A 57,671-nucleotide genomic window follows, 5' to 3' on the forward strand; every position below is an offset into this window, starting at 1 on the left:
GTGGCGTCAGCTGCACCGCAGGGTAGCTATGTTCGGAAGGGATAAGCACTGAAAGCATCTAAGTGCGAAACCCACCTTAAGATGAGGCTTCTATATAAGGGTCGTTAGAGATGATAACGTTGATAGGCTGCAAGTGTAAAGTCAGAGATGGCAAAGCTGAGCAGTACTAATTGCCCAATTACTTTCTTAAAACAACCATGTGTTGGCAGTGTTTTACTAATCACAACATGTTAATTAACTAAAAAATATAATATTTATAATATTAAAGACTTAATGGTGACAATAGTGCAGGTGAACACCTCTTCCCATTCCGAACAGAGAAGTTAAGCCCTGTCACGCCAATGGTACTGCAGTAATATGTGGGAGAGTAGGTAATCGCCAGTCTTATCATTTTTGAGCCTCACTAAGAATATTAGTGAGGCTCTTCCTTTTTATATGGATTAGGTTTTTTGGAAGAGATTGATATTTTAGAATCTCTGAAATAAATAATAATGGAATATTCCCTTTTTGATTTAAGTAATTTCCAGATTTTTTTGATAATGCTTTCGGGAATATTAATAGGCATGTCAAAAAGTGGCTTATCCGGGGCAGGAATGGTTGCTATTCCTATATTTGCTTTAACTTTTGGAGGAAAAGCATCTACCGGAGTATTGCTTCCTCTTTTGGTTTTTGCAGATATTTATGCTGTTGCTCATTATAGAAGGCATGCAAATATTCAGCACTTATATAAACTATTACCCTGGGTATTAGCAGGTTTATTCATAGGAATTTATATTGGAAACTCTATTCCGGATATTCTTTTCAAGAGAATCATTGCAATCGGTGTGATAGTGTCCATTCTACTGTTGATTTTTAACCAATTAATAAAATCTGGTGATTTTTTTAAAAACAACAAGATTATTTCCCCAGTATTTGGCACCTCAGGAGGATTTACAACAATGGTGGGAAATGCGGCAGGACCTATTATGTCCGTATATTTTTTGTCGAAAGGGATGTTGAAAAACTCTTTTATTGGTACAAAAGCCTGGTTTTTTTTGTTGCTAAATTTATTTAAAATTCCCTTACATATTTTTTTCTGGGGTACTATTACGGTGGAGTCTTTTTTATTTGATTTACAGATATTACCCTCAATTCTTTTAGGTGTGTTTATTGGAATAAAAGTGGTAAAAATTATTCCCGAATCTGCTTATCGGATTTTTGTAATAATTGTAACTTTGATCTCTTCTATTCTTTTATTTTTTTAATTTAATGGCCATTCACAGGCTGGATATAAAATGGCTGGAATTTATCTACATATTCCCTATTGTAAAAAGGCATGCCATTATTGTGATTTTCACTTCAGTACAAATTTTTCCACTAAAAATGAACTAGTAGATGCGATTTCAGAAGAATTAAAAATCCAAAAGGCCTTTATTAATTCTGATATTGAAACTGTTTATTTTGGAGGAGGTACTCCATCACTTTTAAGTCTTGAGGAATTATCAATAATTTTTAATGCTATTTGGAAGAACTTCAATATAGTGGAGAATGCTGAAATTACACTTGAATGTAACCCTGATGATTTGTCATCCCAAAAATTGAAAGACCTTCAAAATCTGGGTGTGAACAGGCTAAGTATTGGGGTGCAGACATTTGACAATGAATTACTGAAGTTTTTAAATCGCGCCCATTCTTCTATTGAGGCTGAAAACGCTATAAAAAAAGCCCAAGATCAGGGCTTTGAGAATATAACCATTGATCTAATTTATGGTATTCCGAATAATTCCCACAATGTTTTAGAAACTGATTTAAAAAAGGCCATTAGCTTAGAAGTTCCCCATATTTCAGCATATTGTTTAACTATAGAAGAAAGAACAGTTTTCGGAAATTGGCTTAAAAAAGGGAAAATTAATTCTCCAAATGAAGATTTCGAAGCAGAACAGTTTGAAATAGTTGTTGATTATCTGAGGAGAAATGGATATGAGCAGTACGAAATTTCCAATTTTGCCAGAGATAAAAAATATTCAAAACATAATTCAAACTATTGGAACCAAACTTCATATTTAGGTATCGGGCCGGGTGCCCATTCTTTTAATGGAGAGATTAGACAATTTAATATCAGAAATAATTCAAAGTATATTAAATCTATAATGAAGGGGATTATTCCCGCAGAAATAGAATACCTTTCTCAAAATGAAAAGGTTAATGAATTCATTCTTACTACATTACGAACGATTTGGGGAAGTAATTTAGATTTTATAAAATCCCGGTATAATATTGATTTGCTAACGTTAAAGCAAAAAGAATTAGAGGATTTTGTTAAATTTAATTTGGTAAGTTTACTAGATAATCATATTGTTCTTACAGATAAAGGAAAACTTCAGGCAGACTGGATTACTTCAAAACTTTTTTTGTAAGAAAAAATAATTACCCTTCCATATAAATTATTTCTATTTGAGTATTCTTAAAGAAGCTGTCTAAAGCAAAACCTTTTATTTCTCACCAAGAAATCCTTTACTTTAGACAACTTCAAATATAAAGTGGTTTTCTTCACCATTTTTAATGGCAATTAAAAAGAATAATTAAATTTGAGAAAAGGATAATGAAATAGAGATTATGAAAAAAGAGAGTAAAAAGTTCTTATTTAAATATTTGAATAATGCTTCGCCAACAGGATTTGAATCTGCAGGACAAAAGATTTGGCTGGATTATTTACAACCATATATTGATGAATATTTCACAGATACATATGGAACAGTTGTGGGAGTTATTAATCCTGAAGCAAAGTACAAGGTTGTCATTGAAGCTCATGCGGACGAAATCTCCTGGTTTGTAAATTATATTTCACCGGAAGGGTATATTTATGTGAGGAGAAATGGTGGTTCTGATCATCAAATTGCACCTTCAAAAAGAGTAAATATCCATACTAAAAAGGGAGTTGTGAAAGGCATTTTTGGCTGGCCTGCTATCCATGTCAGAGACTTAGCCAAAGAAGAATCACCCTCTTTAAAAAATATTTTTATTGATTTGGGTTGTTCGAATAAGGAAGAAGTTGAAAACCTGGGAGTCCACGTGGGATGCGTAGTTACTTTTGAGGACGATTTGATTGAATTGAATAAAAAGTATCTTGTTGGAAGGGCTCTGGATAATAGAATTGGCGGGTTTATTCTTTCGGAAGTTGCAAGAAAATTAAAGGAAAATAAGGATAAATTACCTTTTGGACTCTACATTGTGAATGCTGTTCAAGAAGAAATTGGGCTCAGAGGTGCGGAAATGATTGCGGAACGTATAAAACCAGATGCTGCTATCATAATAGATGTTTGCCATGATACTACAGCTCCAATGTATGATAAAAAACAACAAGGAGATCAAAAATCTGGTGGTGGACCTGTGCTAACTTACGGACCAGCTGTTCAGAATAATCTTTTGGACATGTTAATTAAAGTTGCTGAAAAAAATAAAATCAATATTCAAAGAGCAGCAGCCTCAAGAGCAACAGGAACAGATACAGATGCTTTTGCATATTCGGGGATGGGAGTAGCTTCAGCACTCATTTCTTTGCCGCTAAAATACATGCATACTACAGTGGAAATGGTGGACAAAAGCGATGTGAAAGATGTAGGGGACTTGATTTATCACTTTCTCAAACAATTGAAAAAAAATCACGATTTTAGATATTTAAAATAATTGGTAAGAGGTTGGACAGAAAACACTTTCTTATAATTTGCCTCAACTGATTGAAACTGAGATGTAGTTTATCAACATTAAAAAAATACTGCTACTATTGGCAATTTGTAAGTATCTGACAAAACCTTTTACCTAATAAAAATTTAGGGCATATCTAAAATTGTATTTTAATTAAAAGCAGGCTGTCCAATAAAGGCAGCCTTTTATTTTTACAAAAAAGATATGAAAGAATATAAAATTGAAACAAATCAGGAAGTTAATCTTAATAATTTAAGGGCTGATAAACTACCTTTGGAAACTTATGAAAAAGCCCACCAGTCTTTAGTCCAGTTTTGCCATGATATCCTTGTGGAATACAATGGTGGAATACTTTTGATTGTAAGAGACAATTTTCCGGCAAAGGGAATTTTATGGTCATTGGGAGGGAGAGTAGAAAGAGGATTGCCTGCTGAGAAATCGGCTATCAAAAAAGTGAAGGAAGAATGTAACCTTGATATATTTGATGTTAAGGAACTTGGGTTTGCCAGAACATTTTTCCACACAGATCCTTTTGGTCATGGAAATGGAACTGATACCGTGAATGTATTGTATTTTGCAAAAGCTAAAGGGGAGTTGAAATTGGATGATTTGCACTCACAACCCGTGATTTTAAAGAAGGAAGCTTATACTGAAGCTTTTAGAAATGCATTGCATCCATATATGCAGGATTTTCTTGATAGTGCAATCCCTTTATTGGAAAGTGAATAACTTTGCTTTATGATTTAGATATAAAGTCTTATATATTTTTTGATGGACCATCCTCATACTGAAAGAAAAACTTTATTTGCAGATATTCTCCTTCCTGTTCCTCTTGCTCAATACTTTACCTACCGGGTTCCTTTCGATCTGAACGAAAATGTTATAGAAGGAGGCAGGGTAATTGTGCAGTTTGGCAGAAGGCGGGTACTTACGGGAATTGTGGTAAAAATTCATGAAAACCCTCCTCAAAATTATGAGGCCAAATATATTCTGGAAAATCTGGATGAAAACCCTGTTGTAAATTCTTTGCAAATTCAATTTTGGGAATGGATTGCAGAATATTATATGTGTACCGTTGGGGAAGTAATGAATGTGGCCATTCCCTCAGGATTAAAATTATCCAGTCAATCCAGAATTCAAATTAACCCTGAATTTGATTTTGAAAACGCTTCCACCACATTTACAGAACAGGAAACCAAGCTAATTCAGGTACTCCGGGAAAATGAATCTTTACCCTATGATCAGGCCTCTGAAATCCTGGATTCAAAAAATATTTATCAGATTATCAAATACCTGATAGCCAAAAGAGCTATTCTGATTTTTGAAGAAGTAAAAGAAAAATATAAGCCAAAAGTTGTAAAGAAAATAAGGCTTAATCCGGAGTTAGCCTTAAATGAAGAGAGCCTTGAAAAAGTATTCAATGCTTTAAAATCCAATTCCAAACAAGAGCAGGTTTTACTAAAATATCTTTCCCAGGTTCCTATCTATTCCAACCCCTTGCTAAATGAAAAGGGAATTCAAAAATCAATTTTCTTAAATGATGAGCATAATCAGGTCTCTCCGTCATCTTTGAAAACCCTGGTGAAAAATCAAATCATGGAGGAGTTTGATGAGATAGTTTCCCGGTTTGAGGACCTGGAAACTTCGGATAGCTCTGAAATGAAGTATCAGGTAGAATTAAGTGATCGCCAAAAAAAGGCAAGAGAAGAAATTCTGGAAGGATTTAATGACAAAGAAATTAGTTTACTATTCGGAATAACAGGCAGTGGAAAAACTGAAATATATGTCAGTTTAATAAAAGATGCCATTGAAAGTGGTTCTCAGGTTTTATTACTCTTACCCGAAATTGTATTAACCACCCAAATGGTAATCCGGTTAAAAAAAATATTTGGTGGAAAAGTGGGGGTATACCATTCCCGTTTTTCGGACAATGAAAGAGTAGAAGTATGGAGGGGAGTAGCTGAGGGGACTTTTTCATTTGTAGTTGGTGTACGCTCGTCTATTTTCCTCCCCTTTTCCAATCTGAGTTTAATAATTGTAGACGAAGAACACGATTCTTCTTATAAACAATATGACCCGGCACCAAGATATAATGCCAGGGATTCGGCTATGATCCTAGGACGCTTCCATCATGCCAAAGTTTTGCTTGGCTCGGCTACTCCTTCTGTAGAAAGTTATTTTTTAGCAAAAAGGGGGAATTATGGGCTTGTGCGTCTTCAGGAAAGATTTGGAGGTGTGGCATTACCTGAAATACAACTGGTTAATACCTTAAAAGAGAAAAAACAGAAAAAAATGAAAGGAGAGTTTTCTTCTGTTTTGGTTGAGGAAATTGAGAAAAATATTGAAAATGAAAAACAAACCATTTTATTTCAGAACAGGCGTGGATATGCTCCTTACTTAATGTGTGAAGATTGTGGATGGATTCCCAAATGTGATAGTTGCTCGGTAAGCCTCACTTACCATATGTATAGAAACACCATGGTTTGCCACTATTGCGGTTATAAAGAGGCTCTTCCCAGGTCATGTGTTTCATGTGGGTCTACCAAAATAGTTACAGTTGGTATTGGTACAGAGAAAATTGAGGATGAGTTGAAGGCCATGTTGCCCAATATAAATGTGGGGAGAATGGATTTGGAAACTACCAGGAAAAAATACAGTTACCAAAAAATTTTGAATGATTTTGCCAACAAACAGATTGATGTTTTAGTGGGAACTCAAATGGTAAGTAAGGGGCTTGATTTTGATCATGTGGATTTGGTAGGAATTTTCGATATTGATCGTTTAATTCATTTCCCCGATTTTAGGTCTCATGAAAAAACTTTTCAATTGATCACTCAGGTAAGTGGAAGGGCAGGAAGAAGAGCTTCCAAAGGATTAGTTCTAATTCAAACAGGAAATCCAAAACAGCCTTTACTAAACAAAATAGCTTCACATGATTACGAAGGTTTTTTCTCAGGTGAAATAAAAGAGCGACAAAACCATTTATACCCTCCTTTTACCCGCTTGATCAGAATTACAGTAAAACATGAAAACAGGGAAGCCAGAGACCAGATCGCTGAAAAATTAGCCATAAAACTGAAAAACAGTTTTGGAACTAAAATGGTATTAGGCCCGGAAAACCCGATAATTGATAAAATCAGAAACTTTTACCTGAAGGATATTCTGATCAAAATGAGAAGGGGAGGAGGTAATCTGAAAAAACAAAAGGAAATCATTAAAGAAGCCATTGAATCTGTAAGAGATACCAAACGGTTCAAACAATTTCCCATAGTGGTAGATGTAGATTGCCTGTAAAGAAAAAGCCTTCAGAAGTTAGTTCTGAAGGCTTTTTTTTTCTTTTTAACTCAAAATCAAACTGATTAGAATAATTTATAAATATCATTTCCAAAGGCGAAAACCATCAGGCAAAGTAGAAGTACCATCCCTATTTTTTGAGAGGCCTCTAAAAACTTATCTGAAGGAGGTCTTCCGGAAACTATTTCATAAGATAAGAACACAACATGTCCACCGTCAAGCGCTGGAATTGGCAATAAGTTCATAAAGGCTAATACCATGGAAAGCATTCCGGTAATGGTCCAGAATTTTACCCAATCCCAGGTTCCTCCAAAAATCTGAGCAATTCCTATTGGTCCGCTTAATGAATCAGAAGCCGAAACATCACCCTGAAATATTTTGTTGAAAGCTTTTAGCTGCACCGTAATCACTGCAAAAGCCTCTACAGTTCCCAATTTTACCGACTCGGAAAGAGAATAGTTTTTAATGGATGGCTCTAATAAATATTTAATAAAAAAACCAACCTCACCTTTTTTATCCACCTGAATATTCAATAGCTTTTCCCCCTCATCTCTTTTTACCTTCACAGCTACTTCTTTGTTTTTATTACTTTGAAGAACGGCCCGAAATTCATGCAAATAATTAATAGGCTGGTCATTTACTGCCACAATAACATCATCAGCTTTTAATCCTCCCTTCTCTGCATTACTTCCCTGCTGAAGTTTTTCAACTTTAAATGGAATACGAATATCCATAAAGTTTTTATTGACATTTTTATCGCTAAGCCGACCAATAAAATCTGCTGGAATTGGAATATCAACCTCTTTGCCATTCCTTAAAACAGTATAGAAACTTCCTGTTTCCAATAGAAAATTAGGGTTTCTGGCATCATTAAAGTTTTCGAACTCCTTTCCATTAAGTTTAATGATTTTATCCCCATCCTGAAGACCAATTTCTTCTCCCAGTTCGGTTACATATATACCGTGTTTGTTAACTTCATCCACAGAAAAGTACCGGTCACCAAGAAAATACTGAAGACCTATAAAAATGATAATTCCGGTAATTACATTGATGATAATACCTCCAAGCATTACAATCAATCTTTGCCATGCTGGTTTCGATCGGAATTCCCAGGGTTTAGGTTCAGTAGCCAGTTGGTGAGTATCAAGGGATTCATCTATCATTCCCGATATTTTCACAAAGCCACCTAATGGAAGTGCTCCGATAGAATATTCGGTTTCGCCAACTTTTACCCCAAATATTTTGGGGGGAAACCCAATGGAATATTTTTCTACCCGCATCCCAAAAACTTTTGCTGCAACCAAGTGCCCTAACTCATGCAATCCAACCAAAATAGACAACCCTAATAGTAATTGAGCTGCCATTATTAATCCTTCCATAAAGTAATTGAATTTTTCAAAATTATTTCTGAAGAGCAAGCTGGTTTTCCAAATGGTATATTGCTCAAAGAAAAAATGTTTTAAATAAAAAAATAATTGTCAGTGTTCTTTTGTCTTGAGAAACTACACTCAAGCCCATTTGGTTCTGACAACAAAAAATGCGCTTTTCTGTAAAAATTGATTTATACAGATTGTTTTGCCAGTTCTCTTGCCAATTTGTCAGTGGCAATATAATCTTCAAGGGAGGGATTTTTCACAAAATCCACTTTTGAAATACAGGCTTCGTTTAGCCTGGCAATGTCAAGGAAATTAATTTCCTCTCTCAAAAATCTTTCCACTGCAATCTCATTTGCTGCATTTAATGCACATGGCATATTTCCAGCTTTCTCCAAAACATCAAATGCCAAAGCAAGGTTCTTAAAGGTTTTAGAATCTGGCTTCTCAAAAGTTAATTGTGAGTAGTCAGTAAAATTAAACCTTTCGAAGTCGGATTTCAAACGCTTTGGAAATCCAAGTGCATATTGAATAGGAAGTTTCATATCAGGTAAACCCATTTGGGCTTTTATACTTCCATCCTCAAACTGCACCATCGAATGAATAATTGATTGAGGATGAACAATAACATCCACTTGCGAACCTGATAAGTTGAAAAGCCATTTGGCTTCAATTACTTCAAGTCCCTTATTCATTAAACTGGCGGAATCAATAGTTATTTTTGCGCCCATCTCCCAATTTGGATGTTTTAAAGCATCCGCCTTAGTAACCTTCAATAATTGATCTACAGTTTTGCCTCGAAATGGCCCGCCAGAAGCAGTGAGAATAATCTTTTCAATAGGATTTCCTTCTTCCCCAACCAAACACTGAAAAATGGCTGAATGTTCTGAATCAACAGGAAGGATTTTGATGTTTTGCTCAGCAGCCAGTTGAGTAATTAGCTCCCCTGCAACCACCAGAGTTTCTTTATTGGCCAGGGCAATATCTTTTCCTGCTTGAATAGCCTTAATTGTGGGCTTAAGTCCTGAATATCCTACCAGGGCTGTTAATACAATATCGATATCATCCATTGAGACTACTTCCTCCAAAGCTTTGGCACCAGAGAGTACTTCAATCCCTTTGGATGATAAGGCCTCTTTTACAGATTGGTATTTTGCTTCATTTCCGATAACAACTTTCGAAGGGGAGAATTTTTGAGCCTGCTGAATCAATAAATCAGCATTATTTTGTGCGGTTAATACCAGAACTTCAAATTTATCCCGATTTGCCTGAATTACTTCCAGGGATTGTGTGCCGATTGATCCGGTTGAGCCCAGGATAGCAATTTTTTTCTTTTCCATGTCCACGCCTTTGCTGTTAGTCCTTATGGTAATAATGGATTTGGATAATCATAATAAATCATTTTTCCATTTCTGAATACAATATTATAAAAAGCCTCCACAAAGTCTTTGTTTTGTAGAAAAAATAATATTTATAATCGTGTACATTTTTATAATTTCAGGTTTTTAGGGTAAAATAATAAGTGTTTCATTTATGGTTATTTTTCAAAAAATAAAGATAAAAACCTATATTACAATAATAAAAATCGGAGAATAAGGGTATTTACTAAAGATTATAGATTAAAAGTGAAAGAAGAATGATTGCAAAGACTTTTGGATGTTCAGTTTCCGGAGTGGATGCTTCTTTGGTGACTGTGGAAGTAAATGTAATAAATGGGACAAGTTTTTACATGGTGGGGCTTCCGGATAATGCTGTAAAAGAAAGTCAGCAGCGTATTGAATCTGCTATAAAGCATTTAGGATACCATATGCCCAGGCAAAAAGTGGTGGTAAATATGGCTCCTGCCGATGTCAGAAAAGAAGGATCTGCTTACGATTTACCAATTGCCTTAGGTATACTTGCCTCCTCCAACCAAATACATACAGATTTACTTGAAAAATATGTAATTTTGGGAGAACTTTCTCTCAATGGGGAATTACGGCCAATTAAAGGCGTCTTGCCAATAGCAATAGAAGCCAGAAAACAAAAATTTAAAGGATTTGTACTTCCCAAAAAAAATGCTTCAGAGGCTGCTATTGTAAATAACCTTGATGTAATTGGGGTGGACAATATTAAAGAGGCTATTGACTTTTTTGAAGGAAATAAGAAGATATCCCCCCTTCAGGTAGACACGAGAGATATATTTTTTGAAACTCAGAACGAGTACGATGCTGATTTTTCAAGTGTCCAGGGACAGGAAAACATTAAAAGGGCGTTAATGGTGGCTGCGGCAGGCGGACATAATGTTATCATGATCGGGCCTCCTGGAGCGGGAAAAACCATGTTGGCAAAAAGACTTCCTTCAATTTTGCCCCCATTAAGCCTACAGGAAGCGCTGGAAACGACCAAAATTCATTCCGTAGCTGGAAAATTAGGGGAAAATGCCAATCTTATTGCCAGAAGGCCATTCAGATCTCCGCATCATACTATAAGCGATGTGGCTTTGGTGGGAGGAGGTGGTAATCCCCAACCTGGAGAAATTTCACTTTCTCATAACGGGGTCTTGTTTTTGGATGAACTTCCCGAATTTAAAAGAACAGTGCTTGAGGTGATGAGGCAGCCCTTGGAAGAAAGAAGGGTAACTATTTCAAGAGCAAAAGTTTCGGTTGATTTCCCTGCAAACTTTATGTTAATTGCCAGCATGAACCCTTGTCCGTGTGGTTTTTACAATCACCCGGAAAAAGAGTGTGTTTGCCCTCCTGGAGGCGTTCAGCGCTATTTAAATAAAATCAGTGGGCCACTATTAGATCGGATTGATTTGCATGTAGAAGTAACCCCTGTTTCCTTTGATGAAATGACATCGGAACGAAAAAATCAAACAAGTGAAGAAATACGGAACGATGTGATTAAGGCACGAACATTACAATCTGAAAGGTTCAATAATTTTGAGCAGGTTCACTGCAACGCCATGATGTCTTCTCAGTTGGTGAAAGAGATTTGCAAAATTGATCAGCAGGGTAAAGTCCTATTAAAAACAGCCATGGAAAAACTCGGCCTCTCTGCCAGAGCTTATGATAGAATTTTAAAAGTGGGAAGGACAATTGCAGACCTTGCAGGAAGCGAAAATATTAAAATGGAACATTTGGCAGAAGCCATTCAGTTTAGAAGCCTGGATAGAGAAGGTTGGGCTTCTTAAGTTTCAATTTTTTGAAGTATAAATTTTTTTTCAATATGCTAACCAAACCTAAAACCATTATCCCAGCTATTTTACTGTTTTTTCTCTTAAGTGCGGTTTCAACTTTGGATGATGATTTTAAATTTAAACAATTGCAATACGAGAATGTAAAAACGGCTTATATTGATAAAGAAAATGACATGAAAAAACTGGTTCTTAAAAAGGGGATCAAGTCATTTGCCAATCATATGCTCCTGAGGGTTTTTAAAGCTGAAGAAATTATCGAATTGTACATTAAGCCCCCTAATGCAACCTCCTACACTCTTTTAAAGAAATATAAAATCTGTGAAAAAAGCGGGGAATTTGGTCCAAAAACCAAACTTGGTGACAAGCAAATTCCCGAGGGTTTTTACAATATAGAACTTTTCGATCATGAAAATGAGCATTTTCTGGGTTTAGGAATAAATTACCCCAATCAGGCCGATAAAAACAGAGGCAGCCAGAATGATGAAGTTTTTTTGTGGGGTGGTTGTAAAGCCAATGGGAGTATTCCTGTTTCGGATGAAGGAATAAAGGAAATTTATGTAATGGCTGTAGAGGCAAAGGCTGCTGGTCAGCAAAAAATTCCAATTCAAATTTTTCCTGCAGGGCTTACCAGCAAAAATCTGGATAAACTACAAAATTTATATCCTGGTGATAGCTATTTAAGTCAATTTTGGGCTTCGTTGAAAGTAAATTTCGATTATTTTAATGCCAATAAAAAGGAGTTGAATTATTCCGCCACTCCAAATGGGGTTTATACTTTTCATACAGGGGATGAAACTATTAATGTTCCTCAGGAAAGTCCTGAGGTTATAGCCAAAAACAATAAGCCTTCTACTACACTTCCCAAAAACATTGAAACCAAAAATGAGGTTTCACCCCAAGGAAGTGTAGCATCAATTCCTCAAAAAGAAGTGGAGCAAAAAACTCAATTAACTCGTACAAAATCAGTTTCAGGAGAAGAATTGCACACTGTAGAGAAAGGGGAAACACTTTTTGCGATTTCCAGAAAACATGGCATCACTTTAAATGAACTAAAATCCTGGAACCGATTGTGGTCCAATAATATTAAGGTGGGGCAGCAATTGAAAGTGAGTAAGCCTAAGTTTTATGAAGTTCACAAAGGAGATACAATGTATTCTATTGCAAAGAAAAATGGGATATCCTTAGATGAACTCCAGAAATTAAATGGGAAGGATAATTACCTTTTGGCAGTTGGGGAAATAGTGCGGATAGTGCCTTGATCAGTCAAATTTAAATATTTTAAATAACCACAATCCGAAATTGCTTAGGGTATAAATTAGTACCGGCACCTATTCTTTGAAAGCATATTCTTCCAGTGCAGAAAGTTCAGTGGCTACTTTTTCATCCCATTCATCTTGTTTTTCCAAGTTGGAACCGTAAGCGGTATCAAGGTTATATTGTCTTTGGTAAGCATTCAATTCAGTCATTTTTTGTTTATAAATTTCCTGAATTTCAGATTTGTAGGCGGTTTTTGAAAATGAAGTGCTGGCAAATGCTTTCCGCATTTTTCTGGCATGGAGTTCTGCTATATCAAATTGCAATTGTTCATGGTTCAATAGTTTATCACTTTTTTTATCCTCAATCACCCAGGATTCCATGGGAAGGAAAATTGTCTTCACTGTGAAATCAAAAGCAATACTGTCTCCAATAAGTTTCCCTCCATATTTCAGATCTATTTTAAACTTGGTATGTGCCGCTTCATATTCTTTTCCCACATGGTCACTTTTATAGTCACTCCATTGTAATGGTTTTTCCTTTCTCCATAAATAATCATCGGTCTGTGCTATTGAAATATTTATAAAAACAAATGAAAAAATTGTCAGTGCAAATAGACTTTGGTGTTTAAACATTCCTTGAAGTTTTACAGAAAAATAACGGTTTTCTATTTTTGAAATTAATGAAATTTTTGATTTCGGGTACAATAGCCTATGATAAAATTTTTAAAAGGATAAGACTTAAATGCTACTATTAATCTTAACAACTGTCTAGTGGGAATTAAACAATTTCATGAAAATTATATTGCTGGAATAATAAGGATGGATTGGAGAAATAATTGAACACCCGCATAGAGAAAAAGGCAATAGATAAAAACCTAATGCCTTTTTAAATTAATTATGCCCAATTAATAATTTTTTGTTTACATATCAGCAATTTTAAAAGTAATCGGGATTACCATTATTTGTTTCACTGCTACTCCTCTTTGTTTACCTGGTTTCCATTTTGGGGCTAGTGCAAGTACTCTTATCGCTTCCTCATCACAACCGAATCCTATTCCTCTAACCACATTCATGTTAGTTAAAGAGCCATCTTTGTCTACTACGAATTGCACATAAACTTTCCCGGCTACTCCAACATCAAGTGCTTTTCTTGGATATTTCAGGTTTTTGCCTACAAAGGCGTAAAACTCTTTATATCCACCACTTGGAGTTGCAGGATCTTCCACAATTTGGAAAATTTCTTCAGCAACTTCTACTTCTTGTTCTTCTTCAATATTGACTTCCACTTCTTCTACAATCTCGTCTTCACTGGCTTCCACATCCAGGTCAATTTCTATTTCCTCTTCAATTTCCACTTCATCAGGTACTTCCACAATTTCAGGTTGTGTAATTTTGGGTGGAGGAGGAGGTTTGTGCTCAGTGGGAGGAATTTCCTGCATTTCCTCTATCATTTCCCGATCACTGGTGAGTTGCACTAGTGATTGTTCTTCATAATCGGGAAATTCGAATATGGCCAGCACAATGGAAAGGGTGAAAATTAAACCAATATTATAAATAAGTCCCTTATAATTATTAATATCCACTCCCGGATATTTTTTTTGTAAAACGTTTGCGGTTGGCGGGTGAGCCAAAACTTCTTTTGCTTCTCTTTTTAGAATGTATTTTAAGAGTATAATTATACCAAATAAGGAAGCCATAAAAAGTAAAACGATTCCGGGGAAACCCAGTGTGTTTAGCAAATTAATCATGGCGAAAAGATTTTGGTTAAGGAGATGCTATATTGAATAGCGAACAACCAAATCTATCTTCAGAATTTGACTAAAATAATGATTGGAATCACTCATTAAATTGACTTTAATCAAGACTGAAAGTCAAGTTTTGGTGAGGATTAGTAGAGAAGATCAAAAAATAATTTATTATTAAACTTAATCTGGTGAAAAAGGATTTTACAGGAAAATTCTTCGAAAAAAAATAATTAGATTAATGTGTTTTTATGGAGGATAAAAATGGACTAATAATACAAATTAACAGCCTTGAGGAAAAAATAAAGGTCTTGGTAAGGGAATTTAATTCTGTAAAAAAGGAACTTTATGAAACCAAAAAGCAAAATGAAAAACTTCAGTCCAAAATTGAAGAACAAAATGAAATGTTGAATGATTTTCAATATAAAGTAAAAATTAGTAAAATTGTAGAGAACTTAGCTGAAGATTCGGAAAATTCTGCCGAATTAAAGGCTAAAATTGATGAATATATAAAGGAAATAGATCACTGCATAGCTTATTTAAACAAGCAGATGTAGTAATAAATGAAGTTTATGAATGATATTTTCATAAATATAAAAATATCGGATAGGACATATTCACTTAAAATAAATCCTAAGGATGAGGCCATTCTTAGAAAAGCGGGGAAAGTAATTGAGCAAAAGATTCAGGACAGAAGAGAGAAGCTGGGAGTAAAAGATAAACAAGATTTACTAGCCATGATCACCTTTGATACAGTGGTTGAAAGTCTTAAAAATAATGAACTGCATAATAAACTTACTTCAAAATTAGAATTAATTGATCGTGAGCTTTCTGAAGCGATTAAGTGAGTATTTTTTAACCATTTTTTTCCATTCCATATTTATTTCAATTTTGCCCGCCTTACAGCTAAGTAAGTCCTCCAAATTGTAGAAAGATATTGTTTATCTGCAATTTAAAGGGAAGTACTACTTTTTAGATTTAACTATTTAAACAATGATAGAAATACTAATAGCCACCGTTGCTTTTGCAGTTGGTGTGTTTGTGGGAAGGATCCTTTTGAAAAGGTACTTCAAACAATATGAGATTAATGCCAAAAAGAAAGCAGACTTATTACTAAAAGAAGCAGATCTTAAAGCCGAAGCATTAAAAAAAGATAAATTGTTAGAGGCAAAGGAAAAATTTTTAAAACTTAAATCTGATTTTAATAACGAATCGAACAAAAAGAAATCCCAGTTAATTAGTAATGAAAATAAACTGAAACAAAGGGAAGCTAATCTGAAGCAGAATGAGCAAAGACTAAAACAGCGAGAGGGGAATCTGGCCAAGCAAAGCGAAATGCTAAAGAAAAAAGGAGAGGAGATTGAAGAGGTGAGGGGTAACATAAAGTTGCAGGTAGAGGTTTTGGATAAAAAACTGGAGGAAGCAGAAAAGCACAGACTTGAACAAATTGAGAAGCTTGAAAAAATTTCCAATCTGAAGGTAGATGAAGCCCGAGAGCAGTTAATTGAAGCACTAAAGGATGAAGCCAAATCAAAAGCTTCTGTTCAGGTGAAGCAAATTATTGATGAGGCTAAACTTGGAGCTACCAAGGAAGCTAAAAAATTGGTCTTAACCACTATTCAAAGAACTGCAGCTGAACATGCCATCGAAAACTGTGTTTCTGTTTTTAACCTTGAAAGTGATGAATTGAAAGGTAAAATCATTGGTAGAGAAGGTAGAAATATCAGGGCAATTGAGGCCTCTACTGGGGTGGAAATTATTGTTGATGATACTCCGGAGGCGATTATTATATCAGGTTTTGATCCGGTAAGAAGAGAAATTGCCAGAGTTTCTTTACACCGACTGGTGGCGGATGGCAGAATTCACCCAGCAAGAATTGAGGAAGTGGTGGAAAAAACCACTAAAAATATTGAAGAAGAGATTCTGGAGCTAGGGGAAAGAACTGTAATCGACTTGGGTATTCACGGTTTACATCCTCAACTTGTAAAAGCAGTTGGTAGAATGAGATTCAGATCGTCTTATGGACAAAACTTATTACAACACTCCAGAGAGGTGGCTAATTTATCTGCCACACTGGCTTCGGAATTGGGGCTTAATGCCAAGATGGCTAAAAGGGCTGGGCTGTTACATGATATTGGAAAAGTTCCGGATGAGGAATCGGAATTGCCACACGCAATTTTGGGGATGAAATGGGCTGAAAAATATGGAGAACATCCTGATGTATGTAATGCCATTGGTGCTCACCATGATGAAATAGAGATGAAATGTATGATTGCTCCGATTATTCAGGCCTGCGATGCGATTTCTGGATCCAGACCGGGTGCGAGAAGGGAAATGATGGAATCGTATATCAAAAGACTTAAAGATCTTGAAAGTCTTGCAATTTCATTTAAAGGAGTAAATAAATGCTATGCCATGCAGGCTGGTAGAGAATTGAGGGTAATGGTAGATGCTGAAAATGTAAGCGATGAGGCAGCTAGCCAGCTTTCATTCGATATATCCAATAAGATAGAAAAAGATTTACAGTATCCTGGTCAGATAAAAGTGACGGTAATTAGGGAAATGAGGGCCGTAAACTTTGCCAGATAGTAATATTTCTAATTTTTGAAAAATTTGAGACCGGTTGGAGAAAAATATTTTCCAACCGGTCTTTTTTTATCTATCACCCTGAATTTGAGATGGTAGTTCCTAGTTTTGTGAATTATGAGCAGGTTTTAATTTTAAGCAAGCTCCAACAACAATCTTCAAATACACATAAAATGAAAAAATTTACTTATTTACTTTTTTTAATTATTGCCCTGGCCGGCTGTGGTAAGCAGGCGGAAACACAAGAGGAAAAGAGACAAAAGTTAGCTAATGAAATAAAAAAAACTTTTGCAGAGGTAAAAGGAGATTTTGCGCTGGCATATATTTCATTGGATAATCCTTCAGATTCTTTGCTGATTAATGCTTATGAAGAATTTCATGCTGCAAGCACCATGAAAACTCCAGTGATGATTGAGGTTTATAAACAAGCCAACGAAGGAAAATTAAACCTGGATGATTCCATTATGATTTACACTCGATTCAAAAGCATTGTAGATACCTCAACTTTTATTTTAGATTCATCTTCGGACTCGGAAAAGACGCTTTTTGAAAAAGAAGGACAATTGTGGCCATTGAGAGATGTGATGTATAAAATGATTATTGAAAGCAGCAACCTGGGAACAAACCTGTTGGTGGAAATGGTGGATGCCAAAAATATTACTCAAACTATGCGTGAGCTTGGAGCTCCAAAAATAAATGTGTTAAGAGGAGTAGAAGATATTAAAGCTTACCGGAAGGGGTTAAGCAATTCCACTACAGCCTATGATTTAATGAAAATATTCGAAGGCCTTGGTAATGGAACTGTAGTAAATAAAGACGCTTCAGAAGAAATGATTGATATTTTACTTGATCAGAAATATAATGAAATTATTCCTGCCAAACTGCCTCAAGATGTAAAAGTGGCTCATAAAACAGGCTGGATAACCGGTGTTCATCACGATTCTGCATTATTGATGTTACCAAATGGTAAAAAATATGTTTTGGTGTTACTATCTAAAAACCTGGAAGATGAAGCGAAAGGTGTAGAGGCATTAGCCACTGCTTCCAAATTATTGTTCGATTACGTAGTGAGTGAATAAATATTACTGATTCACAATACCAAAGTAACCTAATATACCATTGAAGTAGGCTGTAGCTACTTCTTCCACTCTTTTGGGTCCTTTTAGCAGGTTGAGATCTATTTCCCCTGCTGAAAGGGCATCAATTTCCAAGATGTTATCCTGGCAAAGAGGCTCCCCATAGCAAACTGGGCCCCGGATGAGTCGGGTAAGGACTAAATTTCTGCTAAATACGCCTTCGAAAGGAGTTTCCTTTGTAGTATGTTTGATGTAAGAAAGATTTTTCTTAGGGTGAACATAGTTCACTTTTAAGTGATCATTAAACTGTCGGGCAATTTCTTCTCCAAGCCCAAGAGATTTATCAAGGTCATCGGAAAATATTAACCTTAAAAACTCAAGTCTGCTCCGGGGCTCCACCAATTCCTTTGTTAGAAAACTACCGGGTACAAAGACCATGGAATAATTCTCTGCCGTGGGGTAAATTATTTTTCTGGATCTGGTCCGGTCAAAATAATTGGTTTCATCTACATTATAGTGAATCACGATACTTAAATCCGGATTAAATTCATTTATTTTTTTCGCTCTTTCCTTAAAATCCAAACCCTTAAAAAACCGATGATAAATAATTGAAGGAGTGGCTTTGTATAAAAAATAATTGGCAGTTTTTTTATCGATATTTCCATTTTCCTGCTCCGATTTTATCGCATGATGAAAGTCCTGATCGAGCCATTCTAAAAATGTTTTTCCAAATGCGGTTTCCCCTAAACGGTGTCTGGTAAGCATCACTTCCGCTCCAAGAGGCTCCAGATAACTCGCTAATAATTTAGAAGTCAGTAAGGCAAGGTTTCCTTCATTGAATTCAACTGTATCCCCATTAGAATTTACAGACTTTATGTATTTTCCTTCCAACATAGCAAGCTTCATCCCTCCGCCCACATGGCCGGGGTCAATAGCTATTTTGATTCCTTCAAGTGGGGTGGAAATAGGATTTTCAAATTCTGACTTTTTGGGAGAGACTTTAGGATTTTTTATGCCATGATCAGAAAATTTAGTTATTCCCTTTTCAGCCAATAAGGTAAAGAGACTATCTGGTTCAAGAGAATTGATTAAATTGGTGAACAACCCTACTTCATTAAAAAAAATTTTAGTTTCAACATTTCCTGCAGCCTTATCCTGAGGTGAGGCAAACATAGAAAGGCCATCGTTTTCCACACGGAAATAATCCTTCACTCCTTCGTGTCTGATCAGCAGGTTCAACCTTTCCTGTTGAGTCAATTCGATGGTTTTCACCTTTATCTTGCGCGCTTTTTTTACGGCAATTTTCCTGTTTATTTGAGGAAGAATAGAGGTGATAAACAGTAAAACCAGGATCAGGCCTGGGAAAAAAAATTTAAAAAATTTAATCAACTTATCAATTAATTAATAAAGATAATTCCTGTTGTTATTAATAAAGTCTGCTTTCCAAAAATCTTGTCAGCATTAGTGGTTTAATTTGACGCCATGCTTAATTTATTTGATGCAAAATCTACAATCCTTTTTTCCAGCCAGTATTCCCCATCTGCATTAAACTCAACAAATCCTACATGGCCTCCATTCTGGGTGGCAAGGAAATAAAAGTTAGGATTTTGTTGCGCCTCTTTAAAAGGGAAACATTTTTTTGTAAGAAAGGGATCGTCTAGTGCACTTATGAGTAATGTTGGTATTTCTATGTTTTTGATAAAATGCCTGCTGCTACATTTCGAATAAAAATCAGTTGCATTTTCGTAACCATGAACTGGTGCGGTATAAATATCGTCAAATTCCCGAAGTGTTTTTATTTTTTTTACATCTTCAATTGTCAATGCTGAGGAATACTTTTTTATTTTCTGAATTAATTTTGGTTTCAGGGTTTTCAAAAAGCGATTTGCGTAAAACCTGTTGATGGTATCAGCCGCACTACCCAGATCACAGGGCACAGATACTGCTACGGCAGATTTTAGGATATCCGGAGATTGTTTTTTTCCTGCTTCTCCTAGATATTTTAAGGTCATATTTCCCCCAAGGCTGAAGCCAATTACCATCAATTCTTCATAATTGTACTGATTTGCAAGGTAATTTACCACTTCCTCCACATCTTCAGAAGCTCCACTATGATAAGATCTGTACAAATGATTTAATTCTCCACTGCAGCCTCTTAGGTTCATTCCTACTATATCCCAGCCCGATTTAAGCATGGCGTGAGCCATTGCTTTTAGATAAAGGGAATCGGTACTGCCCTCAAAACCGTGAATAAGCAAGGCAACTTTCTTTGAATCATTTTTTTGCCAATCCAGATCAATGAAATCTCCATCTTTTAGGTTTAATCTTTCCCTGACATAATTTACATCTTTCACCTTTCTGAACAATACCGGAAAGATAGTGTGTAAATGGTTATTTCTTAGAAAAATGGGAGGAGTAAACTTTGGACGATGAATAACAGGCATAAACAGAAGCGTTCCTTTTTATAAGCTGGGCTTTAGTAATGATTAAAAAATGGATTATTTTTCTTACAAGAAACAAATAAATGAAAATTTATTGTGATTATGAGGATTCCCGCCCAAAATCCAATTCGACCATTAATATTACCTTATTTCATCTTAATGTAAAAGGTTTACCCACCTTAGAATTTATTATAGTTTATTGCCAGCTAGTAAATTTAAGATGGTACTTTGTTTTACATAGAACCTTTTATACATTTGTTGTGTTAGAATGTGAGACAGGCTTTCATCTATTTGAAAATGCCAAACTACTGAATGACAATTGATAATTGCGACATAAGAGTAAGTAGAGTAGTCATTGTCTAACCACACCACCCATAATAAAAACTACAAATATCCTGTATAGCCATTTCAAATTTGATGGATTATGAATTTAGAAAATACCCAGGTGCAGATGAGAAAAGGTATTCTGGAATTTTGCATATTGAAAATTATCTCCAAAGGAGAAGTTTATGCAACTGATGTGCTTGCCGAGCTTAAAAGTGCAAGAATGATGGTAGTCGAAGGAACGCTGTATCCTTTACTTACCCGGTTGAGAAAAGCAGAACTTGTAGATTATAAGTGGGTAGAATCCACATCAGGGCCACCCCGAAAGTATTATACCTTAACAGAAAAAGGCATTGGTTTTTTAGCGCAACTTACCAACACCTGGGAAGAATTAATTACCTCAACCAATCAAATCCTGGAGCATATTGATGGTAAGAAAAAAAAGAGTAATCCGATAAAGGAAGTGGAAAAGAAAACCAAACCTGCTCCATCAAAAAGACAAACTACAAAATCTGCAAAAAAAACACAAAAGCCGGCAGAAAATGATGCCGAAGAAAAAGCAGAAGGGAATGGTGAAGGTCAGGAGTAGATTTAGTTAAAGAAATTTTTGTTCATAGATTATAAAGTCAACTGCTTAAAGAGAATTGACAATGAAAAAAAATATAAGCATAAATGTTGGGGGAATAATCTTCCATATAGAGGAAGATGGATACGATAAATTGAAAAACTATCTGGCATCTATCAACCGCTATTTTTCTACTTATGAGGATAGCACAGAGATAATTGCAGATATTGAAAGCAGAATTGCCGAAATATTTTTGGCTAAACTGACAGAGTTTAAACAGGTAATTACCTCCAAAGATGTAGATGACCTGATTGAAACAATGGGTAGAATTTCAGATTTTGAGGCAGCTGAAGAAATTGTGGACGAAACTTATTCTGATGAACCCCATTCAGGGACAAATTCCAGGGAAGAGAGAAAAGAACCAAAAGCTAAAACTAAAAGGAAAGCCTTTGAGGAGGAAAGGGGGGAAGGACAAAAGAAAATTTACAGAGATGAAAAAAGGAAGTTGATTGGTGGTGTGTGTGCAGGAATAGCCCATTATTTCAATTTCGATCCACTTTGGATAAGGTTGTTTTTCCTGCTGCCTTTTTTTGGGCTTATCTTGAAATCCAGTATGATTTGGGTTTTACTTTCCATTTACATTGTGGCATGGGTAGTCATTCCCGGTTCAGACGATTTGGAAGAAGATGAATCGGTTAGGCGATTATTCCGGGATGGTGAAGACGGTGTATTGGGAGGTGTAGCCAGCGGAATTGCAAGTTTTTTTGGTTTAGATGTAAACCTGATCAGGTTATTATTTGTAATCGGTACATTTCTGGGAGGCGTTGGGATTATAGTTTACCTGGTAGTTTGGTTTATTACTCCCGAAGCAAGATCGATTACGGAAAAAATGCAGATGAAAGGCGAACCCATTACGCTTTCTAATATTGAGCAAAAAATTAAAGACAGTCTGAACCTGGATGAAGATGAGGAGGAGAATATTTTCGCTAAAATATTGCTTTTTCCCTTCAGATTAATCTCTATGATCATTGAAAATCTGGATACAGATTTAAAACCTATTGCCAGATTCTTTTTTACAGTGCTCACCACCCTACTGGGAATTATTCTGGTATTTATTTCCTTTATCGTTACCATTGTTTTAGTCGTATTGCTGAGCGTTATTTTTGGTATGATTGGCTTTCAGGAAACCTCATCACTGGTATCCATGTTTGGTTTTCCATTCGATGCCAGCGATCTCTCCATCAATATGTTTCAAAGCAGTTTTCCTCCTGTTGGATTATTGTTTGCATTCATTACTGTCTGGGTCCCCTTTATTTTTGTTGGAATTTTAGGCCTCTCTTTAATTGCCAAGAGGATAATTACCAGTCCGCTCGCCAATTGGGGGTTTCTTGGAATTTGGATTCTGGCACTAATCGGGGCAGGAGTAACCATTCCAATTTTTGTGACAGAATTTCAAACTGAAGGCACCTTTAAAAAGACAACTACTTATCAGCCTCCGGCAGAAAAAATTAAATTTGGAATGTATAATAATGATTTTGAAGGAGAAATCACCAAGATAAAACTAACGCTTAGTGGACACGATAAGGAGGAAATAGAATTGGTGGAAAGGTTTGAATCGCGGGGAAAAACACGGCAGTTTGCCATTGAAAATGCAAAAAATATTGATTATAATTTTCAGGTTTCCGATTCAATCTTTGTTTTTGATTCTAACTTCAAATTAAAAGACAATACTCCATACAGAGGTCAGCGATTAGATTTAAGAATGTATATCCCTTACAATAAAGAATTTATTTTGTCCGAAGACCTATCTACCATTCTAAACTACTACCCATTATATTCCAATGGTTATTCATTTAATCAGTTAGGAAGTAATATTTGGGTTTTTAATGAAGATGGACTGAATTGCAAAACTTGCAAAGAAACTGAAGCAAGCACATCAGAATCGGAAAATTCCAATACCAATACCAGAGATTTCGATATTAAGGATTTCGATGAATTAAGAATTTCGGGGGCTTTTAATCTGGAATTGAGAGGAGGAAAGGGTTACAAAGTATCGGCTAATGTGGACAGAGGAACACTGGAAAATTTAATAGTAGAAAAAAATGGAGATAAACTTTGGATAAGGCAGGAGGATGAAAATTCTTCAAGAGCAAAAAGCAATATGGTAAACCTGGTGATAACAGTACCCTCATTAACTGATATAAAACTTGAAGGGGCAATAAAAAGTAAAATCACCAACATAAATACTAATGATCTTAATTTGAGGCTCCTGGGTGCAGTGGAGTGTGATGCCCATACTACTTCAAATGAACTTAGGGTGCATGTTACTGGAGCTTCTAAACTAAACCTGAAGGGTAAAACTAATGAAATGAGCCTGGGTGTAGCTGGAGCTTCCGAGGTAAATGCATTTGAACTGGATGCCAAAGTTGTAAAGGTAGCTGCTTATGGAATAAGTAATGCGAGGGTTTTCGCATCAAGGGCATTGGATATTAAATCAGCTTTTGGAAGCAATGTAGATTACAAAGGTGATCCCAAGCTGATAAAAAAGGATAATAATTTAGAAGATGATGAAAATATTGAATTCGATTTTTAATCCTTTAGTTTTATCAAAAAATTAACCTTAGAAATCAGGGATATAACCAATATTTCCCTCTAATTTTCTCAATTTTGTGGCAAATCTAAGCACTGGTACTACTTTGCAGAACAGCCAAAAGCTTTTCTTAGGTACTTGTGGCTAAATAATTACAAAACAACACTTGCTTAATGCCACAAGACACACAGAAACCACAACTTAGACACTGGTTACTTTTAATATTGCTTTCTATCATTTGGGGAAGTTCCTTTATTTTAATAAAGCGGGGACTTTTGGTTTTCAATGCAGCGGAGACAGGAGCAATCAGAGTTTTCTGGGCGTGTATTGTATTGCTACCTGTTGCCATTCTAAAATTTAAAAAAATTCCAAAAGGAAAATGGAAATACATCCTGATAATGGGATTATGTGGCAATTTTATTCCTGCATTTTTATTTGCCAAAGCCCAAACTCAGTTAGCAAGTTCATTAACCGGTGTACTAAATGCGCTCACCCCGCTTTTTACATTCCTGATAGGGATATTTGTTTTTAAATATGGTATCAGTAAAAGGCAATTAACAGGATTAACTATAGCTTTTTTGGGTTCTTTCAGTCTCAGCTTTGTAAGCAGTGATGGCAGCTTTGGGCAAATCAATTATTATGTGTTTTTTGTAATTGCTGCAGCAATATGTTATGGTATAAGTACCAATGTGATCAAGGTTTATTTAACAGAAATTCCTTCTCTTGTATTAACCTCAGTTGCGATTTCCCTTGTAGGCCCAATATCAGTATTTTACCTCATGACTACCGATGTTTTTTTAAAATTCGAAACAAAACCAACAGAAGCATGGGGTGCTTTCGGATACCTTGGCTTATTAGGAATTATGAGTACGGCCATTGCTCTGGTCATTTTTAACAGAATGATTAAACAAACCTCTGCTGTTTTTGCCTCTTCAGTGACCTATATTATCCCGGTTGTTGCTATTTTCTGGGGTGTTTGGGATGGGGAACAATTATTAACACTGCATTATGTAGGTATTTTTACCACTTTGGTTGGGGTATATATAACTAACAGAAGTTAAATCTGTCATTCTCCATAAATGGTAACCACTATTCTTCTTCCAGAGGCGTAGTCTCTGTGTTCACATAAATATATTCCCTGCCAGGTGCCCAGGTTAAACCTGCCATTGGTAATTGGAATAGAAACCGAACTTCCCAACATGGATGACTTGATATGGGCAGGCATATCGTCAGGTCCTTCATAAGTGTGGATAAAATAAGGCGCATTTTCAGGTACCATCACATTGAAATGGCTTTCGAAATCCGTCCTTACCGTAGGATCCGCATTTTCGTTGATGGTCAGGCTTGCCGATGTGTGTTGGATAAATATATGTGCAATGCCTTTTTTTATGTTACTCAGGTTTTCTATGTTATTTTCAATTTTAGAAGTGACCAAGTGGAATCCTCTTTTATATGCAGGTAAGGTGAATGAACTTTGATATATCTTCATAATTTTAATAACAATGTGTTTCTATATTGGGGTTTTTTCCCAATTTGGGAAAAAACAAATAAATTTTTTTTGCTTAAAACACTGATTATCATTCAAATGTAATGAATTTAATGTTTTTTGTTCGTAAATTAATAGAACCATCTCATTTATAAGAATTTAATAAACCTCAAGAATAAAATTCTATCAGATAATTGAGTGGCAAAGTAATTTTTTAATGCCAAAAAATACAACACCATGAAAGAACTAACCTTAGAAGATGTGTATCACAGCTACATTAAAGACGGTGTAATTGGAAACTGGAAATTGGAATTGGTTTTCAAGGAAAGTCATCACTATGAGTGCTTTTTTACAGAATTGAATACCGGAAAAAAGGAAGTTTGTTCCATCCCGGAAAGCTCCAACCTCAGAATTAACCATATGGTAGAAGCCATTTTCTGCGATTAGTACCTACCTTAAAAATAATTCATCAATTGACTTCAGTAGATAATTTTGAAGGAAACCATTTTAAAATACAAATCCCTATAACCAGCTGGGAAAAAAGTTTGAAGAGCTTAAAGTAATTATAACCTGATTTTCCAAACTCACGAATACAATGAGCAACTTCCACACAATCAGGATTTGCAGCATGGTAATTTAACAGAATGTCCAGGTATAATACTTTAGGCTTTCCAGATTTTAATTGGTGAACCAAATCTTTTTTTAAAAGCCGAAAGGAACTGATCCCTTTCAGAGGTTTAAAGATCAGGGAGATTAAACTTAATACAAGCCAGCTGCCCAGGTTTTGGATTTTTCCATGTTTTTTGTCCTGGAAATAACCATATATCAAATCTCCTTGAGTTAATTTCTGTTGATTAATTAATTTTAGAATTTCCCTGGGTTTTACTTGAAGGTCATCATCCATGGTAACTACGTATTCTCCTTTTGCCGATTTTAGTCCCAAATAAGTAGCGAAATGCTGGCCTTTATTTCCGGGGAGATTGAACAATTTTATTTTTGCAGGATATTGGGATTTCAGTTGGTTGATCACTGATTTGCTATCATCCGAACTGAAGTCATTCACAAATATAATTTCGAAATTTTGTTGAATACTGCTGAAAAATTCATCAAGTTCATTAAACAACTGAACCAGGGTAGGTCCGCTATTATATACAGGAATCACGATGGAATAATCAATTTTATTCATTTTTCTGTGAAGGATATGAAGCTGAGTTTTTAATGAAAGCAGTGGGGAATTTTTTTTGATAAAGTTGTATCAGTAATTTCCATTTATATTGAGGACTAAAAGATTAAAAAAATTGCCACTTTTATGGAATAAACAACGCATGAAAAATACTACTTTAGTATGATGTGTAGTTAGATTAATTGTTTTTTTATATTTTTTTTAATTAAATAATTAAGAATTAACAACTTAAAGATTAAATTTCTATATTTGCACTCCTTTTTAAATTGAGTGAAAAAATATTTAATAAAATGGACGATTTAATAAAATTAGTCGAAAGCGAATATAATGGCCAAAAGGCTGCTCATCCAGAGTTTGGTCCTGGCGATACTATAAACGTTCACGTAAGAATCAGTGAGGGAAATAAAGAAAGAATTCAGCAGTTTCAGGGAACTGTTCTCCAGAAAAGAAATAAAGGTGGAAATGGCGAAACTTTCACTGTAAGAAAAATTTCAAACGGCATTGGAGTTGAAAGAATTTTCCCACTTATCTCCCCAAGTATTGCAAAAATCGAAGTTATCCGAAAAGGAAAAGTAAGAAGAGCCAGATTATTTTACCTAAGAGGTAAATACGGTAAGGCCGCAAAAGTAAGAGAAAGAAGAATTTAATTCGCTTCAAAGAATTTTTTTAAAAGCCAGCAAATTTCGTATTTGTTGGCTTTTATTTTTTATGAAAATCAGACTCAATCCATATTAAACTAAGAGTAGTTGAATTTGAATCTCGTTTATGAAAATTAACCTTCAACCTGGAAAAAAAATTTATTTCGCTTCAGATTTCCATTTGGGTTTTCCTTCTCCGGAAGAAAGTGTGGTGAGGGAAAAATTAATCATAAAATGGTTAGATGATATAAAAAAAGATGCTCAGCATATTTTTCTGCTTGGTGATATTTTCGATTTTTGGTTTGAATATAAATTTGTCGTTCCAAAAGGATTTATAAGGTTTTTGGGAAAGCTTGCAGAGCTTATCGATTCGGGAATTACGATTACCTTTTTCACCGGAAACCACGATTTGTGGATGTTCGATTATTTTGAGAAAGAACTTGGGATAAAAGTTTATTACAAACCAACTTCAGTTTTAATTGATCAAACGCATTTTCATCTGGCACATGGTGATGGACTGGGGCCGGGAGATACGGGTTATAAATTACTGAAATTGGTGTTTACCAATAAATTGTGCCAATGGCTTTTTGGAGTACTCAATCCCAATATAGGGATGTGGTTTGCTCTAAAATGGTCTACCGGGAAAAAGCACCGAAAAATGAGCAAAGGGCTGAAGTTTTATGGGGAAAAAGAATTTATTTTTATCTACTGTAAGGAAATTGAGGCGAAAACTCATCATGATTTTTATTTGATGGGGCACAGGCATATTCCCTACGAACTTGAAGTAAACCCCAATAGCAAATATATTAACATAGGCGATTGGGTTGAAAATAATACCTATTCGGTATTTGATGGGAAAAAGGTGGAGCTTCTTACCTATAAAAACAGTGTTACAGCCTAATTTCAATAAAAACATAAGAGACCATGAAACCATTTGAGGTATTATATGAGGATAACCACCTGATTGCTGTAAATAAAGCTCCGGGAATTCTAGTACAGGGAGATAAAACGGGGGACGAACCCTTATCTGAGTTAGTAAAAAAATATTTAAAAGATAAATATAACAAACCAGGAAATGTATTTTGTGGGGTAATTCACAGGCTGGACCGACCAGTGAGCGGACTGGTAGTGTTGGCTAAAACTTCCAAAGGTCTTGAAAGAATGAACGGGATTTTTCAAAATAAAAAAGTGAAGAAGACTTATGTGGCTTTAGTAAAAGAAAAACCCCCGCAAGATGAGGCAAGGCTTACACATTGGTTGGTAAAAGATCACTTTAAGAATACCACACGAGCCTATGAAAATGGTAAAAAGGGAGGAAAACTGGCGGATTTGTCATACAGAATTCTTGGGAAGGTACATAAATATTATATGCTGGAAGTGAATCCAATTTCCGGAAGACCTCATCAAATCAGGGCACAACTGGCTAAAATTGGCTGTCCCATAAAAGGAGATATTAAATATGGTTATCCTGAGAAAAATAAAGGGGGTTCTATTCATCTACACGCCTTTCAACTAGAATTTGAACATCCTGTAAAAAAAGAACCTATCCGGCTTTCTGCTTCATTGCCCAAGGAGCAAACATGGAATGATTACAAACATTTATTAGATGAAATTTAAATCTGTTTTCGGGTTTTAAACCATAACTTTCTACCATGGAAAAAGAAGTTGAAATCAGTATAAAAACTACTTATTTTACCCAGGGTATCCTTTCAGAAAAAACAAAGAACCTTTGGTTTGTGTGCCATGGATACGGTCAATTGACCAGACACTTTATCAGGCGTTTTGACCTTTTAGATGTCGAAACTGATTTTTTAATTGCTCCACAAGGTCTTTCAAAATTTTACCTGGATAGCAACTACGGCCATGTGGGAGCTTCCTGGATGACAAAGGAAAATCGGGAATTGGAAATAGAAAACCAGTGGAGTTATTTCGATTCAATTTTTGAAAAAGAAACTGAAGGATTGGACCTGAATAAGATAAATATTAATCTGTTTGGGTTTTCCCAGGGTGTTTCTACTATATGGAGATGGGCTGCCAGAAGAAAGTTACCCTTTCAAAAACTGGTGATGTGGGCAGGAGAATTTCCAAGAGAATTCACTAAAGAACAGCTTGAATTTGTCCCGGAAGCCTCCCAACTTTATGTGGTAATCGGGAAAGAGGACCAGTATTACAATCCTGAAAGACAACAATATCTGGTGAATAAAATGACTAAACTTTGCAAAAAAACCAAAGAAATCATTTTTGAAGGAAAACATGAAGTAAAAAGAGAGATACTAAAATTAGTCCTTTAAAAGTGTATTAAACGGAAACGTTACCGTGATTTTTCTTGCCTTTTCCCCATTTAATAATTACATTCTTTAAAAAGAATTTCCTTAATTCGCAAAGAGGCTAAAGTCAAAACTATTGCCCTTATTATTCAGAGTTTTGTTGATCTAATTAATTGTAAATCAATTAGATAGTTTTTGACAAAATGCTCCTTGAAATTGGATTGTTGATTTAGCCCAAAATTTAAATTCCTTAATTCAAAATATATAAATCAGGTAACTATGGAACTCAGATATGCAGCCAATCCGGTTGATGCAAAAAATTACACAACAGAAAGATTAAGACAGGATTTTCTAATCGAAAAAGTATTTGTTCCTGGAGAAATCACAGGGGTTTATTCTATGTACGACAGGATGGTTACCATTGGAGTTAAACCACTTGATGCGGCTTTGGAACTTCCTTCATTTGAGGCTTTAACCAAAGCTGAATATTTTTTGGAAAGGAGAGAGATGGGAATTATTAATGTGGGAGGAAAAGGAAGTGTAAGTGTTGATGGAGAAGTATTTTCATTGGAAAATAAAGATTGTCTTTATGTGGGTAAAGGGAAAAAAGAGATCGTTTTTTCAAGTGCTGATAAAAATACACCTGCAGAGTTTTTCATTAATTCTACTCCTGCTCATAAAGAATATCCAACGGCAAAAGCTGTAAAAGCAGAAGCGAATCCTGTGGAATTAGGAGCTCCTGCTACTTCTAATGAAAGGACGATTTTTCAATATATCCATGAAAATGGCATCAAAAGCTGCCAGTTGGTAATGGGCTTTACTGAGCTGAAATCCGGAAGTATTTGGAATACCTTCCCACCTCATACCCACAGCAGGAGAATGGAAGTATATTTCTATTTTGATCTTGCTGAAGACCAAGCAGTAATGCATTTTATGGGTGAACCAACCGAAACCAGACATTTGGTGATGAAAAACAAGCAGGCCGTTATTTCTCCGGAATGGTCAATTCACTCGGGAGCAGGTACTGCTGCTTATACCTTTATCTGGGCTATGGGTGGTGAAAATCAGGCATTTACTGATATGGACCCAGCCGGAACAGATGTGCTTAAATAATTTGCCAAAACAAAAGAAATAAAACAATGGGAAATCAAATGTTTGACCTTACCGGAAAAACAGCTATAGTAACAGGTTGTAAAAGAGGAATAGGCATGGGTATGGCTTTAGGACTTGCTGAAGCCGGAGCCGATATTATTGGTGTTTCAGCTTCTTTAGAGTTGGAAGGAAGTGAAGTAGAAAAGGCTGTGAAAGCATTGGGTAGAAGTTTTAAAGCTTATCAATGTGATTTTTCTAACAGGGAATCACTTTATGCTTTTATTAAAAAAGTAAAGGCGGAAAATGATACTATCGATATTCTTGTGAATAATGCGGGAACAATTTTAAGAAAACCTGCAGCTGAACATCCCGATGAATATTGGGATACAGTGATTGAGGTGAATTTGAATGCGCAATTTGTATTGAGCAGAGAAATAGGAAAGGATATGGTAGAAAGAGGAAGCGGTAAAATTATTTTTACAGCTTCGTTACTTACTTTCCAGGGTGGAATTACTGTACCAGGTTATGCGGCCAGTAAAGGGGCTATTGGACAATTAACTATGGCCTTATCCAATGAGTGGGCTGGAAAAGGTGTACAGGTTAATGCCATTGCACCCGGTTATATTGCTACAGATAATACTGCTGCTTTAAGAGCTGATAAAGATAGAAATCCTGCTATTTTAGCGAGAATTCCAGCTGGTAGATGGGGAAGTCCTGAAGATTTTAAAGGCCCCATTGTATTCCTGGCTTCATCTGCTTCAGATTATATGAGTGGGTCTATTGTGACCGTTGATGGAGGCTGGATGGGAAGATAAACAGACAATATCTTATAAAAAAAAGAAGGCTGTCCGGAATTTTGGACATCCTTCTTTTTTTATGCACTTTTCTTTTCTAATTGCTTAAAGGTAATATAAGAGTAAATTACAGGGATTAAACTCATAGCAACAATAAACCCCAGGAATAATGGAAAGGGTAAATGGTTGGCTAAAATTATTTTGGTTATTAATAAAATGACTGAACCAGAAACCCAGATTTTTCCACCAAGGCGATGGGTTTTCTTCCAGACTTCCTCATTTTCCAATGTCCAGGGAGTTCTTATGCCCATAAAATAATTTGGTCTGATTTTGCTCAAATAATTACCAATTACCAGAAAAAGTAATATAATTCCATATTGAACAACATCGGGCATATTGATAGGAAAACCCAATGAAATTGCCAACATTACCGAAAACAGCATGGTTACAAATCCTGCAATCACAGTTTTTAATATCGTAAGGGTATTTAAAGAAAATTTAAGTTTGTTTTTGGGGTCAATGTAATAAGAAATGGAAATTACAAGGTAAGTAAATACATTGATAAGGGGTAACAAAAATAGTTCGAAACCTTTCCCGGCATATCGATCTACTTCTCCTTCAATATTCCAGTGTACAGGGATTTTTTCTGGTAAATCATTCCAAAGATAAATAAGCATTACAAATGGAATAATCAGGAAGGTTATTCCAATCCATTCTCTTTTAATAAACTGGTCAGTTTTCATTTTTAAATCTCATTAAGTGAAGTTTTCTTAAATTTTATTTTTGTTTGTCTTCGGTTCCCCCGGCCTTTTTTAAGCTCATCAACCAGCTAATTACATCCTCTAAAACAGATGTATTGAGCGAGTAATAAACATATTGGCCTTTTTTCTCTGAAATGACTAAATCTGCTTGTTTTAATAAATCCAGATGATAGGAAATACTTGGTTTGCTGATTTGAAATGCATCAGAAATTTCCCCTGCAGTCATATCCTTTGTCTTTAACATTTCAAGAATTTCTCGTCTGGTAATATCGTCTACTGCTTTAAAGAATTTTTTCATTTAAATATTTAGATAATTATCTAATTATATAATTTAATGTACGGGATGAATCAAAAAAAAGATACAGGTTGACTAATTTTTTTAAAAATGAATGCTTTTATTAACCAAGGAAACTATCTTAGTTAAAAATATATCTGATTTTTTATAATAGAATAATTTGAGGAATCAGAGAAAAAATGAATATGGAATCTATATGGAAATAAGATAATTCTGAATTCGGTAACCAATAACAACTAAAAAAATGAATATTCCCCAATTAAAAACCTGGGTAGAAATACCTGAAAAATCTGACTTTACAATATATAATCTTCCTTACGGAATTTACAAGATAGGAGAGAATCAGCCAGCAGTGGGTGTAGCCATTGGAGAAGATGTCCTTCAGCTTGACCAGCTATGGTCATTGGGTTTATTGGCAGAATTAGATATTGAGGAAAGTGTATTTTTAAGTGCTTATCTCAATGATTATATTGCTTTAGGAAAACCTGTTTGGTCTGGCTTAAGAAAAAGGCTTCAGGAATTGTTATGTGATGAAGCCATACAGGATGTAGTAGAAAAAGCGCTGGTGAAAATGGACCAGGTAAAAATGCTGATGCCTGTGAAAGTTGGTGATTATACTGATTTTTATTCCAGCATAGAGCATGCTACTAATGTTGGTAAAATGTTTAGAGATCCGGAAAATGCTTTACTTCCCAACTGGAAACATTTACCAGTGGCCTACCATGGAAGAGCATCTTCAATTGTTGTTTCGGGTACTGATATCACCCGGCCCAAAGGACAAAAAATGCCACCAGGAGCAGAAAAACCTGTGTTTGGTCCTTCCTCCAGAATGGATTTTGAATTGGAAATGGCTTTTGTAATTGGGAAAGAAACTGAATTGGGAACCAGTATTTCAACCAAAAAAGCTGAAGATCATATTTTCGGAATGGTAATTTTTAATGACTGGTCGGCCAGGGACATTCAAAAATGGGAATATGTACCCCTTGGTCCATTTTTAGGGAAGAATTTTGCATCATCCATTTCTCCCTGGATCGTGACTATGGAAGCCCTGGAGCCATTTAGAACCAATGGCCCCGAACAGGAGCCTGAAGTTCTGCCCTATTTAAAGTACGAAGGAAATAAAAACTATGATATTAACCTGGAGGTGTATTTACAGCCAGAATCGGGAAAAGAAAACTTAATCTGTCAATCCAATTTTGGTTATCTCTACTGGAATATGTGCCAGCAATTAGCTCATCATACCATAAACGGATGCAATGTGAATGTGGGAGATATGATGGCATCAGGAACGATTAGTGGAAAGGGAGAAAATGAGTTCGGTTCCATGCTGGAATTATCCTGGGGAGGAAAAAATCCTATTCAACTGGATGGAGAAAATACCAGAACTTTTCTGGAAGATAATGATACTGTAATTATGCGGGGATTTGCAGAAAATGGGGAAATTAGAGTTGGTTTTGGAGAAGTGAGGGGAAAATTATTACCTGCAAAACCTTAGCAAATGCTATGAAAAAAGGGATCAAAATTTTGATCCCTTTTTTGTATTTATGATTTAGCAACCAATAACCTGACTTTAAATTCATCCAATTCTAATTCAGCGCCATCGGCAACACTCTCTTCAATGGAAAGGGCTAATGCCTGAGTTTCTGTACAGATATATTCCTTAAAAGTGGTAAGGGCAGTGTTTACCAATTCCTCTCCTTTTTCCGCTTTTATGGTAATTTTGTCCTGCACTTCCAAGCCCATATCTTTTCTCAGATTCTGAACCCGGTTTACAATATCTCTGGCGATTCCTTCCTGTTTTAATTCGTCATTCAAAGTAACATCCAAAGCAACAGTTAGCCCATTGTCTTTAGCTATTGACCAGCCTGGAATATCTTCAGAAGTAATTTCTACATCTTCCAGAGTAATGGTAATTTCTTGTCCTTCAATTTCCAGTTTGTATTGGTTTTCTTTTTCCAACTGAGAAATATCAGCCTGCTCAAACTTACTAATTGCCCCGGCAATATGCTTTACCAATTTACCATATTCCTGTCCTAGTTTTCTGAAGTTAGGCTTAATCTTTTTTACTAAAACCCCTGAAGAATCGTCCAGGAATTCCACTTCTTTAATATTGACCTCAGCCTTAATGATTTCAGCTACTTCCTTAATTTGTCTGGTGACTTTCTCATTCAAATCAGGAATTAAAATTTTCTGCAAAGGCTGTCTTACTTTTAATGATTCCTTCTTTCTAAGCGAATGCACCAATGAAGAAATGTTCTGCGCCAAAGCCATTTTCTCTTCCAGATCGGTATTAATCACCGATTCATCCGCCTTAGGGAAATCACTCAAGTGAACAGATTCTACTGATTCTTTCCCAGAAACTTCATTTAAATCTTTAAATAATCTTTCGGCAAAGAATGGTGAAATGGGACTCATTAACTTAGAAATGGTTTCCAGACAAGTATATAAAGTCTGGTAAGCCGCCATTTTATCCTTATTATATTCCCCTTTCCAGAATCTTTTCCTGTTTTGTCTCACATACCAGTTACTCAGGTCATCTACCGTAAATTCCTGAATAGCACGAGCCGCTTTAGTAGGTTCATAATCACCCAAAGCTTTATCCACATCGAGGATTAAACTATTCAGTTTGGAAATAATCCATTGATCACCTTCTGTCCTTTCAGCCATTGGAATTTCAGCCTCTTTAAAAGTGAAATTATCCAGATTGGAATAGAGGGCAAAGAATGAATATGTATTATAAAGCGTTCCGAAAAACTTCCTTTGTACTTCCTGAATTCCTGAAAGACTGAATTTTAAATTATCCCAAGGTGGAGCATTTTCAATCATATACCACCTGGTAGCATCTGGGCCGTAAGTCGCCAAAGTATCAAAAGGATCGATCACATTCCCTTTCCTTTTGGACATTTTTTCTCCTTTTTCATCCAATACCAACCCGGTAGAAACTACATTTTTGAAAGAAACAGGACTTTGAGGAAATTCCAGCATTACTGCTAAAGCGTGCAAAGTAAAAAACCATCCTCTGGTCTGGTCAACTCCTTCGGAAATGAAATCTGCCGGGAAGCTTTTCTCAAAAATATCCTTATTCTCAAATGGATAATGCCATTGGGCATAAGGCATCGCTCCACTATCAAACCAGACATCAATCAAATCTGGTTCTCTGTGCATAGGTTGCCCACTATCACTCACCAAAATGATATCATCTACATAAGGTCTGTGCAAGTCGAAATGATCAGCCAATTCCCCATTTTTCAATAATTTTGATTCAGCTGGCATCACACCTGCCTCAACCGCTTTTTTCACTTCATCATTCAATTGTTCAATTGAACCAATGCAAAGCTCGGCATCGCCTTCCTCAGTTCTCCAGATTGGCAAAGGCGTTCCCCAATACCTTGATCGTGATAAATTCCAGTCCACCAGATTTTCCAGCCAGTTGCCAAATCTTCCGGTTCCGGTGGCTTCCGGCTTCCAGTTAATGGTTTTATTGGCAGCAATGAGCTGATCTTTCAAGGCTGTGGTTTTGATAAACCACGAATCAAGCGGATAGTATAAAACAGGCTTGTCAGTTCTCCAGCAATGTGGATAACTGTGTTCGTATTTTTCAACTTTAAAAGCTCTGTTTTCCTCTTTTAATTTTATGGCAATTAATACATCGGTGGGTTTGTAATCTGATTTAGCCACTGTTTCATCTTCCTCATATTCAGCTTTCACATAATGCAAAGGAAAATCAGTCACTTCTTTTACAAATCGTCCCTGACGGTCCACCAACGGCATATCTTTGCCATTTTCATCTTTTACAAGAATGGCTGGAATTCCTGCCTGCTGAGCAACTCTGGCATCATCCGCACCAAAAGTTGGCGCAATGTGTACAATTCCGGTTCCATCCTCAGTACTCACAAAATCTCCGGGAATTACCTTAAATGCTTCTCCTTCTGGCTGAACGTAGGGTAAAAGTTGTTCATAATTTATCCCAACCAGTTCTTTTCCCTTAAAAGAAGACAATACTTTATAAGGAACAACCTTATCTCCGGGTTTATAATCCTCAAAAACAGCTTCCTTTTGTTTTGCAGAAAAATATTTTCCAACCAGATCTTTCGCCAGTATAATAGTAACCGGCTCGAAAGTATATTGGTTGTATGTGCTAATTCTCACATATTCTATACTTTCACCAATGGCCAGGGCTGCATTTGATGGCAAAGTCCATGGCGTAGTCGTCCAGGCAAGGATGAATACATTTTCCTCACTTAAACCTTCAAATAACCATTGAGATTTATCATCCTTTTTTACCTTAAATTGTGCCGTGATGGAAGTATCTTTCACATCTCTGTAAGTTCCAGGTTGGTTCAGTTCATGAGAACTCAAGCCAGTACCGGCAGCTGGACTAAATGGCTGGATTGTATATCCTTTATATAAAAGTCCTTTATCGTATAGCTTTTTGAGCAAATACCATAAAGTTTCAATATATTCTTTTTCAAAAGTGATATAAGGATTATCAAGGTCAACCCAATACCCAATTTTTTTGGTCAGGTCATCCCAAACTCCTTTAAATTTCATTACCGCTTCCCTACATTTCTGATTGTACTCTTCCACAGAAATTTTCACTCCTATATCCTCCTTGGTAATACCCAAATCTTTCTCTACCTTAAGCTCTACTGGTAAACCATGCGTATCCCATCCGCCTTTTCGTTTTACCTGATATCCTTTTAAAGTTTTATATCGGCAAAAAATGTCTTTTATCGTTCGGGCAATTACATGGTGAATACCAGGCATTCCATTGGCCGATGGAGGCCCTTCGTAAAAGGTGAAATTTGGATTCCCTTCTTTACTACTAATCGATTTTTCAAAAATCTGGTTGTCCTCCCAAAACTTTAGTATTTCTTCTCCTACGTTTACGAGGTCCAGTTTTTTATACTCTTTATATTTCATCTTTTCTCCTGATTTGAACTGATTATTTTATTTTGAAAGATCAGTTCAGACTTTTTTGCGAAACAAGTTGCAAAAGTAATAATTTTTTAAAGTTAAAAAGGAAGATGTTGAAGTTTTGTTTAAGTAAGTAATTGACTGAAGTATGGTTAAAAAATGGTCTTTTCCCAGCTTCTAAGGGCAATTTACTTTTCCGAAGAAATAGGTGTTATAATTTGAGGTTTCTTTTGAGGAGGAATACTTTTTTCGGGGTTACTCGACATAAATATCAGAAAAAAGGGTATTACGAAAAAGGTGAGCATGATATAAATAAAACCTATTAACCTGTTTTTGGTTGTGGCAATGCCTAATTGTTGAGCACACCAGATTAATAAGTTTCTGAATAATGGGATTGGAAGCAGGATAAGTACACCAATAAAATTGAATAAAAAATGGGCAATAGCTATGCTAATGGCAGCTTCTGATTTAGAAATAGCAGCGATTAGAGCGGTAATTGTAGTTCCAACATTTGCTCCCATTATAAAGGGAAGCGCCTGCTTTAGTTGAATTTTTTGAGTTGCCACTAAGGGAACCATAATAGAAGTGGTTACGGAACTTGATTGTAATGCGGCTGTGAAAATTGTTCCCATTCCCAAAGATTTCATCGGACTTCCAAATACAAAAGAATTTAATTTTTTTCTGGCATCCCCAATCAAAATTGACTTTAACAACTCCGTAATGCTCTTTAGGGAAAGGGCAAGGAGAATAACCGCAAGAGATAAAAGCAGATAGGGACTATTTGAAAAAAAACCTGAAAGGTAATTGGAAAAGGATTGTAAAGGGACAAACTTTAAACTATTGTCCTGGACCCCAACTACGCTTAAGTATCCGGCAATACTTTTACATGTTGCTGAAAAGAAACCTGTGAAATATTCCAAAGGTAAAATTATCAGTACCGCAAAAAAGTTGAAAAAATCATGAATGACTGCAGCGGATATCGCTTTTCTAAATTCAGTTTTTTCAGTGATGTGGCCCAAAGCAACAATAGAACTGGTGATTGTAGTGCCTATATTGGCTCCCATAATGATGGGCAGCGCATTTTCAAAGGAAATTGTTCCTGCTGCTACAATCGCCACTACCATTGAGGTGGTGGTAGAGCTGCTTTGAATAATTGCGGTGGAAAGCAAGCCAATAAACAAGCCTACAAATGGATTTTGAGTGGCCATGATGATGCCCATCGCAAAATCATTTCCGAGCAGGTTAAAAGCCTGAACCATTAAATCAATAGACAGCAAAAAAAGGAAAAGAACACCAGTAACTACCAGTACTCTTCTTGCTATCATATAAAAATTAGGCTTTGTTTTATGAATTGTTCTTTCAGCAATCATCCAACTGCATGCATATTTGGTGAATTGTATAAATACAAAAATAAGTACATAACTGTTTTAGAATGAGTAAAGTGGTATTAATAAATGGTTAAATAATAATACCACTATAAAAAATGATATTAAACTTTACTGTAATCACAAAACAATTATAGTATAAAAATAATTTTTTTATGATTTATATTTATTTTTTATCCATTTTTCCAATGATCCTGTTTAAAAATAAAGCTTGGATTTCTGTCAAAAGTTTTCATGGTTTCCAAATCCATTAGCATCTGAACCAATTCCGGTTGTGGATGGCAGTCATCTTTATCCGTCCTTACACTTGAGTGGCTGTAAATCCCTGGTTTTCCGGATAAGGCAGCTTCATTAATTTCCCACATATCCGGATTGTAAGTTTTAGGGATTTGATATTCCTCACAAAGGAAAACTAATAATTGTCTTAGTGATTCAATTTGAGCCAAACTATATTTTTGGTAATACTGATGACCCCTGTAACCTGTTGTATATTGAATTACTTCATCATTAGAGATTACAGGTTTCAAAGAATCTCCCTGAGGTTTGAAACAACCGTTTTTCCATTCCAGCCAGCCCCAGTTACACAAACTTATGCCAATAGAGTTTTTTTCCAATTCCCTGCACCTGTTTTTTGTTTTGTACATTTCAGGTATATGATTTCCATTCAAATGAATTCCTAAATGAATTGACCAGTATTTGGAAGGAAATAACTGAAAAATCTCTCCATCTCTAAAATGCGTATGACTAACCGGATTATAGGGTTTTCCGGCAATAACCGAAAAAGTACCAAATGGGTGGCTAACTCCCTGAAGATATCTATAAAAATCCAATGGGTCGGGTGGGGTAACAGTGTGGTGTATGTATATCTGTTTTTTTTGCCCCGAGCCTGTAAAAAAATTCTTATTGCTTAGCTTAAATTGCCTGTTGACACTTCCTAAGTCTAAATTTGGTTTCATAAAAAATTTACGGATTAAAAAATTAGAGGAAGTTTGTGTGGATATTTTAGTGTTTAGTTTCGATGTGAAAACACTCGCATCAATCCTTCTCCTTTGAAGAAAGGAAAATGAGAGTACTTGTTTTTATTTATTAATTACAACAAGCAAATTTCTATTTGATTATGTATTAAATCAAATTGGAAGAATAATTTTCATACCTTTAGAGCCATTAGGATGGTTCTTTTTGAGGGTTATTTTTCTTTTCCATTTTCAGGGCTTTCCAGCTCTACTTTTTCGGTCTTTCCTTTAGTTTTTGCCTCAGGAACTGAACTTTTATCAACCTCCTTCTTTGTATTGGTTCCTGCACCAAACTCTACCAGCATCTCAATTAATGAGGGTTGGGGATGACAATCAGACAAATCCGTTCTTAAACTGGTGTGGGTATAAATTCCGGGTTGTCCGCCTAGTGCAGATGGACTAATGCCCCACATGTCCGGTTGATACATTCTTGGTATATCATAAAGGTTACATAAAAAGTCTAAAAGCTGACGTAATGATTCTATTTGGGCATCACTGTATTTGTGGTAAAAGTTATATCCTCGGTATTTCTCTATATATTCAATAACTTCATTATCAGGTACAAGCGTTTTGTGTCGCGTGTAAAATTTACCATTCGAAAAAGTAAGCGGACCCGCATTGCACAACATGATGGCAATTGAAGCCTTTTCTAATGTTCTGGTATGCTCTCTCTTTTTATAAGAAGCCGGAATATTATTTTTTTTACTGTGGCAATTCAGGTGTAAAGCCCAGTATCTGGAAGAAAACACACTGATAATATCTCCATCATTATAATTGGCACCAACTACTGAGGGTTTGCCGGCAATTACCAAACTTGCTGCAGCTTTTAGGTTGTTTTTTCTCCACGAATCAATAAGTTCAAAAGGACTAATATTTGAGGCTGAGTGATGAAGAATGATCTGTTTTTTGGGAAAGATCTCTGAAAAATATCCATTCTTTTTATCAAGCCTGTCAAGGATTATTTTGGAAAGGTCTAGCGGTTGTTGTTCCATGGCATTGTAGGTATTTTGGGTTCAATGTGCTAATTGTCTATAATTTACAAGCTGAAATGGTTTCAGTTTTTCCCGATTTGGAAAAAATTGATTTCAAATAATTCAACTCAAGTTAAAAAAATAACCGGATTAGAGTTTTTTTAATTTATTCTATTCAAATCTATGGTTTTGTAATGGATTTCCAAATTACAGGCTATGCTAACATCTAAAACCTGTAAATTTTATTTTTAAATTCTCTCCTAATGTTTCAAATATGGAGGAAAAATAGCTAAACATTAAGGATTACAAAATAACCAAAACCTGAATATTGGATTAAAGAAGTACTATTTATTTATTCTTCTTAAATTAAAACCAGAGGTTGCTTACTATAATTTCACTATTATTCAGATAATTGCCCCTGTTTTGTATTTTTGTGGTCGTTTTCAATGATGAACTAAAATGAAAGAAGAAATTAGAGTAAGATTTGCGCCTAGTCCAACCGGACCATTGCATATTGGAGGAGTTAGAACAGCACTTTTTAATTACCTTTTTGCCAAAAAACATGGAGGTAAAATGCTGCTTAGAATTGAAGATACAGATCAAAACAGGTTTGTGGAGGGAGCAGAGGAATATATCAAAGAAAGTTTGGAATGGTGTGGAATTCAGCTGGATGAAAGTCCCTGGTCTGAGGAAGGAAATGTTGGGCCATACCGACAATCAGAAAGAAAGGAAATTTATGGGAAATATGCCCAGCAATTGGTAGATGCAGGGAAAGCTTATTATGCTTTTGATACTCCGGAAGAATTAGGAGAATTAAGGGAAAAGATGGAAAAAGAGAAAGGGGAATCTTTTCTTTACAATGCACTGTGGAGAACAAGGCTGAAAAACTCCCTTACGTTATCCAAAGAGGAAGTAGAGCAAAAACTGGCCTCAGGTGAGCCTTATGTGATTCGGTTGAAAGTACCTTTGAAAAAGGAAATCAGGCTGAATGACATGATTAGGGGGTGGGTAGTTGTACATTCCCACACCATTGATGATAAAATAATCCTGAAAGGAGACGGGATGCCCACTTACCACCTGGCGAATATTGTGGATGATCATTTAATGGGTATTACCCATGTGATCAGGGGAGAGGAGTGGTTGCCCTCAGCTCCTTTACATGTTTTGCTTTATCAATATTTGGGCTGGGAGGATTCTATGCCAAAATTTGCTCACTTGCCATTATTGCTTAAACCCAATGGGAATGGGAAATTGAGCAAAAGAGATGGAGATAAATTAGGGTTTTCAGTTTTTCCAATTGCCTGGAATGATAAAAAATCAGGGGAAGTATTTTCTGGTTACAGAGAAGATGGTTTTTTACCCGATGCCTTCATTAATTTCCTTTCCTTATTAGGATGGAATCCAGGTGGAGAGCAGGAAATTTTTGATATGGAAGGTTTAATTGAAGCTTTCTCTATTGATAAAGTAGGGAAATCGGGAACCAAGTTTGATTTTGAGAAAGCCAAGTGGTTTAATCAGCAATACATAAAAGCGAAGTCTGATCAAGAACTTTCTGTTTTCCTTTTGGAAATATTGAAAGAAAAAGGAATTCCCTGTTCTGCAGAAAAGGCGGAAAGAATTGCCGGACTGATGAAGGAAAGGGTAACTTTCATTCAGGATTTTTATGATAGTGCGCAGTATTTTTTCCAGGCCCCTGAAAATTATGATGAGAAAACCGTAAGAAAGAAATGGAAAAGTGATGTCGCTGAAGTGCTGGATGAGTACCAGCAAGCCATTTCCGAAATAAATGATTTTAATGAAGTAACTGCCAAGGAATGTCTGGTGGCTATTTTAGAGAAAAAAGAAATGGGAATGGGCAAGGTGATGCAGCCGCTTAGGGTTGCTATTTCCGGAGCAGCCGGAGGACCAGACCTTATGCCTATTTTGGAAGTGTTGGGAAAAGAAGAAGTAGCTAACAGAATAAAAACTGCAATTGAAAGATTGAATTCGAATTTGTAGGAAAAAAATTAGGTATAGTGCATTCTACACCTAATTTTTTTATTTTTTGGCTTAGAAATTAAACTTCAAGCAATCATTCCCAAACTTAAGTTTTAATACTTAAGCTTGGGAATAAATTCCCGTTTGCAACTGAAAAAAATTCCTGAAAGCTGCAAACTGCCAAATATTTGAAAGGCTCAATGAAAAAACTATGGTGTTGGAGATGTAAAATGGAAGTTCCCATGTTGGAAAAAGAGGAATTCAAAATTGCCCATAGATTATATGGAGAGGCATTTGAAAGGCGAAAACCTGGAATGTCTAGAAGAGAAATCTTTAAACCATTGTTGGATTATTACAATGAATTGACTGGGTTTGGTGAAACAGAACCTAATGCTATCATGCATCATCAAATTGATCTATATGGTCCGCCATGTGAGAAATGTGGCAAGCCATATAGAACACCAAAAGCTTCATTTTGTGCGGCTTGTGGTAATAAGAAAATGAAGGACAAAAACTCGAATTCACTGCTTTAGATCACAGCTAACCAACAGTAATAATTTTTCGAATATCCAACTTCTAACCTCTAATCCTTACCTACCGAATCCCCCGCTGAATATTTAAAGCCAACTGAGCATGTAATTTTGATTTTCCCAAATCGCCATTTTTGGCGTAGATGTAGGCTAAAAATCGGTTGGCATCCAGCACTAACTTGCTTTCTTTCATGAAGATTTTTTTGTTGTATTTGGGAGAGTTTTCATAATAATAAATGGAGCGTTCCAAATCATTTTTTTTGGCGTAAATATTCCCCAAAAGTATGTAGGATTCAGCCATAGCAATGTGAATACCTTCGTAAACTTCCAGATAAAAATCGGCTTCCATTTGGGCAAAAATTAAGGCTGAATCATATTGGCCTAAGTGGTAATAATTATCAGCCAACTGGTTTAAAACCGAAGCTCTTCTATTATTTTCTGCTGTTAATGCAGTTTCGGTTTTTAACAAGTAAAAATTACTTTTTTCATGTTGATTTTCTTTGGCATATACTTCTCCTAATACCTGATAAGAATCGGTAAGGGCATTTTCAGCAACCGAATCAGCATTTTCAAAAATCCTTACAGATTCATTTAGGTAGTTTTCTGCTTTTTCGAAATAACCCAGTTTATAGAAAATTAAACCAATTTCCCTGGTCAGATTGCCCAACTGCACATCATCGTCCTGATAATATTCCTGGTATAGTATTAAAGCCTTGTCATAAAAATTTAAGGCATGGTGAAAACTGTAATTATCTGAAAATGATTTAGCCACCTGGAAATTCAGATTGGCCGTAACTAATTTATTCTCAGTAGTTTCAAAATATTTGGAAATGTATTCTTCATACCAGAAAGAAGAAGTTTCAAATGATTGCGCCCAAAAAAACTGTTTGGCAAGGTAAAGTTGGTAATCGAGTACAATTTCATCATAATTCCCCGACAAACTGTTATAAACTTCAATCGCTTTTTTGGCATATACAATGGCACTATCATATTGAAAATTACCAAAGTGCACCATGGATAAAGTAGTATAGGTTTTGGCAATGTCTTCTACTTTATCTCCAAAAATCTCTTTAGTGATTCCAATGGATTTATGCAAATTTTGAAGACCCAGTTCCAAAGAATCTGCTTCCAGATAGGCATTTCCAATATTGTTGTAAATAATGGCCACATTATGGTGAAGTTCAGTCCCAATATTTTTGTTGATAAAATTATTGGCATTCTGGAAATAGGAAATGGCCCCCTTAAAATCTCTGTTTTCATAATAAAGATTTCCCAGAGCCAGTTGGAGTTCCACAAAAGTGGCATCATAAGCCGGGGAATTGATAGTAGAAAAAGCAGATAAAGCCTTTTCATAATAATCAATAGCAACGTTATTGAGTTGTTGGTATTTATAAATATTCCCCAAAGACAAGTTTAATTTGCCAATATTTCCCCAATCCTTTTCAGACTGAAGTTCTAAAATTTCCAGTGCTTTCAGGCCATATTTTGCGGCTTCATCCGGATGATTGTCTTCGGAAAGTAATTCAGCTATAGTCTGAAAAACCAAAGCAAGCTTTTTATTTTCCTTTCCATATATCCTTTCATAATCTTCTAAAGCTTTATCGAAAAAAATGATGGCATTAATGAAATTATCATGTTTTAGAATGGAATCTGCTTTGGCGAAATTCCGGTTAGCTTTTTGGCCTAATAAATCAATATTCAATTCCTGATCCTGTGCATTGCTCTCCTCAATATGGAAAAAGGAAATATTTGCCAAAAAAAAGAGGTAAATTATGATATGTGAGTTTTTTAGTGCCAATTGAAAATTGATTAATGAAATTCTAATGCCCAATTAAATTTTTGTTTTCCTCCTATTCTTCTCTACTTTAATTAAAGCCAAGCAATTCTGTTTTTACTTTTGTCATTTTTTCCAGTCGATGAAAAAACGACTCAAAAATCTCTGTCTTCAAATAGGTTTTCCGGAATAAATAACCAGTATCCGAAATACTTTCCCACTCAGGACTTGAAAAACTTTTTGGTTACTTATTGCTTTTTCCCACCCTGGTTTGAAGACATAATGCTTTACTTCAAATTTTACCTGAAAAATTTTATATATCCTGAACGTAAATTTAAGCTAGAAGAAGGAAATACACTTAATTGTAGACACTAAAATCAAAAGCCCTGAAGACCCAGCCCGAAAAGAGCAAAATCGTATTTTACGGGGTCGTTTTGATCGAACTTTTTTAGGTTTTGGGTCAGTTCTACTGCAGCCAGCCAGTCAGTTTGTTTTCGTTTTAAAAGTCCCAGTTTTCTGGCTACTCTTTCTACATGAATATCCAGCGGGCAAACCAGTTGGTTGGGGGTAATGGTTTTCCATATACCAAAATCCACACTGTTTTTATCATTTCTCACCATCCATCGCAGGAACATGTTTATCCTCTTACAGGCTGATTTTCGTTCGGGGGTAGCCACATGTTTTCTTGTGCGGTGTGGATAGTCGGGCAGCGCAAAAAACTGGTTATGGAAGTGTATAAGGTAATTACCTACATTTTCAGGTTTTGGCTTTTCTTCCACAAAAAAAGCATGCTCTAAAGATTCGTGATTTTGGTAATGATTTTTGAAAAACTCAATGAAATACAGGGCATCAATATCATTAAAGGTTCTGTGCTTAAAATTGAGAAAGGATTTCAGGTCATTTTCCGAATGGTTTAGAATAAAATCGTGAGGCGCGCCATCCATCATTTTTACCAGGTTTTGGCAACTTTTAATAATGGTTTTTCGCTGTCCCCAGGCAAGGGTCGCTGCCCAAAATGCAGTTATTTCAATATCCTGTTTTTTTGTAAATGAATGGGGAATACAAATGGGATCATCTTCAATAAAGCCCGGCTGGTTGAATTCCTCAAATTTCTCGTCTAGTAGTTTTTTTATGTCTGATTTTTTCAAAATTTAAAGCTGGTGGTCTATTTATTAGAAAATTTCCCCAATTTATTTTTTACTAAAGTGATCAGCAGAATGAAAATACCTATAAAAGCAGCTAGTCTTCCAATTAAATTCTGGTAAGTGGTAAAACTTGTTTGGGTTGCAGATGGATAAAAATTTAGGCTTTTTTGCTTATCCGTATCCCAGTAGCGATCAATTCCTGTAGAGGGAATCAACCGGTATTGATTAGCATCATATTTAAAAATAATATTTACCCTATTCTCAATTGCCCTTAGTCTTAAGTAAGCATTTTGAATCTTATAGGGCATATTTCCCTGCTCTACCAGAATCAGCTCACTTTTATTTTTATCTACAAGTTCAGCAAATTTATCAGGATTGGAAGCCGTAGAAGTCTCTATCAGAAGAATATTTTCCATTTCTTCAGAGTCATTATTTAACAAGAAGTTGTCATTTTCCACATCATTCAAAAAGCAATAAAAAAATGGTTCAGAAATTTTGAATGCAGATTCATGATGCTTTTCGGCAAAATGTTTTCCAACAGCTTCAATGGAAATAGAGGCCGGTTTTTCAGTTTTACTTTGAGTTGGATCTTTTTCGATAAACAGGTAGGAATAGAAAATTGGGAGATAAATAAAAATTGCCCATAGCCATCTTTTACGCCTTAGAAATAAGATTTGATAGGCCACAATTCCCGAAATTATTATCCAGAGTGTCCCTCCGGATATCCCTACAATTTCATACCATTGTACCCAGAAAAACTGCCTCATGAAGGCACTTCCCAAATTGAGCCATGGCCAACCCAGAAACCAGTGGTTTTGCAGATATTCAAATCCTAACCAAAAGCAAACCAGTGCCAGATACCCGTATTTTCCCTGTGACTTCTTTTTTACTACAGAAAATAAAATTATTGGGAGTGAGATAAAAATAGCATTATAAATCCATATACCAACAGCCATAGGGCCTGCAGCTGGAAAAAGCCAATAAGTTGCACCAATGTTGGTAATAAAAAAGCAGATGAAACAGCATAAAAACAGGGAAAGCAAATAAGTGAAACCCGGTTTTTGAGCAAGCCTTTTTTCTATTGCTAATAAAGGAGCAAATGCAAATAAAATGGTGAATGGGATTCGTGAAACCCATGGCAAGAAGAACAAAACTCCACTGATAACGGCAAATAAATAAAGGTACTTTTTACTGGCTAAAAATCCGGTTTGATTTTCCATAATTACTGGTACTTCTTATTTTCCTTTTCCTTCTACTACAATTACAATTTCACCTTTTATAGCTTTAGCTTCAAAGTGTTTAATCAACTCCGAAATGGTATCACGGGCATTTTCTTCGTGAATTTTGGTGAGTTCTCTGGCTACCAACGCTATTCGGTCCGTGCCCAGAGATTCCCCTAATTGCTTTAATGTTTTGAGCAACCTGTGTGGTGATTCATATAAAATAATGGTCCTTTCTTCTTCGGCTAAAATGTTCAGTCTGGTTTGTCTGCCTTTTTTGTGCGGCAAAAAACCTTCAAATATGAATTTATCTGCTGGAAGCCCGGAATTGACCAGGGCAGGCACAAATGCAGTAGCCCCGGGAAGACATTCTACTTTTATATCATTAGCGATACATTCCCGCACCAATAAAAACCCAGGATCGGAAATTACCGGAGTTCCCGCATCCGAAACCAATGCCAGCTTTTCCCCATTATGTAATCTTTCAATAATCCGTTTTACTGTTTGGTGTTCATTGAAAATATGATAACTGCTCAAAGGTTTTGATATCTCCAAATGCTTAAGTAAAATCCCGGTTTTTCGAGTATCTTCCGCTAAAATGCCATCAACTTCTTTCAAAATTCGAATAGCCCTTAAAGTGATATCTTCAAGGTTACCGATTGGGGTGGGTACAATGTATAAAGCAGTTTCAACTTCCATCAAGTTTTTAGCTACAGAGTTAAATGTTCAATTCACCCAAAATTAATCAGGATACTTAAAAAAACACCAGGATTGAGAAAGTTTGGATGCGCTAAAGTGAGGATTGTCATGTTTTGTGCCATCAAATTATTTACATTTGCAGCTGAAATTAAATATGTATCACTTAGCCACAACTAAGAGGATGGAAGAAAAGAAATATTACATTCTGTTGTATTATTGCTATACAACTATTGAGAACCCCGAATTATTTAGAGAAGAACATCACCAGCTTTGTCTCGACCTGAATTTATTGGGTAGAATTATTGTAGCCGGAGAAGGCTTAAACGGGACAGTTTCCGGCCTGAAAGCCGATTGCCAAAAGTACATGGATATTGTGAAGGCGGATCCACGATTTGAAACACTTGAATTTAAAATTGATGAAAGTGATGAACATGCCTTTCAAAAGCTCAATGTAAGGGCGAAAGATGAAATCGTCAATTCTGATTTCGAAACAGTTGATCCCAATAAAAAAACCGGAATTCACTTAGAGCCTGCAGAATTTAAAAAATTAAAAGATCAGGAAGATGTGGTTTTGGTGGATATGCGCTCTAATTACGAACATAGTATCGGGAAATTTAAAGGAGCCATCACCCTTGATATTAATAACTTGCGGAATCTTCCTGAAAAAATGCACGAACTGGAAGAATTCAAAAATAAAAAGGTGATAACTTATTGTACTGGTGGAATAAAATGTGAAAAAGCCAGTGCCTTTTTATTGGAAAAAGGATTTGAGAATGTTTACCAGTTGCACGGAGGTATAATAAAATACGGTATTGAAGAGGGAGGAGAAGATTTTGAAGGAAAATGCTATGTGTTTGACAATCGTGTGGCGGTGGATGTGAATAAGGTAAATCCAAAGGTAATCAGCAAATGTTATGTCTGTGGTACAATAAGCGACCATATGGTTAATTGTGCCGATACGGTTTGTAACCGACATACAGCTATTTGTGAAAGTTGTATGGAAAAAATGGAAGGATGTTGCTCTGAAGAATGTAAAAATTCCCCCACCAAAAGGGAATGGAATATGGATGGCTATTATCCTAAAGAATTGAATGGCTATAATCCTTATAAGGATGCAAAGAGGCTTAGGAAGGCTGAAAGTCAATCATAAAAAAAGGGTAACTCAATTCGAGTTACCCTTTTTTCGTCATGCTTGTTGAAAAGCAGCTAATAGAAATTAACTGTATAAGTTAGCCACTTGTGTTTGTCATTAGCAACAAAAGTGGCTCAAAAGTATAAGCACTGGTGCTTATTTAATTGAAATAGTTTTTGGTTTTACAGCTTCCCTTTTGGGTAAGGTAATATTTAACAAACCATTGTCATATCCTGCTTTGATATCGTCCGCATTTACGGTGTCTGGCAATTGGAATGACCTTCGGAAAGAGTGATAACTGAATTCTCTTCTGGTGTAATTTCCAGCTTTGTCTTTTTCTTCAACCTTATTTTCTTTTTCGGTTGAAATTGTTAAAACACCGTGATCGATTTCAATTTTAAAATCTTTTTTATCCAATCCGGGAGCTGCCAGTTCAATATTAAATTCTTTGTCGTTTTCCTGAATATTTACTGCAGGAATATTAAAGTTATCATCATCGAAAAATGATTTTCCAGGAAGTCTGTTCCATCCATCGTTAAAGAAATTATCTACAAAATTCGAGAATGTTGATAATCCTTTGTCTTTGTCTCGGTTAAATTTTACAAGTGTCATTTTCTTAGGTATTTTTGGTTAAACTATTAATTGATTTCACCTAAGAATATACAAGGGAAATGCCAGCCGCAAAAAACGGAAAATTTAGCAGATTACAAGAATGATATATGTAAAAATGTCATGATTTCCAATTTAAATCATGACATTTTTACATGTTTTGTAGGTTTTCTTCGTGAATAGACTTTTGAGAATGAGTTTAATTACAGGCATTAAATCATTCTAGGGTTTTAATTTTTATATTTTTAAACTCAATTCCCTGACCTTCCGATTGCAAACCAATAAAGCCTTTTGTGAGTAGTTTCCCATCAATTTTTATAGCAGGATCAAATCCCTCAACCACAGCCCCACCTATTTGTGGTTTAGTGTATTGCAAAACTGTGTCTCCATTTACCAAATGGATCACCAATGAATCTCTGAAAACAATTAAATCTCCACTTACCCACTCATCCCAAGGATAAGTTTTAGAAGTAGAACTAATGCAATGTCTTGGGTCCATTTCATGATTAAAAATCACTTCAGTTCCGGGAGAACACATATTGCCTGTTGGTCTGGGGCCTTTACCTTCATCCGCAAGCATTTGATATTCTACAGAAATAGGCCAGTTTTGTTCTTTCAGAATGGTTTTGGGATCCTGTGAATGAAACATTATTCCACTATTTCTATAAGTATAACTCGGTGCATCTTCCAGCCATTGTTCGGTAAACTTATATTCAAATTTTAAGTGGTAAGAAGAAAATGGTTCTTTATAGAACAAATGGCCATACCGTTCATTAAATTCAGGGTAATCATCATAATTGACCTGAATTTTTCCATCTACTACACGGAAAGTATTTGCAAAGTTATCTCCAACTTCATGATGATGTATTTTGGGAATCCAGCCTTCTAAATCTTTCCCATTAAAAAGTGATTGCCATTGTTCCGGGGCTTTTTCATCAATTGAGGTAGAATTCTTATTGCAGGCCCCTAAATAAATTAGGCATAGGGAAAAGAGCAGCAGTTTCAATTTGTTCATTAATTGTAAATTATAAATTTTTGAATAGAATTTAATACTCGGCTAAAGTTAATATATCTGCCGGTTTTAAAACTTTTTTTTCATAGCCTTTTAAAGTGACATTGATCATGGCCTGGCCAATCTGAGTGGTATCCACGATCGAATTTGGAAATAACCCTTTCAATATTTTCAGGAGCCATTTTAAGTTATTAATCAAAAATCTATACATTTTATCACTGGGTTGAATGTCTCGTTTTGGAATTATTCCTCCCGGCCTGAACATAAAGGCCTGTTTAAAACCTAATTTGAGTAAATCATTTTCCGTTTTTCCTTTCACCCTGGCCCACATACTTCTGCCTTTTTCCGAAGAATCAGTACCTTGCCCTGAAACATAGTTAAAAGTAAAGTCGGGGTTAATTTTTATCAACTCTTTGGCCAATGCGAGGGTAAAATCATAAGTCAATTTGGTGTATTTGGATTCATCAATACCAGCAGCACTTACCCCCATGCAGGCATAACAGGCGTCATAACCTGCCAACTTATCGGAAATAGAAGCAAATTCAGAGAAATCCTTGTGGATAATTTCTGTTAATTTGGGGTGGTTAATGCCTAACGGGTTTCTGGAAATTGATAAAACACCTGTTATATCTGCATGATCAAGGCATTCCAAAAGCACACCTTTTCCAACCATTCCTGTAGCTCCGGTTACAATTACTTTCATAATAAGGGAATATGATTTATTGATTTGGTTTCTAATTTACCTGTTTTTTTAAAGAAGGCCGAATACCCAGGAATTAATCCTTTTCATTATCGAGATAAAAGTGCTCAATTATTTTAAGGACAGCTAAACATATAGTTGATAACAAGGGATAGAATTGAGATTTTAAAGGATATTGTATCCAATTTTTAAATCATTTACCTTTAGCATACCGTGCATGAATTTTAGAAATTTCCGATGGTGTCAACCCATTATGAATAAGTAATCTGTACCGGAGTATCGTTGGTTCAATATGGGAGAGGGTGGTTCCTTTTTCTCCAGGGTAGGGGAATACTGCATTTTGCATACTCTCTTTTGACCGCAAAATCCATGGATTGGGATAACCTGGATTTTTTGGGTTACTCAAAATCGCTACACCTTCTACAGCGCTGGAATTTCTTAAAGAACCTGAAATATCCATCCAGTTTCCTGCTTTTATAGGTAAGCGTTGGGGCGTAACTTTTCCAGTTGGGGCTGTAAAAGTTGCATTCTCTGCTAGTTTTATTCTTGGAGAAAAACCTCCATAACCTTTTTCGTCCTCAGATCCGCCAATTCTTGTATTTGGCTCCATAGCCAATAGTGATATCTCAATATCAACCTGTCGATAGTTTTTATTTGTTGGATATACGGTAATTGTTGTGTTTTCAGCTACTAAAGGCTTTTCATTTCCATGATCATCTAACCACAGAGGAGACTTCCAGATCACATTTGCCACAATACTCTTTGCATTACCATTGTTTTTTAATGCTTCAACCTGATTTACTTCCCATTTAAAATCCTTGATTTCCCAACCATCCCCAATTCGTTTATCTCCAATATAGAATTGATGCCATGCCCAGAAAATACCCCGGTGATGAGGATGATCTTCAGGAAAGTCTTCTGTCAATATTTGACCATCCAGTGAATACAAAGGATGGATATAATTAGCCCTTTCGTATTTTCCATTAAGTGATTTTACAGCCGTTTGGTAGAATAATACACTATCCTCCCCTTCTTTAAAGAGTACCCCATCATCATGGAATTCAAGGTTGAGTCCTTGGGAAAATACGCTAAAGCCTGAAAGTAATAAAAGGAAGATCCCGATAAATTTTCTCATAGATTTAATGTTGGCAACAATTTTTATTGAAAACACGACCCATTTGATTATTTACAAATTATTGATTGCCCGGACCTAAAGGTAGCAAAATTGAGTGAAAACAGAAATAAGGTGGGACTGAGGTTATTATTGACTTTATGACCTTAAAATGGAAATTATTTACACATTGAAACTTAAGATATGCAGATCTATTTGGATAAAGCTTGGGGATTATCAAATATATGGAGGTTCTTTTAGTATTGATCCTGGTATTTGCTGGTTGAGAGGTAAGGAAAAATGAAGTGAGGTACCTCTGAACCCCACTGGAGTTTGAATCCTCATTGATTTAGGGGTTTCATTAATATTTAAGTTTCAGAGAAAAATACTGATTATCGTTTGCTCAAAATATTTTTATCGACATAAAAGTTTCCAAAAGGTATAAAACTAGCTAAGATCACTTTCCCGGTAGTTTTGAATTTCCAATTTTGCTCAATGCCCACACTTATTGCATTAATGACAAAAAGAATGAAAAATGCTCCGTGTATCGGTCCTAAAGCTTTGGTAAAACCAGGGGTTTCAAAATAGTATTTTAGTGGTACTCCTACAAATACAAGTATCAAAAGTGTAAAGCCTTCTAAAAAACCAAGGATACGAAGTCTGCCAATATTTGTTTTGAATAGTTTTTTCATAGTTAACTGAAATAAGGTCTGTTTAGAAATGGTGAAAATGGCCAGGGGATTGTGATAAAAATAATGACTAGAGCAATAGAAAACCAAATGAGTGTTTGATACATCAAAATCTGGTAAAATAATGATGCAAAAGTAAAGCTATTAAGGGTTTCAGCAAATTTAGATTGGTGAAAATCAAGCAGTTTGAAAATCCAAATCCCTTCACAGGATCATTTCAGAATATGTTTTTACAGAAGAAAAAACTCCAAAATTGTATGCAAATAAAAAAAGGTAGTTAAGATAAAAATTCGTAACTACCTGATTTTTAGGTGACTCCGGCAGGATTCGAACCTGCAACCTCCTGATCCGTAGTCAGGTGCACTATCCAGTTATGCTACGGAGCCTTAATGGAAAATTTCCATTTGAAGTGCAAAGCTATATATTTAATTAGAATTTAAAAATTGGCTTTTGCATTAGTTCATTGAATTTAGTTCGATAAGTTTAAATCCCTGACCGTGTACATTTATTATCTGAAGGTTTTCATCAGCCTTTAAAAATTTTCTCAGCTTTGTAATGTACACATCCATGCTCCGGGAATTGAAATAATTATCATCAAACCATATCTTCTTCAATGCTTTCGATCGGTCCAACACCTGATTTTTATGTAAACATAACATTCTTAACAAGGCCGATTCTTTCGAAGTTAATTTTTGTTCTAAATCCCCAATGGTTAGCTTTTGAGAAGAAAAATCAAATGAAAATTTACCAATTTCAAATTTAGTTTGAAGGTTGTCTTCCTCTTCCGTTTTATTAGTTCTTCTCAAAATAGCCTTTATTCTCAACAGCAACTCTTCCATACTGAAAGGCTTTGTTACATAATCATCTGCCCCTACATTAAATCCTTTAATGGCATCTTCTTTCAGGGATTTGGCAGTAAGAAAAATAATGGGGACTTCTGTATTTGTTTTCCTTACTTTATCTGCCAGAGTGAAGCCATCTACTTTAGGCATCATTACATCGAAAATGCACAAATCATAATTTTCTCGTTTAAAGGCTGTAAATCCTTGCTCTCCATCCCTGCATAAAGTAGTTTCATAACCTTTTACATTCAAATACTCATTTAAAATTTGTCCTAAGTTAAGGTCATCCTCTACGAGTAAAATTTTAGTTTTATTCATGTTTAAATGGTAAGTATATTGAAAATGTAGTTCCTTTGTTGAGTTCGCTTTTTACAGAAATTGTTCCCTGGTGAGCTTCTACCATAGTTCTTACATAGCTTAAACCCAGCCCAAATCCTTTCACATTATGAATGTTTCCTGTGGGCACTCTGTAAAATTTATCAAATATTTTATTCACCATGTCCTTGGCAATACCCTGGCCCTTATCGGAAATGAGGATTTGTAAACCTTCTCTGGAATTAAATGTTTCTATACATATTTCAGGTTTTTCCGGGGAATATTTATTCGCATTATCCAAAAGGTTGTAAATAATATTTGAAATGTGTAATTCATCTGCTTCTACCACGGCTTCTTCAGCATTTAGGCTGGTCTTCAAAATTCCATCTCTCTTTTCAATCTGAATCATCACATTCTTCAGGGCTTTGTCAACTGCATCATGAATATTCACCTGAGTTAAATTCAGTTTAAAATCTCCCCGGTCAAGTCTGGCGATTTGTAATACTTTTTCTACCTGCTGAAAGAGTCTGTTATTTTCATCTTTTATAATGTTCAGGTATCTTGAGCTTTGATTGGGTAATGAGCGTATGTCCGGGTCAAGTAATGCTTCAGTGGCTAAAGAAACCGTAGAAATTGGTGTTTTTAGCTCATGGGTCATATTGCTGATGAAGTCATTGGTGATCTCCGAAATTTTCTTTTGCTTGATAATGGTATGAATAGCAAAGCCAAAACAATAAATGATCAGGGAGATAAAAATGGCTGATGAAACCAGTAATAACCACATTTCCTTGATGATAAAAGACTGCTCATCCGGAAAATACAGGTATAAGGTATTTTTATTGTCAAAAATATCAGTAGGGAAAAGTGGGGTCTTGAATTGAGATTGCAGAATATTCCTTTTCTCCTCCTCATTCGTGCAAAACAGGACTTCCGATCGGCCAGATTCTCTTCCATTTACAGCAAAAAAGTAGGGTATATCAATGCCCCGGTTTCTAATTTCCAAATTTAATAAGGAATCTAATTGTCTTTGGGAAATTCTGTCTTTCATTTTTTTGTCCTTATGCATCCATTCTGAAAGAAAGCTGGAAAACATATCAGACATCTTGGAAAGTTTATTTTTGCTTTGTTGCCTGATTTTATTGTACCATGTAGCTGAATCAAGCGGATAAGAATTACTTACCAGAATAGGCTCAATTTGAAGTTCATTGGATACGCCATCATTTACCGTCTGGGTTAATTGTCTTTTAGCAAATCCCGATTTACTTATTACCACTTCTTCCTCGACTTCATATTTTACTCCGGCTGCAGACAATGTGGGTGATTCCAGGATTTGGGTTGACTGGATGGTATTTTCCTCTCTCCATTTTGCATTTCCCAAAGAGTCCAGCTCCATCATGAAATCATCCTGAATGATATCAATACGGTTAGCCATTTTTTCTTTGGCAATTAAAAAGGCTTCATCTTTTTCCAATCGTTGTACCACCGCCTGAAGAGCATCATGTACATTATTTTTAAACCTTTCCTTATTCACACTAATGGAAATATTTATCCAGTAGAATTGAAGAATGATCAATCCCAGCAGGGCAACTGCCATTAGTGCTATAGTTAATATGAGGTTTCTTTTTTTCAAATATTTTCCTGTACTTTTAAACTTCCGTACTATTATCCTTGAGAAATAATGTTCTCTCTTTCAGATTTTTATAGCAAATAAATTGCCCGGATAATTTTAATTTGCTACTTAATTTTGGATGTTTAAATCTGTTTTTATCCGAAATTAATATCTTGCAGCCTAAACAAAAATAACGGAGGAAAAAGTGCCCAAGTTCTATTTAACATAGTTTAACAGGCATTGAAAAGGGATTTTTTGAATTATTCTAACAGAAAAAATGATAGAAATTAAAGGTTTATCAACCAGTTATGATGGAAAAAAAATCATCAGTTTTCCCGATTGGAAACTGGAGCAGGGAGCACACAGCCTGATGCTCGGACCGTCTGGAAGTGGAAAAACCACACTGCTGCATATTTTAGCGGGAATGCTAAAACCGTCAAATGGAAATGTGTTTATTGCTGGGGAAAATATTCTTGAGCTGAGTGGAGCAGCCATGGATAAATTTCGAGGGAAGAATATTGGATTAATTTTTCAAAAACCGCATCTTATTGAATCTCTTACTATCAAGGATAATTTATTGATGGCGCAGTATTTTGCCGGGTTATCCAGAGACACAGATCGGATAAAGGAAATTTTAACTGAACTGAATATTCCGGATAAAATTAATGATAAGCCCCATCAACTGAGTCAGGGAGAAGCCCAAAGAGTAGCCATTGCCAGAGCACTGATTAATAAACCCAAAGTGATTCTGGCGGATGAGCCAACTTCAGCACTTGATGATGAAAATTGTAAAGCAGTGTATACTTTACTGGATAATCAGGCCAATAAAAATAAGGCAACAATGGTAATCTCCACCCACGATCAAAGATTGAAGGAACTCATCACAAATCATTTCATTTTAAAAAAAGAGGCTGTATTAGAATAATCTTGGGGTTAGAATAATTTTTTTCTGGAAGCTAAACCGATAGTTTAAAACTATTTCGTGAGTTCCTGATTGCACTTCATTCAAACTGGAAAAATTGGCAAATTCAAAAGCATAACCAAACATAAAATTCTGGTTGAGGAAAAATTGTGAAAGAATAGTCATAGTGTCAAATTGCCGATAAGAAAGGCCAAGACCAATTTTTTCTTTCCAATATAAATTAGCATTTATATCAAATTGAATGGGGGCTCCTTTTACTCCTTTTGCCAAAACATTTGGCTTCAAATCAAATATTTCAGAAAGTTTAACCACATATCCTGCATAGAAGAAATAGTGCTGACGAATGTCTGCTGTAGTGGGTTCGTCTTCTTCTACCAACATTTCCTGTAAACCTGAAGGAATAGAGGCTCCCAGGAATAGCCTGTCGGAATAATAATAGACTCCAAAGCCAAAGTCAGGTTTTGTGGTTGG

The 57,671-nt window shown here is 35.6% G+C and carries 52 protein-coding genes, 1 tRNA gene and 2 rRNA genes (2 of these 55 cut by a window edge); 28 read left to right on the plus strand and 27 right to left on the minus strand.

The genetic code is table 11. The annotated features are described in order from the left end of the window. The 7 genes from A3EM_RS0124695 to priA all read left to right on the plus strand — a co-directional run. A 23S ribosomal RNA gene (locus tag A3EM_RS0124695) occupies window positions 1-190 on the plus strand; it begins 2,635 nt to the left of the window's first position. A gap of 82 nt (window positions 191-272) precedes the next feature. Then, a 5S ribosomal RNA gene (gene rrf, locus A3EM_RS0124700) occupies window positions 273-384 on the plus strand. Window positions 385-491: 107 nt separating this feature from the next. Next, window positions 492-1,244, plus strand: coding sequence for a sulfite exporter TauE/SafE family protein (locus tag A3EM_RS0124705; protein ID WP_044239736.1), 753 nt, complete (start codon window positions 492-494; stop codon window positions 1,242-1,244). A 30-nt stretch (window positions 1,245-1,274) separates the two neighbouring features. Beyond that, the gene (gene hemW / locus A3EM_RS0124710; protein WP_020530931.1) at window positions 1,275-2,396 is read left to right on the plus strand and encodes a radical SAM family heme chaperone HemW; all 1,122 of its coding nucleotides are present in this window, start codon (window positions 1,275-1,277) and stop codon (window positions 2,394-2,396) included. 199 nt (window positions 2,397-2,595) lie between these two features. Next, window positions 2,596-3,666 carry a M42 family metallopeptidase gene (locus tag A3EM_RS0124715; protein WP_020530932.1) on the plus strand — a complete coding sequence of 357 codons (1,071 nt, stop codon included), beginning with the start codon at window positions 2,596-2,598 and terminating at the stop codon, window positions 3,664-3,666. A 222-nt stretch (window positions 3,667-3,888) separates the two neighbouring features. Next, complete coding sequence (locus A3EM_RS46225; RefSeq protein WP_020530933.1) at window positions 3,889-4,413, plus strand: NUDIX domain-containing protein; 525 nt, start codon at window positions 3,889-3,891, stop codon at window positions 4,411-4,413. A 42-nt stretch (window positions 4,414-4,455) separates the two neighbouring features. Further along, window positions 4,456-6,978 carry a replication restart helicase PriA gene (gene priA / locus A3EM_RS0124725; protein WP_020530934.1) on the plus strand — a complete coding sequence of 841 codons (2,523 nt, stop codon included), beginning with the start codon at window positions 4,456-4,458 and terminating at the stop codon, window positions 6,976-6,978. A gap of 65 nt (window positions 6,979-7,043) precedes the next feature. Here priA and rseP read toward each other — a convergent pair whose 3' ends face one another. Beyond that, on the minus strand, window positions 7,044-8,357 hold the full coding sequence (gene rseP, locus A3EM_RS0124730) for an RIP metalloprotease RseP (RefSeq protein ID WP_026210574.1): 1,314 nt from the start codon (window positions 8,355-8,357) through the stop codon (window positions 7,044-7,046). Window positions 8,358-8,539: 182 nt separating this feature from the next. Further along, window positions 8,540-9,691: a 1-deoxy-D-xylulose-5-phosphate reductoisomerase gene (locus A3EM_RS0124735; protein ID WP_020530936.1), complete on the minus strand. Its 1,152-nt coding sequence runs from the start codon at window positions 9,689-9,691 to the stop codon at window positions 8,540-8,542. 296 nt (window positions 9,692-9,987) lie between these two features. Here A3EM_RS0124735 and A3EM_RS0124740 point away from each other — a divergent pair, with 296 nt between their 5' ends. Both A3EM_RS0124740 and A3EM_RS46230 read left to right on the plus strand, forming a co-directional pair. Further along, window positions 9,988-11,526 (plus strand): YifB family Mg chelatase-like AAA ATPase, encoded by a 1,539-nt coding sequence (locus A3EM_RS0124740; protein WP_020530937.1) that lies wholly within the window; start codon window positions 9,988-9,990, stop codon window positions 11,524-11,526. Window positions 11,527-11,561: 35 nt separating this feature from the next. Continuing rightward, window positions 11,562-12,791 carry a LysM peptidoglycan-binding domain-containing protein gene (locus A3EM_RS46230; protein ID WP_020530938.1) on the plus strand — a complete coding sequence of 410 codons (1,230 nt, stop codon included), beginning with the start codon at window positions 11,562-11,564 and terminating at the stop codon, window positions 12,789-12,791. 69 nt (window positions 12,792-12,860) lie between these two features. Here the strand turns inward: A3EM_RS46230 and A3EM_RS46235 are convergent, their stop codons facing one another. After that, complete coding sequence (locus A3EM_RS46235) at window positions 12,861-13,421, minus strand: DUF922 domain-containing protein (protein ID WP_157638069.1); 561 nt, start codon at window positions 13,419-13,421, stop codon at window positions 12,861-12,863. A gap of 287 nt (window positions 13,422-13,708) precedes the next feature. Next, entirely contained in the window at window positions 13,709-14,536 is an 828-nt protein-coding gene (locus tag A3EM_RS0124760; RefSeq protein WP_020530940.1) for an energy transducer TonB, read from the minus strand. Between the two features lie 245 nt (window positions 14,537-14,781). Here A3EM_RS0124760 and A3EM_RS0124765 point away from each other — a divergent pair, with 245 nt between their 5' ends. The 4 genes from A3EM_RS0124765 (at window position 14,782) to A3EM_RS0124780 (ending at window position 18,195) form a co-directional block, all read left to right on the plus strand. Further along, window positions 14,782-15,087: a hypothetical protein gene (locus tag A3EM_RS0124765; protein WP_020530941.1), complete on the plus strand. Its 306-nt coding sequence runs from the start codon at window positions 14,782-14,784 to the stop codon at window positions 15,085-15,087. A 6-nt stretch (window positions 15,088-15,093) separates the two neighbouring features. Continuing rightward, window positions 15,094-15,378, plus strand: a complete 285-nt coding sequence (locus tag A3EM_RS0124770) for a cell division protein ZapA (RefSeq protein ID WP_020530942.1) — start codon at window positions 15,094-15,096, stop codon at window positions 15,376-15,378. Between the two features lie 145 nt (window positions 15,379-15,523). Beyond that, complete coding sequence (gene rny / locus A3EM_RS0124775; protein WP_020530943.1) at window positions 15,524-17,119, plus strand: ribonuclease Y; 1,596 nt, start codon at window positions 15,524-15,526, stop codon at window positions 17,117-17,119. A 170-nt stretch (window positions 17,120-17,289) separates the two neighbouring features. Beyond that, window positions 17,290-18,195, plus strand: coding sequence for a serine hydrolase (locus A3EM_RS0124780; protein WP_026210576.1), 906 nt, complete (start codon window positions 17,290-17,292; stop codon window positions 18,193-18,195). A gap of 3 nt (window positions 18,196-18,198) precedes the next feature. On the opposite strand, the gene A3EM_RS0124785 is transcribed toward A3EM_RS0124780, so the two are convergent. Both A3EM_RS0124785 and A3EM_RS0124790 read right to left on the minus strand, forming a co-directional pair. Then, window positions 18,199-19,464, minus strand: coding sequence for an N-acetylmuramoyl-L-alanine amidase (locus A3EM_RS0124785; protein ID WP_157638070.1), 1,266 nt, complete (start codon window positions 19,462-19,464; stop codon window positions 18,199-18,201). A 197-nt stretch (window positions 19,465-19,661) separates the two neighbouring features. Beyond that, window positions 19,662-20,636, minus strand: a complete 975-nt coding sequence (locus tag A3EM_RS0124790; protein ID WP_020530946.1) for a YheT family hydrolase — start codon at window positions 20,634-20,636, stop codon at window positions 19,662-19,664. A gap of 421 nt (window positions 20,637-21,057) precedes the next feature. On the opposite strand from A3EM_RS0124790, the gene A3EM_RS43620 reads away from it, so the two are divergent. From A3EM_RS43620 to A3EM_RS0124810, 3 genes are all read left to right on the plus strand, one after another. Continuing rightward, complete coding sequence (locus tag A3EM_RS43620) at window positions 21,058-21,546, plus strand: PadR family transcriptional regulator (protein WP_020530948.1); 489 nt, start codon at window positions 21,058-21,060, stop codon at window positions 21,544-21,546. Between the two features lie 61 nt (window positions 21,547-21,607). Then, a complete protein-coding gene (locus A3EM_RS0124805) occupies window positions 21,608-24,115 on the plus strand; it encodes a PspC domain-containing protein (protein WP_020530949.1) in 2,508 nt (835 codons plus the stop codon). 170 nt (window positions 24,116-24,285) lie between these two features. Beyond that, window positions 24,286-25,173 (plus strand): DMT family transporter, encoded by an 888-nt coding sequence (locus A3EM_RS0124810; RefSeq protein WP_026210577.1) that lies wholly within the window; start codon window positions 24,286-24,288, stop codon window positions 25,171-25,173. Between the two features lie 5 nt (window positions 25,174-25,178). Here A3EM_RS0124810 and A3EM_RS0124815 read toward each other — a convergent pair whose 3' ends face one another. After that, window positions 25,179-25,601, minus strand: a complete 423-nt coding sequence (locus tag A3EM_RS0124815) for a secondary thiamine-phosphate synthase enzyme YjbQ (RefSeq protein WP_020530951.1) — start codon at window positions 25,599-25,601, stop codon at window positions 25,179-25,181. A gap of 234 nt (window positions 25,602-25,835) precedes the next feature. Between A3EM_RS0124815 and A3EM_RS0124825 the strand changes: the two genes are divergently transcribed. Further along, window positions 25,836-26,045 (plus strand): hypothetical protein, encoded by a 210-nt coding sequence (locus tag A3EM_RS0124825; protein WP_020530953.1) that lies wholly within the window; start codon window positions 25,836-25,838, stop codon window positions 26,043-26,045. Window positions 26,046-26,067: 22 nt separating this feature from the next. Here the strand turns inward: A3EM_RS0124825 and A3EM_RS0124830 are convergent, their stop codons facing one another. Beyond that, window positions 26,068-26,784: a glycosyltransferase gene (locus A3EM_RS0124830; protein WP_020530954.1), complete on the minus strand. Its 717-nt coding sequence runs from the start codon at window positions 26,782-26,784 to the stop codon at window positions 26,068-26,070. 287 nt (window positions 26,785-27,071) lie between these two features. Between A3EM_RS0124830 and rplS the strand changes: the two genes are divergently transcribed. The 6 genes from rplS (at window position 27,072) to A3EM_RS0124860 (ending at window position 31,593) form a co-directional block, all read left to right on the plus strand. Next, on the plus strand, window positions 27,072-27,428 hold the full coding sequence (rplS, locus tag A3EM_RS0124835) for a 50S ribosomal protein L19 (RefSeq protein ID WP_020530955.1): 357 nt from the start codon (window positions 27,072-27,074) through the stop codon (window positions 27,426-27,428). A gap of 118 nt (window positions 27,429-27,546) precedes the next feature. Continuing rightward, window positions 27,547-28,320 (plus strand): UDP-2,3-diacylglucosamine diphosphatase, encoded by a 774-nt coding sequence (locus A3EM_RS0124840; protein WP_020530956.1) that lies wholly within the window; start codon window positions 27,547-27,549, stop codon window positions 28,318-28,320. Window positions 28,321-28,343: 23 nt separating this feature from the next. Then, window positions 28,344-29,036: an RluA family pseudouridine synthase gene (locus tag A3EM_RS0124845; RefSeq protein WP_020530957.1), complete on the plus strand. Its 693-nt coding sequence runs from the start codon at window positions 28,344-28,346 to the stop codon at window positions 29,034-29,036. A 35-nt stretch (window positions 29,037-29,071) separates the two neighbouring features. Further along, entirely contained in the window at window positions 29,072-29,710 is a 639-nt protein-coding gene (locus A3EM_RS0124850) for an alpha/beta hydrolase (protein WP_020530958.1), read from the plus strand. A gap of 255 nt (window positions 29,711-29,965) precedes the next feature. Continuing rightward, window positions 29,966-30,799 carry a 5-dehydro-4-deoxy-D-glucuronate isomerase gene (kduI, locus tag A3EM_RS0124855; protein WP_020530959.1) on the plus strand — a complete coding sequence of 278 codons (834 nt, stop codon included), beginning with the start codon at window positions 29,966-29,968 and terminating at the stop codon, window positions 30,797-30,799. Between the two features lie 26 nt (window positions 30,800-30,825). Next, complete coding sequence (locus A3EM_RS0124860; RefSeq protein ID WP_020530960.1) at window positions 30,826-31,593, plus strand: SDR family oxidoreductase; 768 nt, start codon at window positions 30,826-30,828, stop codon at window positions 31,591-31,593. Window positions 31,594-31,652: 59 nt separating this feature from the next. On the opposite strand, the gene A3EM_RS0124865 is transcribed toward A3EM_RS0124860, so the two are convergent. After that, window positions 31,653-32,315: an SdpI family protein gene (locus A3EM_RS0124865; RefSeq protein ID WP_020530961.1), complete on the minus strand. Its 663-nt coding sequence runs from the start codon at window positions 32,313-32,315 to the stop codon at window positions 31,653-31,655. Window positions 32,316-32,349: 34 nt separating this feature from the next. Beyond that, window positions 32,350-32,631, minus strand: coding sequence for an autorepressor SdpR family transcription factor (locus tag A3EM_RS0124870; protein ID WP_020530962.1), 282 nt, complete (start codon window positions 32,629-32,631; stop codon window positions 32,350-32,352). 241 nt (window positions 32,632-32,872) lie between these two features. On the opposite strand from A3EM_RS0124870, the gene fahA reads away from it, so the two are divergent. After that, complete coding sequence (gene fahA, locus A3EM_RS0124875) at window positions 32,873-34,123, plus strand: fumarylacetoacetase (RefSeq protein ID WP_020530963.1); 1,251 nt, start codon at window positions 32,873-32,875, stop codon at window positions 34,121-34,123. A 47-nt stretch (window positions 34,124-34,170) separates the two neighbouring features. On the opposite strand, the gene ileS is transcribed toward fahA, so the two are convergent. The 4 genes from ileS to A3EM_RS0124895 all read right to left on the minus strand — a co-directional run bounded on the left by ileS (window position 34,171) and on the right by A3EM_RS0124895 (window position 40,935). Beyond that, entirely contained in the window at window positions 34,171-37,551 is a 3,381-nt protein-coding gene (ileS, locus tag A3EM_RS0124880; RefSeq protein WP_020530964.1) for an isoleucine--tRNA ligase, read from the minus strand. A 182-nt stretch (window positions 37,552-37,733) separates the two neighbouring features. After that, window positions 37,734-38,870 carry a Na/Pi symporter gene (locus A3EM_RS0124885; RefSeq protein ID WP_157638071.1) on the minus strand — a complete coding sequence of 379 codons (1,137 nt, stop codon included), beginning with the start codon at window positions 38,868-38,870 and terminating at the stop codon, window positions 37,734-37,736. Between the two features lie 233 nt (window positions 38,871-39,103). Continuing rightward, entirely contained in the window at window positions 39,104-39,886 is a 783-nt protein-coding gene (locus A3EM_RS0124890; RefSeq protein ID WP_020530966.1) for a peptidoglycan recognition protein family protein, read from the minus strand. Window positions 39,887-40,116: 230 nt separating this feature from the next. Next, a complete protein-coding gene (locus A3EM_RS0124895; protein WP_020530967.1) occupies window positions 40,117-40,935 on the minus strand; it encodes a peptidoglycan recognition protein family protein in 819 nt (272 codons plus the stop codon). 438 nt (window positions 40,936-41,373) lie between these two features. Between A3EM_RS0124895 and gltX the strand changes: the two genes are divergently transcribed. Together gltX and A3EM_RS0124910 are read left to right on the plus strand one after the other, a co-directional pair. After that, the gene (gene gltX, locus A3EM_RS0124900) at window positions 41,374-42,912 is read left to right on the plus strand and encodes a glutamate--tRNA ligase (protein ID WP_020530968.1); all 1,539 of its coding nucleotides are present in this window, start codon (window positions 41,374-41,376) and stop codon (window positions 42,910-42,912) included. A gap of 179 nt (window positions 42,913-43,091) precedes the next feature. Next, complete coding sequence (locus A3EM_RS0124910; RefSeq protein ID WP_020530969.1) at window positions 43,092-43,424, plus strand: hypothetical protein; 333 nt, start codon at window positions 43,092-43,094, stop codon at window positions 43,422-43,424. Window positions 43,425-43,485: 61 nt separating this feature from the next. Here A3EM_RS0124910 and A3EM_RS0124915 read toward each other — a convergent pair whose 3' ends face one another. From A3EM_RS0124915 to rsmI, 4 genes are all read right to left on the minus strand, one after another. Further along, window positions 43,486-45,219: a tetratricopeptide repeat protein gene (locus tag A3EM_RS0124915; RefSeq protein WP_169513401.1), complete on the minus strand. Its 1,734-nt coding sequence runs from the start codon at window positions 45,217-45,219 to the stop codon at window positions 43,486-43,488. Between the two features lie 353 nt (window positions 45,220-45,572). After that, window positions 45,573-46,343: a TIGR02757 family protein gene (locus A3EM_RS0124920; RefSeq protein ID WP_020530971.1), complete on the minus strand. Its 771-nt coding sequence runs from the start codon at window positions 46,341-46,343 to the stop codon at window positions 45,573-45,575. 17 nt (window positions 46,344-46,360) lie between these two features. Beyond that, window positions 46,361-47,560, minus strand: coding sequence for a hypothetical protein (locus tag A3EM_RS0124925; RefSeq protein WP_020530972.1), 1,200 nt, complete (start codon window positions 47,558-47,560; stop codon window positions 46,361-46,363). A gap of 15 nt (window positions 47,561-47,575) precedes the next feature. Beyond that, on the minus strand, window positions 47,576-48,259 hold the full coding sequence (rsmI, locus tag A3EM_RS0124930) for a 16S rRNA (cytidine(1402)-2'-O)-methyltransferase (protein WP_020530973.1): 684 nt from the start codon (window positions 48,257-48,259) through the stop codon (window positions 47,576-47,578). Window positions 48,260-48,440: 181 nt separating this feature from the next. Between rsmI and trhO the strand changes: the two genes are divergently transcribed. Further along, complete coding sequence (gene trhO, locus A3EM_RS0124935) at window positions 48,441-49,409, plus strand: oxygen-dependent tRNA uridine(34) hydroxylase TrhO (RefSeq protein ID WP_026210579.1); 969 nt, start codon at window positions 48,441-48,443, stop codon at window positions 49,407-49,409. Between the two features lie 138 nt (window positions 49,410-49,547). On the opposite strand, the gene A3EM_RS0124940 is transcribed toward trhO, so the two are convergent. The 8 genes from A3EM_RS0124940 to A3EM_RS0124980 form a co-directional block, all read right to left on the minus strand. Further along, window positions 49,548-50,003, minus strand: a complete 456-nt coding sequence (locus A3EM_RS0124940; RefSeq protein WP_020530975.1) for an Hsp20/alpha crystallin family protein — start codon at window positions 50,001-50,003, stop codon at window positions 49,548-49,550. 214 nt (window positions 50,004-50,217) lie between these two features. Continuing rightward, entirely contained in the window at window positions 50,218-51,015 is a 798-nt protein-coding gene (locus A3EM_RS0124945) for a 3-keto-disaccharide hydrolase (protein WP_020530976.1), read from the minus strand. Between the two features lie 31 nt (window positions 51,016-51,046). Then, the gene (locus A3EM_RS0124950) at window positions 51,047-51,715 is read right to left on the minus strand and encodes a Rossmann-fold NAD(P)-binding domain-containing protein (RefSeq protein ID WP_020530977.1); all 669 of its coding nucleotides are present in this window, start codon (window positions 51,713-51,715) and stop codon (window positions 51,047-51,049) included. A 190-nt stretch (window positions 51,716-51,905) separates the two neighbouring features. Beyond that, on the minus strand, window positions 51,906-52,847 hold the full coding sequence (locus A3EM_RS0124955) for a DUF6807 family protein (RefSeq protein WP_044239765.1): 942 nt from the start codon (window positions 52,845-52,847) through the stop codon (window positions 51,906-51,908). A 368-nt stretch (window positions 52,848-53,215) separates the two neighbouring features. After that, entirely contained in the window at window positions 53,216-53,515 is a 300-nt protein-coding gene (locus tag A3EM_RS0124965; RefSeq protein ID WP_020530980.1) for a DUF3817 domain-containing protein, read from the minus strand. Between the two features lie 309 nt (window positions 53,516-53,824). Beyond that, window positions 53,825-53,898 (minus strand) — tRNA-Arg (locus A3EM_RS0124970). A 69-nt stretch (window positions 53,899-53,967) separates the two neighbouring features. Beyond that, window positions 53,968-54,672 (minus strand): response regulator transcription factor, encoded by a 705-nt coding sequence (locus A3EM_RS0124975; RefSeq protein WP_020530981.1) that lies wholly within the window; start codon window positions 54,670-54,672, stop codon window positions 53,968-53,970. Beyond that, the gene (locus tag A3EM_RS0124980) at window positions 54,665-56,299 is read right to left on the minus strand and encodes a sensor histidine kinase (RefSeq protein WP_169513402.1); all 1,635 of its coding nucleotides are present in this window, start codon (window positions 56,297-56,299) and stop codon (window positions 54,665-54,667) included. The genes A3EM_RS0124975 and A3EM_RS0124980 overlap by 8 nt, the downstream gene beginning before the upstream one ends. Before the next feature lie 256 nt (window positions 56,300-56,555). Here A3EM_RS0124980 and A3EM_RS0124985 point away from each other — a divergent pair, with 256 nt between their 5' ends. Beyond that, window positions 56,556-57,203, plus strand: a complete 648-nt coding sequence (locus tag A3EM_RS0124985; protein WP_020530983.1) for an ABC transporter ATP-binding protein — start codon at window positions 56,556-56,558, stop codon at window positions 57,201-57,203. On the opposite strand, the gene A3EM_RS0124990 is transcribed toward A3EM_RS0124985, so the two are convergent. Then, window positions 57,195-57,671 carry the 3' portion of a PorP/SprF family type IX secretion system membrane protein gene (locus tag A3EM_RS0124990; protein ID WP_020530984.1) on the minus strand. 456 nt of this gene lie beyond the right edge of the window, so the window shows 477 of its 933 coding nt (coding positions 457-933); its start codon lies beyond the right edge, outside the window; it ends in the stop codon at window positions 57,195-57,197. The genes A3EM_RS0124985 and A3EM_RS0124990 overlap by 9 nt on opposite strands.

This window comes from Flexithrix dorotheae DSM 6795 (genome assembly GCF_000379765.1).
GTDB lineage: Bacteria > Bacteroidota > Bacteroidia > Cytophagales > Flammeovirgaceae > Flexithrix > Flexithrix dorotheae.

Coding starts and splice junctions, on each gene's coding strand:
- rny (WP_020530943.1), top strand. CDS start 15,524: ATGATAGAAATACTAATAGCCACCGTTGCTTTTGCAGTTGGTGTGTTT.
- A3EM_RS0124955 (WP_044239765.1), bottom strand. CDS start 52,847: ATGAGAAAATTTATCGGGATCTTCCTTTTATTACTTTCAGGCTTTAGC.
- A3EM_RS0124770 (WP_020530942.1), top strand. CDS start 15,094: ATGAAGTTTATGAATGATATTTTCATAAATATAAAAATATCGGATAGG.
- trhO (WP_026210579.1), top strand. CDS start 48,441: ATGGAAGAAAAGAAATATTACATTCTGTTGTATTATTGCTATACAACT.
- A3EM_RS0124780 (WP_026210576.1), top strand. CDS start 17,290: ATGAAAAAATTTACTTATTTACTTTTTTTAATTATTGCCCTGGCCGGC.
- hemW (WP_020530931.1), top strand. CDS start 1,275: ATGGCTGGAATTTATCTACATATTCCCTATTGTAAAAAGGCATGCCAT.
- A3EM_RS0124810 (WP_026210577.1), top strand. CDS start 24,286: ATGCCACAAGACACACAGAAACCACAACTTAGACACTGGTTACTTTTA.
- ileS (WP_020530964.1), bottom strand. CDS start 37,551: ATGAAATATAAAGAGTATAAAAAACTGGACCTCGTAAACGTAGGAGAA.
- A3EM_RS46225 (WP_020530933.1), top strand. CDS start 3,889: ATGAAAGAATATAAAATTGAAACAAATCAGGAAGTTAATCTTAATAAT.
- rplS (WP_020530955.1), top strand. CDS start 27,072: ATGGACGATTTAATAAAATTAGTCGAAAGCGAATATAATGGCCAAAAG.
- A3EM_RS0124715 (WP_020530932.1), top strand. CDS start 2,596: ATGAAAAAAGAGAGTAAAAAGTTCTTATTTAAATATTTGAATAATGCT.
- A3EM_RS46235 (WP_157638069.1), bottom strand. CDS start 13,421: ATGTTTAAACACCAAAGTCTATTTGCACTGACAATTTTTTCATTTGTT.
- A3EM_RS0124865 (WP_020530961.1), bottom strand. CDS start 32,315: ATGAAAACTGACCAGTTTATTAAAAGAGAATGGATTGGAATAACCTTC.
- A3EM_RS0124910 (WP_020530969.1), top strand. CDS start 43,092: ATGAAAAAACTATGGTGTTGGAGATGTAAAATGGAAGTTCCCATGTTG.
- A3EM_RS0124735 (WP_020530936.1), bottom strand. CDS start 9,691: ATGGAAAAGAAAAAAATTGCTATCCTGGGCTCAACCGGATCAATCGGC.
- A3EM_RS0124850 (WP_020530958.1), top strand. CDS start 29,072: ATGGAAAAAGAAGTTGAAATCAGTATAAAAACTACTTATTTTACCCAG.
- A3EM_RS0124705 (WP_044239736.1), top strand. CDS start 492: ATGGAATATTCCCTTTTTGATTTAAGTAATTTCCAGATTTTTTTGATA.
- rseP (WP_026210574.1), bottom strand. CDS start 8,357: ATGGAAGGATTAATAATGGCAGCTCAATTACTATTAGGGTTGTCTATT.
- A3EM_RS0124845 (WP_020530957.1), top strand. CDS start 28,344: ATGAAACCATTTGAGGTATTATATGAGGATAACCACCTGATTGCTGTA.
- A3EM_RS0124765 (WP_020530941.1), top strand. CDS start 14,782: ATGGAGGATAAAAATGGACTAATAATACAAATTAACAGCCTTGAGGAA.
- kduI (WP_020530959.1), top strand. CDS start 29,966: ATGGAACTCAGATATGCAGCCAATCCGGTTGATGCAAAAAATTACACA.
- A3EM_RS0124830 (WP_020530954.1), bottom strand. CDS start 26,784: ATGAATAAAATTGATTATTCCATCGTGATTCCTGTATATAATAGCGGA.
- A3EM_RS0124895 (WP_020530967.1), bottom strand. CDS start 40,935: ATGGAACAACAACCGCTAGACCTTTCCAAAATAATCCTTGACAGGCTT.
- A3EM_RS0124740 (WP_020530937.1), top strand. CDS start 9,988: ATGATTGCAAAGACTTTTGGATGTTCAGTTTCCGGAGTGGATGCTTCT.
- A3EM_RS0124985 (WP_020530983.1), top strand. CDS start 56,556: ATGATAGAAATTAAAGGTTTATCAACCAGTTATGATGGAAAAAAAATC.
- A3EM_RS0124870 (WP_020530962.1), bottom strand. CDS start 32,631: ATGAAAAAATTCTTTAAAGCAGTAGACGATATTACCAGACGAGAAATT.
- rsmI (WP_020530973.1), bottom strand. CDS start 48,259: ATGGAAGTTGAAACTGCTTTATACATTGTACCCACCCCAATCGGTAAC.
- A3EM_RS0124805 (WP_020530949.1), top strand. CDS start 21,608: ATGAAAAAAAATATAAGCATAAATGTTGGGGGAATAATCTTCCATATA.
- A3EM_RS0124965 (WP_020530980.1), bottom strand. CDS start 53,515: ATGAAAAAACTATTCAAAACAAATATTGGCAGACTTCGTATCCTTGGT.
- A3EM_RS0124890 (WP_020530966.1), bottom strand. CDS start 39,886: ATGAAACCAAATTTAGACTTAGGAAGTGTCAACAGGCAATTTAAGCTA.
- A3EM_RS0124815 (WP_020530951.1), bottom strand. CDS start 25,601: ATGAAGATATATCAAAGTTCATTCACCTTACCTGCATATAAAAGAGGA.
- A3EM_RS0124840 (WP_020530956.1), top strand. CDS start 27,547: ATGAAAATTAACCTTCAACCTGGAAAAAAAATTTATTTCGCTTCAGAT.
- A3EM_RS0124760 (WP_020530940.1), bottom strand. CDS start 14,536: ATGATTAATTTGCTAAACACACTGGGTTTCCCCGGAATCGTTTTACTT.
- gltX (WP_020530968.1), top strand. CDS start 41,374: ATGAAAGAAGAAATTAGAGTAAGATTTGCGCCTAGTCCAACCGGACCA.
- A3EM_RS0124790 (WP_020530946.1), bottom strand. CDS start 20,636: ATGCCTGTTATTCATCGTCCAAAGTTTACTCCTCCCATTTTTCTAAGA.
- A3EM_RS0124940 (WP_020530975.1), bottom strand. CDS start 50,003: ATGACACTTGTAAAATTTAACCGAGACAAAGACAAAGGATTATCAACA.
- A3EM_RS0124945 (WP_020530976.1), bottom strand. CDS start 51,015: ATGAACAAATTGAAACTGCTGCTCTTTTCCCTATGCCTAATTTATTTA.
- A3EM_RS0124885 (WP_157638071.1), bottom strand. CDS start 38,870: ATGATAGCAAGAAGAGTACTGGTAGTTACTGGTGTTCTTTTCCTTTTT.
- A3EM_RS0124925 (WP_020530972.1), bottom strand. CDS start 47,560: ATGGAAAATCAAACCGGATTTTTAGCCAGTAAAAAGTACCTTTATTTA.
- A3EM_RS0124950 (WP_020530977.1), bottom strand. CDS start 51,715: ATGAAAGTAATTGTAACCGGAGCTACAGGAATGGTTGGAAAAGGTGTG.
- A3EM_RS0124825 (WP_020530953.1), top strand. CDS start 25,836: ATGAAAGAACTAACCTTAGAAGATGTGTATCACAGCTACATTAAAGAC.
- A3EM_RS43620 (WP_020530948.1), top strand. CDS start 21,058: ATGAATTTAGAAAATACCCAGGTGCAGATGAGAAAAGGTATTCTGGAA.
- A3EM_RS46230 (WP_020530938.1), top strand. CDS start 11,562: ATGCTAACCAAACCTAAAACCATTATCCCAGCTATTTTACTGTTTTTT.
- priA (WP_020530934.1), top strand. CDS start 4,456: ATGGACCATCCTCATACTGAAAGAAAAACTTTATTTGCAGATATTCTC.
- A3EM_RS0124860 (WP_020530960.1), top strand. CDS start 30,826: ATGGGAAATCAAATGTTTGACCTTACCGGAAAAACAGCTATAGTAACA.
- A3EM_RS0124975 (WP_020530981.1), bottom strand. CDS start 54,672: ATGAATAAAACTAAAATTTTACTCGTAGAGGATGACCTTAACTTAGGA.
- fahA (WP_020530963.1), top strand. CDS start 32,873: ATGAATATTCCCCAATTAAAAACCTGGGTAGAAATACCTGAAAAATCT.